This window comes from Streptomyces sp. NPDC001980 (assembly GCF_040296885.1).
In the GTDB taxonomy this organism is placed as follows: Bacteria; Actinomycetota; Actinomycetes; order Streptomycetales; family Streptomycetaceae; genus Streptomyces.
Map to the genome: position 1 here is coordinate 166444 of NZ_JBEOYD010000017.1, position 49912 is coordinate 216355.

At 71.1% G+C, this 49912-nt stretch carries 40 protein-coding genes and 1 pseudogene (1 of these 41 cut by a window edge); 20 read left to right on the plus strand and 21 right to left on the minus strand.

Annotation, left to right across the window (positions count from 1 at the left end; translation table 11 throughout):
- A protein-coding gene (locus tag ABT137_RS26070) for an FUSC family protein (RefSeq protein WP_351712883.1) crosses the window boundary here: on the plus strand, window positions 1-1021 show its 3' portion. The gene continues 1097 nt to the left of window position 1, outside the view; the window shows 1021 of its 2118 coding nt (coding positions 1098-2118); the start codon falls outside the window, past its left edge; its stop codon occupies window positions 1019-1021.
- 20 nt (window positions 1022-1041) lie between these two features.
- Here ABT137_RS26070 and ABT137_RS26075 read toward each other — a convergent pair whose 3' ends face one another.
- Window positions 1042-3000 carry a glycoside hydrolase family 15 protein gene (locus ABT137_RS26075; protein WP_351712885.1) on the minus strand — a complete coding sequence of 653 codons (1959 nt, stop codon included), beginning with the start codon at window positions 2998-3000 and terminating at the stop codon, window positions 1042-1044.
- Between the two features lie 460 nt (window positions 3001-3460).
- Here ABT137_RS26075 and ABT137_RS26080 point away from each other — a divergent pair, with 460 nt between their 5' ends.
- A complete protein-coding gene (locus ABT137_RS26080; RefSeq protein WP_351712887.1) occupies window positions 3461-4456 on the plus strand; it encodes an ArsR/SmtB family transcription factor in 996 nt (331 codons plus the stop codon).
- 57 nt (window positions 4457-4513) lie between these two features.
- On the opposite strand, the gene rbsD is transcribed toward ABT137_RS26080, so the two are convergent.
- The 5 genes from rbsD to ABT137_RS26105 form a co-directional block, all read right to left on the minus strand.
- Window positions 4514-4903, minus strand: a complete 390-nt coding sequence (rbsD, locus tag ABT137_RS26085; protein ID WP_351712889.1) for a D-ribose pyranase — start codon at window positions 4901-4903, stop codon at window positions 4514-4516.
- Window positions 4900-5802 carry a ribokinase gene (locus ABT137_RS26090; protein ID WP_351712891.1) on the minus strand — a complete coding sequence of 301 codons (903 nt, stop codon included), beginning with the start codon at window positions 5800-5802 and terminating at the stop codon, window positions 4900-4902. The genes rbsD and ABT137_RS26090 overlap by 4 nt, the downstream gene beginning before the upstream one ends.
- Before the next feature lie 90 nt (window positions 5803-5892).
- Window positions 5893-7839, minus strand: coding sequence for an ABC transporter permease/substrate-binding protein (locus tag ABT137_RS26095; protein WP_351712893.1), 1947 nt, complete (start codon window positions 7837-7839; stop codon window positions 5893-5895).
- Complete coding sequence (locus tag ABT137_RS26100; RefSeq protein WP_351712895.1) at window positions 7829-9355, minus strand: sugar ABC transporter ATP-binding protein; 1527 nt, start codon at window positions 9353-9355, stop codon at window positions 7829-7831. Before ABT137_RS26100 ends, ABT137_RS26095 begins: the two co-directional genes overlap by 11 nt.
- The gene (locus ABT137_RS26105) at window positions 9352-10395 is read right to left on the minus strand and encodes a LacI family DNA-binding transcriptional regulator (RefSeq protein WP_351712897.1); all 1044 of its coding nucleotides are present in this window, start codon (window positions 10393-10395) and stop codon (window positions 9352-9354) included. The genes ABT137_RS26100 and ABT137_RS26105 overlap by 4 nt, the downstream gene beginning before the upstream one ends.
- A 179-nt stretch (window positions 10396-10574) precedes the next feature.
- On the opposite strand from ABT137_RS26105, the gene ABT137_RS26110 reads away from it, so the two are divergent.
- Together ABT137_RS26110 and ABT137_RS26115 are read left to right on the plus strand one after the other, a co-directional pair.
- Window positions 10575-10757, plus strand: a complete 183-nt coding sequence (locus tag ABT137_RS26110) for a hypothetical protein (RefSeq protein WP_351712899.1) — start codon at window positions 10575-10577, stop codon at window positions 10755-10757.
- Between the two features lie 187 nt (window positions 10758-10944).
- Window positions 10945-11349 carry a hypothetical protein gene (locus tag ABT137_RS26115; RefSeq protein ID WP_351712901.1) on the plus strand — a complete coding sequence of 135 codons (405 nt, stop codon included), beginning with the start codon at window positions 10945-10947 and terminating at the stop codon, window positions 11347-11349.
- 55 nt (window positions 11350-11404) lie between these two features.
- On the opposite strand, the gene ABT137_RS26120 is transcribed toward ABT137_RS26115, so the two are convergent.
- The 5 genes and pseudogenes from ABT137_RS26120 to ABT137_RS26140 all read right to left on the minus strand — a co-directional run.
- A complete protein-coding gene (locus ABT137_RS26120) occupies window positions 11405-12187 on the minus strand; it encodes a DUF5995 family protein (protein ID WP_351712903.1) in 783 nt (260 codons plus the stop codon).
- A gap of 139 nt (window positions 12188-12326) precedes the next feature.
- The gene (locus ABT137_RS26125) at window positions 12327-13214 is read right to left on the minus strand and encodes an MBL fold metallo-hydrolase (RefSeq protein ID WP_351712905.1); all 888 of its coding nucleotides are present in this window, start codon (window positions 13212-13214) and stop codon (window positions 12327-12329) included.
- Between the two features lie 114 nt (window positions 13215-13328).
- Entirely contained in the window at window positions 13329-14111 is a 783-nt protein-coding gene (locus ABT137_RS26130) for a VOC family protein (RefSeq protein ID WP_351712907.1), read from the minus strand.
- A 97-nt stretch (window positions 14112-14208) separates the two neighbouring features.
- Complete coding sequence (locus ABT137_RS26135) at window positions 14209-15153, minus strand: CPBP family intramembrane glutamic endopeptidase (protein WP_351712909.1); 945 nt, start codon at window positions 15151-15153, stop codon at window positions 14209-14211.
- A gap of 204 nt (window positions 15154-15357) precedes the next feature.
- Window positions 15358-15495: pseudogene (locus ABT137_RS26140) on the minus strand (DUF4440 domain-containing protein); the annotation flags it as partial.
- On the opposite strand from ABT137_RS26140, the gene ABT137_RS26145 reads away from it, so the two are divergent.
- Window positions 15446-15655 (plus strand): hypothetical protein, encoded by a 210-nt coding sequence (locus ABT137_RS26145; protein ID WP_351712978.1) that lies wholly within the window; start codon window positions 15446-15448, stop codon window positions 15653-15655. The pseudogene ABT137_RS26140 and the gene ABT137_RS26145 sit on opposite strands and share 50 nt — an antisense overlap.
- Here the strand turns inward: ABT137_RS26145 and ABT137_RS26150 are convergent.
- The 3 genes from ABT137_RS26150 to ABT137_RS26160 form a co-directional block, all read right to left on the minus strand.
- Window positions 15627-15902 carry a PhzF family phenazine biosynthesis protein gene (locus tag ABT137_RS26150; RefSeq protein WP_351712911.1) on the minus strand — a complete coding sequence of 92 codons (276 nt, stop codon included), beginning with the start codon at window positions 15900-15902 and terminating at the stop codon, window positions 15627-15629. The genes ABT137_RS26145 and ABT137_RS26150 overlap by 29 nt on opposite strands.
- Before the next feature lie 470 nt (window positions 15903-16372).
- Window positions 16373-17065, minus strand: a complete 693-nt coding sequence (locus ABT137_RS26155) for a response regulator (RefSeq protein ID WP_351712913.1) — start codon at window positions 17063-17065, stop codon at window positions 16373-16375.
- On the minus strand, window positions 17062-18360 hold the full coding sequence (locus ABT137_RS26160) for a sensor histidine kinase (protein WP_351712915.1): 1299 nt from the start codon (window positions 18358-18360) through the stop codon (window positions 17062-17064). The genes ABT137_RS26155 and ABT137_RS26160 overlap by 4 nt, the downstream gene beginning before the upstream one ends.
- Before the next feature lie 132 nt (window positions 18361-18492).
- On the opposite strand from ABT137_RS26160, the gene ABT137_RS26165 reads away from it, so the two are divergent.
- Window positions 18493-19059, plus strand: a complete 567-nt coding sequence (locus tag ABT137_RS26165; protein WP_351712917.1) for a class I SAM-dependent methyltransferase — start codon at window positions 18493-18495, stop codon at window positions 19057-19059.
- Window positions 19060-19171: 112 nt separating this feature from the next.
- On the opposite strand, the gene ABT137_RS26170 is transcribed toward ABT137_RS26165, so the two are convergent.
- Complete coding sequence (locus tag ABT137_RS26170; protein ID WP_351712919.1) at window positions 19172-20107, minus strand: alpha/beta fold hydrolase; 936 nt, start codon at window positions 20105-20107, stop codon at window positions 19172-19174.
- Window positions 20108-20672: 565 nt separating this feature from the next.
- Window positions 20673-21317, minus strand: coding sequence for a CatB-related O-acetyltransferase (locus ABT137_RS26175; RefSeq protein WP_351712921.1), 645 nt, complete (start codon window positions 21315-21317; stop codon window positions 20673-20675).
- Window positions 21318-21391: 74 nt separating this feature from the next.
- On the opposite strand from ABT137_RS26175, the gene recD2 reads away from it, so the two are divergent.
- Both recD2 and ABT137_RS26185 read left to right on the plus strand, forming a co-directional pair.
- Window positions 21392-23680, plus strand: a complete 2289-nt coding sequence (gene recD2, locus ABT137_RS26180) for an SF1B family DNA helicase RecD2 (protein WP_351712923.1) — start codon at window positions 21392-21394, stop codon at window positions 23678-23680.
- A 178-nt stretch (window positions 23681-23858) separates the two neighbouring features.
- Entirely contained in the window at window positions 23859-25148 is a 1290-nt protein-coding gene (locus tag ABT137_RS26185) for a citrate synthase (RefSeq protein ID WP_217545718.1), read from the plus strand.
- A gap of 556 nt (window positions 25149-25704) precedes the next feature.
- Here the strand turns inward: ABT137_RS26185 and ABT137_RS26190 are convergent.
- The 4 genes from ABT137_RS26190 to ABT137_RS26205 form a co-directional block, all read right to left on the minus strand.
- Window positions 25705-27972 carry a heavy metal translocating P-type ATPase gene (locus ABT137_RS26190; protein WP_351712925.1) on the minus strand — a complete coding sequence of 756 codons (2268 nt, stop codon included), beginning with the start codon at window positions 27970-27972 and terminating at the stop codon, window positions 25705-25707.
- Window positions 27973-28118: 146 nt separating this feature from the next.
- On the minus strand, window positions 28119-28358 hold the full coding sequence (locus ABT137_RS26195; RefSeq protein WP_351712927.1) for a heavy-metal-associated domain-containing protein: 240 nt from the start codon (window positions 28356-28358) through the stop codon (window positions 28119-28121).
- Between the two features lie 73 nt (window positions 28359-28431).
- On the minus strand, window positions 28432-29382 hold the full coding sequence (locus tag ABT137_RS26200) for a PrsW family intramembrane metalloprotease (protein WP_351712928.1): 951 nt from the start codon (window positions 29380-29382) through the stop codon (window positions 28432-28434).
- A 174-nt stretch (window positions 29383-29556) separates the two neighbouring features.
- Window positions 29557-30246 carry a TetR/AcrR family transcriptional regulator gene (locus ABT137_RS26205; RefSeq protein WP_351712930.1) on the minus strand — a complete coding sequence of 230 codons (690 nt, stop codon included), beginning with the start codon at window positions 30244-30246 and terminating at the stop codon, window positions 29557-29559.
- Window positions 30247-30444: 198 nt separating this feature from the next.
- On the opposite strand from ABT137_RS26205, the gene ABT137_RS26210 reads away from it, so the two are divergent.
- Together ABT137_RS26210 and ABT137_RS26215 are read left to right on the plus strand one after the other, a co-directional pair.
- Complete coding sequence (locus ABT137_RS26210) at window positions 30445-32670, plus strand: MMPL family transporter (protein WP_351712932.1); 2226 nt, start codon at window positions 30445-30447, stop codon at window positions 32668-32670.
- A 157-nt stretch (window positions 32671-32827) separates the two neighbouring features.
- Window positions 32828-33871 (plus strand): zinc-dependent alcohol dehydrogenase family protein, encoded by a 1044-nt coding sequence (locus ABT137_RS26215; protein ID WP_351712934.1) that lies wholly within the window; start codon window positions 32828-32830, stop codon window positions 33869-33871.
- Window positions 33872-33919: 48 nt separating this feature from the next.
- Here ABT137_RS26215 and ABT137_RS26220 read toward each other — a convergent pair whose 3' ends face one another.
- On the minus strand, window positions 33920-34120 hold the full coding sequence (locus ABT137_RS26220; RefSeq protein WP_089105276.1) for a helix-turn-helix transcriptional regulator: 201 nt from the start codon (window positions 34118-34120) through the stop codon (window positions 33920-33922).
- Window positions 34121-34508: 388 nt separating this feature from the next.
- Here ABT137_RS26220 and iolC point away from each other — a divergent pair, with 388 nt between their 5' ends.
- The 10 genes from iolC to ABT137_RS26270 all read left to right on the plus strand — a co-directional run bounded on the left by iolC (window position 34509) and on the right by ABT137_RS26270 (window position 49834).
- Window positions 34509-35459 (plus strand): 5-dehydro-2-deoxygluconokinase, encoded by a 951-nt coding sequence (iolC, locus tag ABT137_RS26225; RefSeq protein WP_351712936.1) that lies wholly within the window; start codon window positions 34509-34511, stop codon window positions 35457-35459.
- Between the two features lie 59 nt (window positions 35460-35518).
- Window positions 35519-36409 (plus strand): Cgl0159 family (beta/alpha)8-fold protein, encoded by an 891-nt coding sequence (locus ABT137_RS26230; protein ID WP_351712976.1) that lies wholly within the window; start codon window positions 35519-35521, stop codon window positions 36407-36409.
- Between the two features lie 10 nt (window positions 36410-36419).
- The gene (iolB, locus tag ABT137_RS26235) at window positions 36420-37235 is read left to right on the plus strand and encodes a 5-deoxy-glucuronate isomerase (RefSeq protein WP_351712938.1); all 816 of its coding nucleotides are present in this window, start codon (window positions 36420-36422) and stop codon (window positions 37233-37235) included.
- Window positions 37232-39103, plus strand: coding sequence for a 3D-(3,5/4)-trihydroxycyclohexane-1,2-dione acylhydrolase (decyclizing) (iolD, locus tag ABT137_RS26240; protein ID WP_351712940.1), 1872 nt, complete (start codon window positions 37232-37234; stop codon window positions 39101-39103). Before iolB ends, iolD begins: the two co-directional genes overlap by 4 nt.
- A gap of 14 nt (window positions 39104-39117) precedes the next feature.
- On the plus strand, window positions 39118-40620 hold the full coding sequence (gene mmsA / locus ABT137_RS26245) for a CoA-acylating methylmalonate-semialdehyde dehydrogenase (RefSeq protein WP_351712942.1): 1503 nt from the start codon (window positions 39118-39120) through the stop codon (window positions 40618-40620).
- 330 nt (window positions 40621-40950) lie between these two features.
- Window positions 40951-42348, plus strand: a complete 1398-nt coding sequence (locus tag ABT137_RS26250) for an APC family permease (RefSeq protein WP_351712944.1) — start codon at window positions 40951-40953, stop codon at window positions 42346-42348.
- A gap of 343 nt (window positions 42349-42691) precedes the next feature.
- Entirely contained in the window at window positions 42692-45340 is a 2649-nt protein-coding gene (locus ABT137_RS26255; RefSeq protein WP_351712946.1) for a CocE/NonD family hydrolase, read from the plus strand.
- Window positions 45337-46200 carry an ABC transporter permease gene (locus ABT137_RS26260; RefSeq protein WP_351712948.1) on the plus strand — a complete coding sequence of 288 codons (864 nt, stop codon included), beginning with the start codon at window positions 45337-45339 and terminating at the stop codon, window positions 46198-46200. Before ABT137_RS26255 ends, ABT137_RS26260 begins: the two co-directional genes overlap by 4 nt.
- Window positions 46201-46357: 157 nt before the next feature.
- Window positions 46358-47845, plus strand: a complete 1488-nt coding sequence (locus tag ABT137_RS26265) for a vWA domain-containing protein (RefSeq protein WP_351712951.1) — start codon at window positions 46358-46360, stop codon at window positions 47843-47845.
- Window positions 47846-47923: 78 nt separating this feature from the next.
- Entirely contained in the window at window positions 47924-49834 is a 1911-nt protein-coding gene (locus tag ABT137_RS26270) for an AMP-dependent synthetase/ligase (protein WP_351712953.1), read from the plus strand.
- Window positions 49835-49912: the final 78 nt, after the last annotated feature.

The window sequence follows — 49912 nt, forward strand, 5'->3', positions numbered from 1 at the left end:
CGCCGTCGCCGTGGTGGTCGCCGAGGTCATCGGCCGGTCGATCGGCGGGTGGGGCGGTCTCGGCATCTCCGCGCACGGCTTCTGGGTGGCCCTGACCGCCATGCTGGTGCTCTTCCCCGAGTACGGACACACCGTCACCCGCGCCTGGGGACGGGCGGCCGGGGCCGTGCTGGGCGGCGTCCTCGCCTGGGTGCTGTCCCTGCCGCACTGGTCGCCCGGCGGCCTCGCGGCCTTGTCGGTGGTGCTGGCCGCCGCGTCGTTCGCCACCCTGCGGACCGGGCAGCTGATGCTCAACCTGTGGCTGACCACCTGGATCGTCTTCCTGATCCACCACGTCGGCGGGCTGCCCGGGCCCACGGCGTGGGCGCGCGCCGCCGACACGGTGGTCGGCGCCGCGCTCGCCGTACTCGTCTTCCTGGTCTGGCCGACCTGGTCCGCCCGGCGGGTGCCGGGCCTCCTCGCGGAGTGGTTGCGGGTGCAGGACCGGCTGCTGCCCGAACTGCTGACCGGCTACGCCGATGTCGGGGCGGCCGACCGGGCCGCCGTTGACGCACTGCGAACGCGATCACGGCAGCTCAGGGGGCACCTGACAGCAGCGGTGGAGCAGTCGCACGCCGAGCCGGCCGAGCACCGCTGCCCCTGGTCGGGTGCGCAGCTGGAGCAGATCAGGACCCAGGTGTCCACGGTCGCCCGATGCGCCACCCTGCTGGGTGAAAACCTGCCGCGCACCCCGCAGGACACCGTGCCGGAGCTGACCGAACTGGTCGATCCGCTGCACGAACACCTCACCGCCCTGGCCCGCGCCGCCGCCGGAGCCGAGACCGTGGCCCCGGGGGCATTGCGGTGGGTCTTCGACTCCTTCACCGCCCGCTCAGGTCTGCTGGCCGAGACGTCCGACGGCTCCGGCAGTGTCACGACCAGCCGCGCCGTCGCTCTGAGCACCGCGACCGTCGACGCCGTCGAAGCCCTGACCGCGACCATCGCCGCCCGTCACCGCCCCCGTCGCCACGCGGCAGCCTGAAACTCCGCCGGGTGGTGTGCTCACCTGCGGGTGACGTGGTCCGACGGATACGGGGTGGTCGGCGTGAGGGGTGGGCCTTCGGCTGCCGCTGACATCGGTTGGGTGCAGAGGAAGGGGACCGGAAGCGGGGAGGTGGGAGGGAAGCCGGGCTTGGCGGCGTCGAGATGGGCATCGAGGTTCAGTGCAGCGGTGACGAGGGCGAGATGGGTCAACGCCTGTGGAAAGTTGCCGAGTTGTTCGCCGGTCAGCCCGATCTCCTCTGAGTACAGGCCGAGATGGTTGGCGTAGGTGAGCATCTTCTCGAAGACGAGCCGCCCTTCACGCAGATGTCCGGCGCGGGCGAGGGCTTCGACGTACCAGAAAGTGCATGCGGAGAAGGTGCCTTCGGAACCGAGCAGTCCGTCGGGGGAGGCGGCGGGGTCGTACCGGTACACGAGGCCGTCGGACACGAGGTCCTTCTTGATCGCGTCCAGGGTCGAGAGCCACCGCGGATCCTGTGGGGGGATGAACCCCACCGCGGGCATCCGCAGGAGTGCGGAGTCCAGGACGTCGCTGCCCAGGTACTGCGTGAACGCCGCCCGTTCCGGATCCCACCCTCGCCGCAGGATCTGCCAGTAGATGGCGTCGCGTTCCTTCGTCCAGCGCTGCACCTCGGCGGGGCGGCCGCTGCGAGTGGCCATGCGGACGGCCCGGTCCAGCGCGGTCCAGCTCATGAGCCGTCCATAGGTGAAGTCCTTGTCACCGCCCCGGGTTTCCCAGATGCCGGCTTCGGGACGGTCCCAGTTCTCGCACACCCAGTCCACCGTGTTGATCAACGCCTGCCAGATGCGGCAGGTCGTCGGCAGACCCTGCTGGTCGGCGAAATGGAGGCATTCCAGTGCCGATCCGTAGATGTCGAGCTGCAACTGGTCGGCGGCACCGTTGCCGACTCGTACCGGAGCGGAGCATCGGTAGCCTTCCCAGTGACCCAGGGTCTGCTCCGCCAGGTCGGAGGAGCCGTCGATGCGGTACATGACCTTCAGAGGGTGCTCGCTCGGACCGGTGTACTCCTGAACGCGGTTGCCCAGCCACTCGGCGAACGCCACGGCTTCCTCGGTGAATCCCAGCCCGAGCAGCGCGTGAAGGGACAACGAGGCATCGCGTACCCACGCGTAGCGGTAGTCCCAGTTGCGCTCGCCTCCGACCTGTTCCGGCAGGCTGGTGGTCGGAGCCGCGACCATCGCCCCGGTCGGGGCGTACGTCATGAGTTTGAGCGTCATGGCGGAGCGGTTGACCATCTCCCGCCACCGCCCGGTGTAGCGCGAACGCGCCAGCCAGTGGTGCCAGAAGGTGATCGTGTCCTCCAGGAGCCGCTCACACTCCTCCGGTGGGACGGTGCGTGGCGGGCCGTCGGCGAATGTCTCCAGCACCAGGCCCCGGGTCATGCCGGCGCGCAGCCTCACGGTCATGCACACGTCGCCGTTGCGCATCCTCCGGTCGCCCGCGCACTCCTCGCCGGGTGTGTCCACCGTATGGACGGTTACCTCCGTGTCGCGGCCGGCGAAATGCCAGCCGCCCATGTGCGAGGTGACCTCGTGCGGTTGGCGTGCGTAGTCGAGCCGAGGGGCGATCTCGATGTCGAACGAGATCTCACCGCGTGTGCACCGCAGCATGCGGACCAGCCGGTGACGGTTCGTCGGATCGCGTGGCGAAGCGGGCGGCATGAAATCCACGATCGATCCGACGCCTTGTTCGGTCATGAACCTGGTGAGCAGCACGCAGGTGTCCGGGTAGTAGAGCTGCTTCGTCGCGTACGTCGGTGCCCGGGGAGCGATCGTCCAGTGACCGCCGTTCTCACTGTCGAGCAGCGCCCCGAAGATACTCGGCGAGTCGAATCGCGGGCTGCAGAACCAGTCGATGGTTCCCTCGGTGGAGACCAGCGCGGCCGTCTGCAGGTCACCGATGATTCCATGGTGTTCGATCAGCGGGTGTTCGCTCATGGGGCCTCTTCCCATTGCGCCTGGCGTCGGCGGTGACCTCGCCGCCCCCGGCCACGCCGCTCGCGGTCACACGACGCGCTCCCACCTCCAGACTGCACGGCGTGCACAGGGTTCGCATCACTCCCGGAGGCGGACCGAGAGCGCGCTACTTCCAGTGATGCGTGAGCACGCTGCGGAGCGGTCCGGTTTCCCGCCCGGCGGTACACGTGATCCCGGGCAGAAAATCTTGGACCGGCGTACAACCCTCCCCCCACCCCGCCGGTCTACTTGGCGTCAGGACTTTCGGAGGGGGATCCGGGGGGATCGCGGGGGTTCTGATACGGAGGGGGAAAGCCGAGGGGGTTCGGTCGACGGACCGGGCCCCCTCGAAGCATGCCGCGGCCTGTTCCTGTGTTGTTCGTGGGTGCCGCGTGCCTCAGTCTGCTGCTGAGCGGGACGACTGTTCGACTCGGGGGGGCTCATGCTGCGTATCCACTTCACGCCCCAGGACCTGGCTCGCGTCCGGGTGGCGAGTGCCCCGGACCCGCTCTGGGAGATCGCCTGCAGCCTGCACCGATTACAGACCACGCAGGGCCGCTGGGCGTACGCCGACTGGTACCGCGAGACCCGGACCACCCTCGCCGGCACCCAGCTCGGCGCGGCCGTACGCCGCCTCCTGGTCCCCGTACTGCCCCGGGCCCGCTACCTGCCCGACTTCCTCACCCCGCACGAAGCCGCCGACGGCCTGGACCGCGGGCTCGCGACGATCGCCGACACCCCGCCCGCCCGCGTCGCCCACGAGATCCGGATGCTGGACCGGTTCAGCGGCGCCCCCGACTGGGCGCCCCGGCTGCTGGAGCGCGAGGCCCGGGAGGACCTGGCCGGACTCCTGCGCGCCTACCACGAAGCGGTCATCGCGCCCCACGAGAACCGCATTCTCGCCACCGTCGCCGCGGAACGCGCCCTGCGCGGCCGGGACGCCCTCGCGGCCGGGGTCGACGGACTGCTCGCCGGTCTGTCACCCGCCATCCGCTGGCACCCGCCGGTCCTGCACGTCGACTACGTCGAGGACCGCGACCTGCACCTGGCCGGACGCGGACTGCGCCTGGTCCCGTCCTACTTCTGCTGGCAGTCGCCGGTCTCGATGGCCGACGAAACCCTCCAGCCACTGCTGGTCTACCCCGTGCACGGCCTCCGCGCGCCCGCCCCCGAACCCCCGCGCGACGCCTCGCTCGCCGCGCTGCTCGGCCGTACCCGCGCGGCCGTGCTGCGGTCCCTCGCGCTGGGCGCGACCACCTCCGAACTGGCCGGATCCCTGGGCGTGTCGGTGCCCACGGCCTCCCACCACGCCACCGTGCTGCGCGACGCCGGCCTGGTCTTCAGCCACCGCCACCACAACACGGTGCTGCACACCCTCACGCCGCTGGGCGCCGCGCTGCTCAGACCGGCGATCGGCGCCGGGGCGTCACCCGAGTGAGCCCCGACCGCCCTGGCCGAGCGGGGCCGCGGCCCGCTCCGCAGCCGCTTTCGAGCCCTAGAAGAACACCCCGCACCGCAGCAGCACGTTCGCGTACGGCCGGGCCTCCCCGGTCCGTACGATCAGCCGCGCCTCCGCCGACAGCTCCTTCAGCCGCTCGTGCGGGACCAGGGCCAGGTCGGGGAAGTGCCCGTCCAGCAGCGCCGCGGCGGCAGGGTTGGCCTCGCGTACCTCCGTCGCGGCCGTCGCGCCCTCCACGACCAGCTCCGCCAGCAGCCCGTCCAGCACCTCCGCGAAGGACGGCACCCCGGCGCGGAAGGCCAGGTCCACGACCCGCGGGCCCTTCGGTATCGGCATCCCGGCGTCGCACACCAGCACTCCGTGCCCGTGCCCCAACTCGGCCAGTGCGCCGGAGAGATGACGGTTGAGGATGCCCGCCCTCTTCACAGCGCGTCGACCTCCGCCGCCGTCGGGTAGGACTCCTGCGCACCGCGCTTCGTCACCGCCGCCGCCCCGACCCGCGCCGCGTACGCCGCCGCCCGGGCGAGAGGCGCGCCCGCCCCGAGCCGTACCGCGAGGGCCGCCGTGAACGCGTCCCCGGCGCCCGTGGTGTCCACCGCGTCCACCTTCACGGACGGCACCGACTCGACCCCGTGGCCGTCGGCCACCAGCGCACCCTCCGCGCCCAGCGTCACCACCACCGACTTCGGGCCCTTGGCGAGCAGGAGCCGCGCCCAGTCGGCCGGTTCCTCGCTCACGCACGCCGCGCCGAGGATCACCCGCGCCTCGTGCTCGTTCACGATCAGCGGGTCGCAGGCTGCCAGGACCTCACCAGGAAGGGGCTGCGGCGGGGAGGGGTTGAGGACGAAACGGCTGCCGGGGGCCAGGTTCCGTACGACCTCCACGACCGTCTCCAGCGGAATCTCCAGCTGGGTGGAGACCGCCCGGGAGGCATGGAAGAGGCTGGCCGCGGCCTGCACGTCCGCCGGTGTGAGGCGGCCGTTCGCGCCCGGGGAGACGACGATGCTGTTGTCGCCGGAGGGGTCCACGGTGATGAGGGCGACCCCCGTCGGCGCCCCGCCCACCAGCACGCCCACCGTGTCCACACCCGCCGCCCGCTGCGAGTCGAGCAGCAGCCTGCCGTGCGCGTCGTCGCCGACCCGGGCCAGCAGGGCGGTACGGGCACCGAGCCGGGCGGCCGCGACCGCCTGGTTGGCGCCCTTGCCGCCGGGATGCGTGGCGAGATCGCCGCCGAGGACGGTCTCCCCGGCGTCCGGCCGCCGCTCGACACGGATCACCAGGTCGGCGTTGGCCGATCCCACGACCAGGAGGTCGTAGTCGTACATCAGATGACTCCCTAAGGACCTGAAGGACCTGTACGAATGGGTTGAGGCGGCCGGGGCTCCATTCAAGCGCCCGGCCGCCTCCCTGGTGCCTCAGCCGGTGAAACCGGCCACGTTGTCCTTCGTGACCACCTTCACCGGGACCTTGATCGTCGAGGGGATCTTCTGGTCCTTGACGGCCTTCAGCGCGTTGTCCACGGCGATCTTCCCGAGCTGGCTGGGCTGCTGGGCCACCGACGCGTACAGCGTGCCGTTCCTGACCGCGGTCAGGCCGTCCGGCGTGCCGTCGAAGCCGACCACCGAGACCGACGAACCGGCCTTGGAACCCAGCGCCTTGATCGCGCCGAGGGCCATCTCGTCGTTGGCCGCGATGACGCCCTGGACGTCCGGGTGGGCCTGGAGCAGGTTCGACATCACGTCGAGGCCCTTGGTGCGGTCGAAGTCGGCGGGCTGCTGGGCCACCACCTGGATACCGGGGTAGGCCTTCAGCCCGTTGGCGAAGCCCTGCGCCCGCTCCCGGGCGGCGGAGGTACCGGCCTGGCCCTGCAGGATCACGATCTTGCCCTGGCCGCCGAGCTTCTCGGCGATCGTCTTCGCGGCCAGCTCGCCACCGGTGACGTTGTCGGAGGCGACCAGCGTCGCCGTCGTGGCGTTGTTGACGCCCCGGTCGACGGCGATGACCGGGATGTCCGCCTTGCCGGCGGCCTTCACGGAGTTGCTCGCCGCGTCCGAGTCGACCGGGTTGACGATGATCGCGCCGAGCCCGGAACTGGTGAAGTTCTGCAGCTGGTTGGCCTGCTGCGAGGCGTCGTTCTGGGCGTCGGTGACGGTCAGGTCCACGCCCTGCTTCTTCGCCTCGGCCTGGGCACCGGCCCGGATCTGCACGAAGAAGGGGTTGTTCAGGGTGGACAGGGACAGACCCATCTTCGGGTTGGTGGAGGAGGAGCCGGTGTGCAGCAGGGAGGTCGCGGCGACGAGTCCGACGGTGACGACGGCCGCGAGCGCGTACGTCCCCGCCTGCTTGCCCTTGTTGCCCCCGGTGCCGGCGGCCACCGGGGTCGCCCCGGCCTTGCGGCGCACGGTGTCGAGGAGCACGGCGAGTGCGATGACGACACCGATCACGACCTGCTGCCAGAACGCGGACACGTTCAGCAGGTTGAGACCGTTGCGCAGCACCGCGAGGATCAGCGCGCCGATCAGCGTGCCGGACGCCTTGCCGGTGCCGCCGGCCAGCGACGCGCCGCCGATCACGACCGCGGCGATGGCGTCCAGTTCGTAGCCGTTCGCGGCCTGCGGCTGCGCGGAGGACAGCCGGGCGGCCAGCACGATGCCGGCGACGGCCGCGAACAGCCCCGACAGGGCGTAGATGGCGAGCTTCTGCTTGTTCACCCGCAGCCCGGACAGCCGGGCCGCCTCCTCGTTGCCGCCGATCGCGTACATCGAACGCCCGATGTAGGTCCGGCCGAGCACGAAGGCCGCGATCAGCCCCATGAGAACCATGACCAGCACCGGCACCGGCAGCCAGCCGCCGAGGGTGTCACCGAGGTGCGAGACCGAGTCGGGGAAGGCGATGGGGGAGCCGTCGGAGATGACCAGCGCCAGGCCGCGGCCCACCGACAGCATCGCGAGCGTCGCGATGAACGGCGGCAGCTTGCCGTAGGCGATGAGGAAGCCGTTGACGAGACCGGCCGCGAGGCCGGTGGCGACGGCGAGGACGACGGCCAGGAACACCGGCACCCCGTGCGAGGTGGCGCTCCACGCCAGCACGGTGGCCGACAGGGCCGCCACCGAGCCGACCGACAGGTCGATGCCCGCCGCGACGATCACGAAGGTCGCGCCGAAGGCCAGGATGGCCGTCACGGCCGCCTGGACGCCGACGTTGAGCAGGTTGTCGGTGGTGAGGAAGTCCCCGGACAGCGCCGACATGGCGATGACGAGAACGATCAGCGCGGTGAGCGCGCCGTTGTCGAGGAGCAGCCGGCGCACGCCCGCGGCGCCACCGGCGCCCGTGCCGCCGCTCTTGAGCGTGTCAGTGGCCACGTCCGGCCTCCTTGTCGGTTGTGGTGGTGGGGGTGCTGACGGCAAGGGCCATCACGGAGTCCTGGGTGGCCCGGTCGGCGGAGAGCTCGCCCGCGATCCGCCCCTGGGCCATCACCAGCACCCGGTCGCTCATCCCGAGGACCTCCGGCAGATCGCTGGAGATCATCAGTACGGCGGCGCCGGCGGCCGTGAGCTCGTTGATCAACTGGTAGATCTCGACCTTGGCGCCGACGTCGATGCCGCGCGTCGGCTCGTCGAGGATCAGCACCTTGGTGTCGGCGAGCAGCCACTTGCCGATGACGACCTTCTGCTGGTTGCCGCCGGAGAGCGTCCGCACGTGCTGCCCGAGCCCGGCCATCCGCACGCCCAGCTGCCCGGCGATCCGCTTGGCGGCGACATGCTGCCCCTTGAGGTCGACGATCCCGGCCCGGGTCGCCTTCCGCAGCGTCACCAGCCCGAGGTTCTCCTCGACGGAGGCGTCGAGCACCAGCCCCTGCCCCTTGCGGTCCTCGGGTACGAGCCCGATCCCGGCGGTCATGGCGGCGTTGACGTCGTGCCGCCGGAGCGCCGTACCGGAGACCTTCACGGCCCCCTTGTCGTACGGATCGGCCCCGAACACGGCCCGAACGACCTCCGTACGGCCCGCACCCACCAGGCCTGCGATCCCCACGACCTCCCCGGCGTGCACCTCGAAGCTCACGTCGTGGAAGACCCCGTCCCGGGTCAGCCCCTCCACGGACAGCAGCGCCGCACCGGCCTCGCCCCGCTCCCTCGGGTACTGCTGCTCGATGGACCGCCCGACCATGAGCCGGACGAGCTCGTCCTCGGGCGTGGACGCGGGCACCTGGCCCACGCTCTTCCCGTCGCGGATGACGGTGACCCGGTCGCCGAGAGCGGCGATCTCCTCCAGGTGATGCGTGATGAAGACGATCCCGACCCCGTCGGCGCGCAGCTGCCGGACGATCGCGAAGAGCTTCTCCACCTCCTCCGAGGTGAGGACGGCGGTCGGCTCGTCCATGATGAGCACGCGCGCGTCCAGGCTGAGCGCCTTGGCGATCTCGACCATCTGGAGCCGGGCGATCCCGAGTTCACGGACACGCGCGCGTGGCGACACGGTCACGCCGACCCGCGTCAGCAGGACCTCGGCGTCGGCCTCCATCCGCTTCCGGTCGATCATCCCGAAGCGGCGCGGCTGCCGGCCCAGGAAGATGTTCTCGGCGACCGTGAGGTCGGGTACGAGGTTGAACTCCTGGTAGATGGTGGCGATCCCGAGCCGCTCGGAGTCCTGCGCACCATGGATGCGCACCTCCTCGCCGCCGGCCAGGATCCGCCCCGCGTCGGGGGTGTAGGCGCCGGAGAGCATCTTGATGAGGGTGCTCTTGCCCGCGCCGTTCTCACCGAGGAGTACGTGCACCTCGCCCCGGCGGAGGTCGAAGTCGACGCCGTCGAGCGCGACCACGCCGGGGAAGGACTTCCGTATGCCCTCGATGCGCAGCAACTCGTCCGGGTTGCTCACGACGTGCTCCTTTGCACAGGTGTGGGGGACTGCGGGGGGTGGGGGTCGCGGCCCTCGCCGCACGAACGGCGGACGACGAGCCGGGCGGGGAGGGTGACGGACCGGGGCGGCCGTCCCTCGATGCGGTCGATCAGCGCGCGTACGGCGGCGCGGCCGAGCTCGCCGGTGGGCTGGGCGATGGCGGTGACGGGCGGGTCGGTGTGCACGAACCAGGGGATGTCGTCGAAGGCGGCCAGTGCTATGTCACATGGCACCCGCAGCCCCCGCGCCCGCACCGCGTCCAGCGCGCCCAGCGCCATCAGGTTGTCCGTGGCGAACACGACCTCGGGCGGCTCGGGCAGGTCGAGGAACCCCTCGGTGACCCGCCGTCCGCTCTCGGCCTGGAAGTCGCCCTGGCCGATGTAGGCGTCGGGGAGGGGGACGCCGTACTCGGCGAGGGCCTCGCGGAAGGCCTGGACACGCTCGCTGCCGGTGGTGGTGGCCGCCGGCCCGGCGATGATCGCGACCCGACGGTGCCCGAGCCCGCACAGGTGGGCGACGAGATCGCGGATCGCGGCCCGCCCGTCCGCCCGCACCACCGGCACGTCGACGCCCGGGATCCACCGGTCGACGAACACCATGGGCGTCCCGGACCGCGCCGCCTCCAGCATCAGCGGCGAGCCGCCGTCGGTGGGGGAGACGAGCAGCCCGTCGATCCGCCGGTCGAGCAGCGTCCGTACGTGGTGGTCCTGCAGCTCCGGCCGCTCGTCGGCGTTGCCGATGATGACGCTGTAGCCGAGGGCGCGGGCCGCCTCCTCGACCGAGCGGGCCAGCTCGGTGAAGTACGGGTTCATCACGTCGCTGATGACCAGCCCGAGGGTGTGGGTCTGGTCGGTGCGCAGGGAGCGGGCGACGGCGTTCGGGCGGTAGCCCAGCGTCGCGACGGCGGCCAGGACGCGGGTACGGGCGTCGTCGCTGACCGACGGATGGTCGTTCAGGACCCGGGACACCGTGGCGACGGAAACGCCCGCCTCGGCGGCAACGTCCTTGATGCTCGCCATCGCCGCTCCACCTCCTCGTGGAACTCGTGGAATCGATTACACGCCTGCGTGTACCGAGGATTGGAATCGATTACACGACGCTGGGGCAAGGGCCTGGAGCTGGCCGAAATCCAATCGTGACCGAAGGGAGGACCGGAGGGGGCTGGCCCACGTGCGCCCTGACCTGTGGAATTCCGGGCATGACGATGACGAGAAGCGAACGACGTGAAGGCGCGCTCCTGCTGTTCGTCGCCCTCATGGAAGGCTCCCTGATCGTCGGCGGGAAGCTCTCCCCGGCCTGGGCGATCGCGGTGTCCGTTTTCTACCTGGTGTTCCTGGCGATCTACGTCCGAGACCTCGTCCGCCGTCGACGGGGCCTCTAGATGCTCGGTGCTCGGTCGCGGCACCGTACTCTGCCGGAGTCGTCTTCCGCAGGGGCACCTGCTGCACGGTCGTACCGCCGTCCTCGACGGGGCACGTGCAGCACCGCCATCCCTCGGATCTGACTCCTGGCAGTGACGGGTGGGACGGGCTGTGGGAATGGTCGAAGGGCTCTGGAAGGCCGGGGAGATGCCGCTTGGTGACGGGCTGTACCGGCCGGACGACACTGGCCTGGAGTTGCATGTCGAGGGTCCGGGGGCGTACCACCCGGACGCCGGGCAGCCGGTCCCCTTCCGTATCGGAGGACCGTTCGATGTGGCCCAGGCCGTTGCGGAGCACGGCGTCACCGGGGTGGACACCTACTTCCAGAGCCCGCTGCCGGACGGATCGGGGTGGATGTCCGGCGGGGGCGGCGGGATGGGCAACATCGGCTACCTGGCCCGTCTCGACTTCGACTGCTCGTTGAGGTGGGTCGCAGTGATGTTCCGCTCCAACCCGTTCGTCGCGGTGCACCACGAGGGCACGAGCACGGTCTTCACCAATGACTGGGGGAACCGGATGACGCTCGACCTCACGAGCTCGGCCCTTGGCTGACCCCGCCCGTGCCCCCGACGGTGAGTCCTGATCGTCCGGCCGACCGCGGTGTTCGTCACCGTGGCCGGGCGGCGGAGGCCTGCTGCATGGCGTTGTCCAGATGGCTGATGACGGCCGGCACGTCGTCGCTCTCGGTGTGCCGGATCAGCTCCAGGGCCGGCCGGACGATGCCGCCGGGTCGCGCTATCAGCCGGGCGAGCACGGCGGCCCGGGTGTCGAGCCGTTCGATGGTGGCCGCGCGCTCCGCCTCGTGCTGGCCGGCCAGCAGGACGGCGTTGTACCACGCCTCCTCGCGGGACTCGCGGATGCTGAAGTCGAGGATCTGTTCGTCGGTGCGGCCGCCGACCTTGTCCAGCAGCGACAGGAGGGGCGACAGGGCGTCGACGGAGTCCTGCACCGCCAGCACCACCCGCGCGAGGATGTCGTTGATCAGCAGGAAGTCGTGCCGCAGCGCCTGTATGTCCTTGCCCGGGTCGGTCCCCGCGGCGGCGACGGCGAGGTCGAGGTTGATGTGCGCGTTCACGCCGAGTACCAGGTGCTGGACGATGACGGTGTCGGCGTCGTCCAGCAGCCCGAACGTCTCGCGCCAGCAGCGCGGCCCGCTCCGGTCACGGAGCCAGGCGTCGTGCGCGTCGAAGTAACGGTTGCCGAAGAGCGTGTCGAAACGGTCCATGCGGGCGCCGTCCTCGAACAGCCCGTCGTGTATGGCGGTACGGATCTCGACGGTCACCTGCCGGTACAGCGCCGCGAAGTACCCGATCCGGTCACCGGTCCTTTCGGCGTCCCGCACGATCCCGGCAAGCCCGTCCACCACATCGTCGATGTTCTGTGCCGTCATGCCCAACTCCCCTTCCCAGTCCCCTCTTTCGGCCCGCACGGAGGGCTGTGCCACCCGGCGGACCGATCTGCAGCCCCGTCCTACCACCGCACGGCGGGGAAGGGGACAGGGCGCGGGAAACGGGGTTGTGCGCGGGAACTCACCAGCGCACTGCGGTGAAGTCCACCGGGCGGGGCCGGAGTTCCTGAGTTCGGGCCGCCAAGTCGCGTAGCCGTGAGGTCATTTCTTCGTGGGGGAGGTGACGGCGGTCGCCGTGTCCGGGCAGCAGCCACTCGAAACGCAGCCGGCCGGCGGCCCGGGTGAGCGAGGCGGCCAGTTCCCGGATCGAGTACCAGGTGATGCTGTCGACCACCTCGATGTCCGTCGTCGTACGCGACCAGTAGAAGCTGTCGCCGCTGAAGCAGTACCGCTCGTCGGCGAGGTAGAGCACGCTGCCCCGGGTGTGCCCGGGGAAGGGGAGGGCGAGGACGCCGGGGGCGATCCCGGTCGGCTCGGTGCCGCGCAGCACCCGGTCGGCGTCCGGGGCCGCGTCGAGGTCGCCCTCGTGGATCCAGAGCCGGGCGCCGAAGCGGTCGGCGTACCGGCGGCCGTGCGCGGCGTGGTCGCGGTGGGTGAGGAGTACGTCGGTGACGGGCCCCGGCGCCTCGTAACGGGCGGCGAGCGCCGGGCTCCAGCGCGGGGTGTCGATCATCATCGACGTGCCGTCGGGGCGGCGCAGGAGGTAGGAGTTGGCGCCGGCGGTGTGCGGGGAGTTGTGCCCGCACAGCAGCACGGTGTCGTCCAGGGCCATCGGGAACGGGTCCCGTGTCTCGTTCAGCCGACCGCCCGGGGGCCGGACGGACCGGGTGTGGCAGGCGTGCGCGGCCGCGTGCAACCGCTCGGTCTCGGCGTCGTCGCGCGGCTGGCGCAGTACGACCGAGCGGCTACCGGCCTCGCCGATGAGCCCCGGGGCGAGTTGCCGCGCCACATCGCAGTTCGAACAGCGCCCGTCCACCTGCCAGCCGAGGTCCGCGTGCTCGGTTCCCATGGCCCCATCCCCTTCCGTAGGCCGGTCACCTCAGGGGTATCCCGGGCCGTACGGAAAGAGGAAGGGGGGCTGAACCTGTTGCTTTCAACCGAGGGTTGCTCTACCGGCGGTGTCTCACATCGCCTTCGGCTTGAACACCGCGAAGGTCGCGCCCTGCGGGTCGGCGACCACAGCCATGCGGCCGGCCATCATCTCGAACGGCGGTGCCAGCACGGTGCCGTTGCGCTTGACGAGGGCGTCCACCGTGGAGTCGACGTCGTCGACCGCGAAGTAGGTGAGCCAGTGCGGCGGGACGCCGGGGCGGTCGTCGCCGAGCTGGGCGGCGCCGCCGACGCCCCGGCCGCCGACGTTCAGCGACCAGTAGGTGCCGTCGGCGCCCTCCATCGGCTGGATCTCGATCCCGAAGGACTCGCCGTAGAAGCCGGTGGCGGCGGGTACGTCGCTGGTGTTCAGCTCGTTCCAGATCAGCGCGCCCGGCTCGTTGACGATCCCCGCGCCGTGGAAGTCGCCCGGCTGCCACACCCCGAACACCGCGCCCTGCGGATCGGCGGCGATCAGCATCCGGCCGATGTCGCCGACGTCCATCACCGGGGCGATCAGCGTGCCGCCCGCCGAGATGATCGTGTCCTGGGTGGCCTGTGCGTCGGTGCTGGCCAGGTAGGTGGTCCAGACGGTCGGCGGCTCCGGCTGCCCCTCGGGTGCCATGGCCGAGCCGATGCCGGCCACCGGCTTGCCGTGCAGCGTGCAGACCGCGTATCCGCCGAAGTCGGCTCCGCCGACCTCGCCCTGCCAGCCGAACAGGTCACGGTAGAAGTCCAGTGCGGCCTGCTGGTCCTGCGTCATCAGATCGACCCAGCACGGGGTCCCGGTCGGGTACGGAGTAGTGACTTCGGGCATATCCAGCTCTCCCTGCGCGCGAAAAATTTCCCCGCCGCCCACCTTCACCGCCCTGGCTGGTTCCCGCCACCGGAACGGGCCGAGTTTTACGCTCGGCTCACCGTCGCGGGGCGGTCGGCCGGCCCGGTCGCCGGTCGGCCGGCATCCCGAGCCGCCCCCGGGTCCCCGCCACGACGACGACGGCCGCCAGTACCGAGGAGAGCAGGAAGGCGAGGGTGGTGTTCTCGACCGTGCCGTGCGGGAACATGTCCGCCCAGGCCAGGGAGAAGTAGTTGTTGACGCTGGTGTGCAGCAGCATGACCAGCGGCATGCTCTCGCCGGACCGGTTGAAGACATAGGTCATCACGTAGCTGAAGGCGAGCGTCGTGACCATGAACTCCAGCGGGCGCACCGGGCTCACGTGCGGCCCGCCGCCCCACTCCGTCAGGAACAGCGGCAGGTGCCAGGCACCCCACAGCAGCCCGACGACGAGGGTGGCGACCAGCGGCCCGTACCGCCGCTGCATGTGCGGCATCGCGAACTCGCGCCACCCCGGCTCCTCCGCCAGCCCGGTGGTGACCATCTGGAGGACCAGGCCCGGGACGTACGCGGCGAGCACGGCCGCCGGCGGCGGCACGGGGCTCTGGACGGTCAGCGCGGCCGAGGCGACGGTCAGTACGGTGGGCACGGAGACGGCGACGACGAGGAACCACCGCCACCGCACCCTGAGCTTCGTCATCCGCCCCCGCCACGCCCGCAGCCCTGCGCGCCCCTCCGTCATACCGGTGACGAACAGCGCCGAGCCGATGGGACCGAGATAGGCCCCGGGCAGCACACCGAGCAGCTGGCTGCCGGCCGCGCCGCCGGGGAAGGCCCAGTGCCACACCCCCAGCCCGTTCCCGGCCAGGATGTACGGCGTCCAGGCCAGCCAGCTCATGCCCATGGCCAGAGCGAAGAACCAGGTCAGCGGATGGCGACGGATACGGGCCCGCAGGGGCGTGGAGGCCTGTGGCTGTGGCTGTGGCTGTGGCTGCGACTGGGGGAGGCTGGTGGTGACGGTCACCGGAGGTCCCTTCGGGGCGTTCGGGAAGCGTGCTCGGGATGTCTCCAGCACACCAGCGCCGAGCGCCGCGGACACTGCCGCGCAGGCCCCAACTCCCGGTACAGCAGGCTGTACCGGCTCTCACCGGCACCAAGGTGACCGACCGGGTCACGCCCCCCGGCTCTCCGGCGGCGCCACGAACTCGGGCTGGTCCAGCAGCCGCAGTCAGCTGCCGTCGGGCTGGCGCCTGACGACCTGGGCCCGCGCGCCGGTCCCGTCCTTCGGCGGGGTCGACGTGAGGGCGATGGCGCCGGTGAGCAGCGTCGGCAGCGGTTGTTCCGGCTCGGAGCGGGGACGGTCGGCCGCGAGGCAACGCGGCCGGCTCGTCGCCCGCACCATCGACGACGTCGAGACACCGGCGCTGCTGGCCCTGGTCTGGCGGGGCGCGCACAACCCGCCGGTGCGCGAGTTGCTCGTGCACAGCCGACGGGAGTTCACCCGGGTCGGCTTCGCTCAGGGGTAGTCAGGGGTAGGGGGCGGCCTGCGCCGTGCCCGGGTCGGTCCGGTCGGCCGGCGTGGTCGACACGCCGAACCGGGGCAGCCACCACGAACGTGGTCTCGGACAGATTGGTCCACCGCGCGGCGAGCTGCATCTGGTCATCCGTCAGATCCGTCCCGTCGAGGACGACCGCGACCGGGTTGCCGCGATAGGGACTCGTCGAGAACACGTCGACCTGGACGAACGGGCGGTTGCGCGGCGGCATGGTCATCACGGCCTTTGGGCGACGGAATCAGCTCCATCGCAACCGGCTCCCGTGCCGCCAGGACATGGCCAGTGGCAACAAAGTGGACTGGGTTACGCCGCGGCTGGCTCTCGCGTCAACGGGCGGTGGCTCGGGGCCGGTTCTCAGCGCACCGCACGGACGACCAGCGAGGCGAGCTGTCGACCGGCAGCCGCGTCCAGTGGCGCGTGGTCGAGCAGCAGCCGGTACCACAGCACGCCGTACACGACGTCGAAGGGCTACTTGGAGCAGAACCGGCGTGGCGAACTCGCCGTCCGTTCCGTCGGGGACGTCGACCACGAGGTGTCCGCCGATCTCGACGACTTTCTCGCCACGCCGGAGATGGCGGCCGAGTAACGAACGCATCCGCCGACTGCTGGAACCCGGCGCGAAGTAGGGGTGCCGGACCCACGGCGTGCGGTCCGATGCGGGCCACCAGGCAGGAGGCTCGTCGCCGCTCAGTCCCCGACCCGTACCAGCCCGCTCTCGTAGGCGAAGATCACCGCGTGGATACGGTCCCGGAGGCCGAGTTTGGTCAGGATCCGGCCGAGGTGGGTCTTGACGGTCGTCTCCCCGAGGAAGAGGCGGTCGGCGATCTGGCCGTTGGCCAGTCCCCGGGCGACCAGGGCGAGGACTTCGCGTTCCCGTTCGGTGAGAGCCGCAAGTCGGCTGCGCTGGGCGGGCGCGGACGCGGGGGCGTGCAGGACGAAGCGTTCGACCAGGCGCCGGGTCAGCGAGGGCGCCACCATGACCTCACCCCTCAGCACCGCGCGGACGGTCACCAGGATCTCCTCGGCGGGGGCGTCCTTGACGAGGAAGCCGTTCGCGCCGGCGCGCAGGGCCGCGTAGGCGTACTCGTCGAGGTCGAAGGTGGTGACGACGAGGATGCGGGGCCCATGGGGCTGCGCGCAGAGGTGTTCGGTCGCGGCGAGCCCGTCCAGGCCGGGCATGCGTACGTCCATCAGGACGAGGTCGGGCTTCAGGGAGGCCACGCCCGCGATCGCCGCGTCGCCGTCGGCGGCCTCGCCCACCACGGTGAGGTCGGGCTGGCTGTCGATGACCATGCGCAGCCCCATCCGGATCAGCTCCTGGTCGTCGCAGATCAGCACCCGGGACGATGACGCGGTGCGGGTCGGGGGCGGGTCGGTCATGGGGTCGCCGTGGTGGGCTCGGGCTCGGTGGGGCGCAGGACGGCGGCGACGCGGTAGCCGCCGTCGGGTGTGTGCCCGGCGTCGACGCTCCCGCCGTACAGGGCGGTGCGCTCGCGCATGCCGGTGAGTCCGCGACCGGACGGGAGCAGCGGGGCGGGACGCTCGGCCGCCGGTCCGGCTTCCGTCCCGGCTCCCGCTCCGCCCGAGTTCTCCACCCGGACGTGGACCAGCCGCCCAGGGCCCTGCCTGCCGGTGTCGACCCGTACATGGACCGTGGCGTCCGGTGGCGCGTGCTTGACGACGTTGGTGAGCGCCTCCTGCACGATGCGGTACGTCTGCGCGGTGAGATCCGCCGGAAGGCCGCCCGGCTCTCCGCGAAGGTCCAGCAGGGCGCGCCTGCCGCTCGTGTTGAGGCGTCCGACCAGCCGCCGCAGATCGGCCGCGAGGTGCTCGGCGGCCCCATCGTGACCGGAGCCGGAGCCGGAGCCGGAGCCGGAGCCGGCGGCTGAGGCGTCCGCGTCGGGGGTGCGCAGCACCTCCAGCAGTCGGCGCAGTTCGCCCAGGGCCTCACGGCCGGTTGCGCTGATGACGCCGAGGGTGCGGTCGACGGCGGCGGGGTCGACCTGCCGCATCAGCCTGGCACCCTCGGCGTTCAGCACCATCACACTCACGCTGTGCGCGAGGACATCGTGGATCTCGCGGGCGATGCGCGCCCGCTCCTCGGCGACGGCGACCCGGGCCAGGGCGAGGCGCTTCGACTCGGCGAGGGCGGCCCGCCGCTCGAACTCGGCGACATAGGCGCGCCGGGCACGGACGTACTCGCCGAACACCCAGGCCCCGGCCAGCAGCAGCCCCACCGCGAGCGGGGTGAGCCAGGCCCCGCGGGCGCCCGGGCCCCCGTAGTCCCGCTGCCACACGGGAATCCACAGCAGTACGCAGACGGTGGCGCAGACCACCGTCGCCGCGGCGGCGCGGCGCAGGCCGCGCACCGTGAGGGTGGCCAGGACCGCGGCCAGGGCGACGGCGCCGCGTCCCGGTTCCTGTCCCCACACCTGTCCGAGATACTGCGCCCAGAACCCGGCCGTCACCACGGCCGCGACGAGCGCCGGCCGACGGCGGCGCCACAGCAGGGGCAGCACCAGGGCGGCGTACACGACCGTCTGCACCCAGACCGGCCGCCAGCCCGGCTCCGGACGGATCACCGGGGGCACGGCAACCAGCACGACCAGCAGCAGGTCCGTCAGCCACGGGTGGCCGCGCCGCAAGCGGGGCAGGGTCTCGATCAGCCGATGCACCACCTCACGCTACGGCCGGGGCCCGCTCTCCCACATCGTTCTGCGGGGCGTCACGGGGTCCGCCCACGGTCGTACGGGAACCGGCCGGGGATACGACGTGCGGCCACCCGGTGCGCTTCCAGCATGGCCGCCATGTCGATCACCACCGAGTTCCTCAGACGGCCCCTCATGACCGGTGCCGTGGCGGCCAGTTCACGGCGGCTGGCGCACGCGATGACCGAAGGCATCGGTCTGGAGCGGGCCCGGACCGTTGCCGAACTCGGCCCGGGAAGCGGGGTGTTCACCGATTCGATCCTCGCCCGGCTCGCGCCTGGCGCACGGCTCGTCGCGGTCGAGCTCAACCCGGTGCTCGCCGCCCGGCTGTCGGCCACCCGGCGCGACACACGGCTGACCGTGGTCCAGGGGTCGGCCGCCGAGCTGGCCGGCGTGGTGGGCGAACCGGTCGACGCGGTGGTCTCCGGGCTGCCGTGGACGGTCATGCCGCAGGACCGGCGCGGGCACATCCTGGACGCCGTGACCGAAGTCCTCACGTCCGGCGGCCGGTTCACCACCTTCGCATACGTGCATGCGGCCTGGACTCCGCCCGCCCGCCACTTCACCGCCGAACTGACCCGCCGCTTCGACCGGTTGGAGCGCTCGACCGTGGTGTGGGGAAACCTCCCGCCCGCTTTCGTGCACCGGGCCACCCAGAAGCCATGACCACGCGGGCCAAGCGGGCCGCCGCAGCTACCGCTCCGGCCTTTCCCGTTGCTTCCCCGGCCTGCCGGTCAGCTTGTCTCCCACCCCGTCGTCGAGTCGGGGCACCGTGGGGTCAATGCTGTGTGGCACACATGTCCTCGATCTCCTTGAGCACGAAATCGGGACGATCCGTCGGAACCTCGTGGGAGGTGCCCTCGGCAGTGACGAGCGTTCGGTTGGGCGCCCCGTGGGCGAACTGGGCGGCGGCGTCACGCCAGCGCTGGGCGTCCTCGGGAGACGCCTCGAACGGGGTCTTCTCCGAGACGATGACCGTGGCCGGTACCGAGTCCGGCCACGTCACCTGGTGGAATGCCTTGTGCGCCGCGGCGAAGCCCTCCGTGGTGGAGATGAGCTGGCGGTTCTCCGGCTTGTCGGGGTCCTTCTTGGCCGCGTCGACCTCCGGCTGAGTCGCGGCTACGAGACGGGGAATCTCCTCGTCCGTGAAGAATTGGGGGAGATTTGCGTCGACCAGGACCGCACCGGAGAGCATCTCCGGGTTGTCCTTGGCGAAGTAGTTCGCGATCTCACCGGCCTGGGAGTGGGACACCAGGGTCACGTCCTTGGTGACGCCCAGCTGCTCAAGCCCCGCCTTGAGGTCGCTGACAGCGCTCTCGACCTTCCACGGGCCGGGTACCACGTCGCTCTTGCCGAGACCGGCCCGGTCATAGGTGATGACGGTGGCGCCGGTGGCCGCGTGAAGCTTGGGGACGATGTCCTTCCATTGCGAGGAGTACTCGCCGCCGCCCGAGTCCAGGACGATGGTGGAGCCGTTGCCCCGCGTGACATAGAAGGCCAGACGGTGACCGTCGTTGTCGATCATGTGCAGCTTCGCTCCGCCCGCCTGGCTGGTCTCCGGCGAGGAGGACGAGGCGGCGGACTGCGAGGTCGGGTGCTTCGCGGCGGAGCCGTGGTCGCTGCAGGCAGTGACGGCGCCGGCGGTGAAGGCCAGCAGAGCGAGGGTCGACAGGGCCCGGTTCACAGACCGATGGTTGGGCGCGGTGCGGGACATCACTGGTCCTTTGGGCTACGGATGCTGTGGAGATGGCGATATCCATCATTCGGTGACTGGGTTGATCACAGAATCCGGCTAGCACGCCTGTCGGTGGTGCAGCGGAGGCGAGTGAGCGCAGTGGGGACAGCCCCCGTAAGCGATCGGGCGCTGCCCGCGTAAGTGCCTGTTCGCGCCGCGTGCTCCGGACGTCCCGACGCCGGCGGCACTACTCGCTCGGCAGCAGCGGGAGCAACTCCGTGCGTGTCGGCAAACGAATGACGTCAGGCGCGGCCGGTGTCCGACGAACCCGGGCTTTCCGGGGCTCGACGGCGGCGCCGATCCCATCGGATCCGATGGCGGATGATGACAGGGTGTGCCGACAGCCAGGGTCGGATGCAACCACCAGAACGAGGGGTGGCATGGCCGACCTGGTCCACAGACGGGTGCCGACCGACCGGCAGCGACCACGACTCCTCCTCCGAGCACTCGATGACCTCAAGGCTCAGCAGGACGTGGCCGACCGCGGGAATGCCGATCATCGCGACATGGGGCACGGCGTGACGGGGGCCGCCCCGGCCGCCCGTCACCTCGCTCTTGGCGCGGCGGCCTCCAGTTCGGCGATGCTGCCCGACATGATCGTCCGGACGTGCTCGGTGATGTGCTCCGCCGGCCAGTCCCACCAGGCCACCGCCAGCAGCCGGGCGATGTCCTGCTCGTCGTAGCGGGTGCGGATGAGGCGGGCCGGGTTGCCGCCGACGATGCCGTAGTCGGGCACGTCCCCCGCGACCACGGCGCCGGTGGCGATGATCGCGCCGTGGCCGATCCGTACCCCGGGCATGACCGTCGTACCGTGGCCGAACCAGACGTCGTTGCCGACGACGGTGTCCCCCCGGCCCGGCAGCCCGGTGATCAGGTCGACGTGTTCGGCCCACGAGCCGCCCATGGTGGGGAAGGGGAACGTCGAGGGGCCGTCCATGCGGTGGTTGGCGCCGTTCATGATGAACCGCACGCCCGTGCCGAGCGCGCAGAACTTTCCGATGACGAGCTTCTCCGGCCCGTAGTGGTAGAGCACGTTGCGCGTCTCGAAGGCGGTCGGGTGGTCGGGGTCGTCGTAGTAGGAGTACTCCCCGACCTCGATCAGGGGGGACTTCACCAGCGGTTTGAGCAGGACCACCCGGGGGTGTTCGGGCATCGGGTGGAGGACCGTCGGGTCGGCGGGTACGGGCATGGGACGTCCTTGTCGGTAGCGGATCCGTGACCAAGGCCATGATCGCTGTCAGACCGCACCGGTACCGTCGGGTCATGGCTCAGCAGACGGGTACCCCCACCGGCGAACGACGGCTCGCCACCGTCGAAGGCGTGCTCGAACGCATCACGTACGCGAACGAGGAGAACGGGTACACGGTCGCCCGCGTCGACACCGGCAGAGGCGCCGGTGATCTCCTCACCGTCGTCGGTGCGCTGCTCGGCGCGCAGGTGGGGGAGTCGCTGCGGATGGAGGGGCGCTGGGGGTCGCACCCCCAGTACGGCAAGCAGTTCACCGTCGAGAACTACACGACCGTGCTGCCGGCCACCGTCCAGGGCATGCGGCGTTACCTCGGCTCGGGTCTCGTCAAGGGCATCGGGCCGGTGTTCGCCGACCGGATCACCCAGCACTTCGGGGTGGACACCCTCCGGATCATCGAGGAGGAGCCGAAGCGGCTCGTCGAGGTGCCGGGGCTCGGCCCGAAGCGGACCAAGAAGATCGCCGACGCGTGGGAGGAGCAGAAGGCGATCAAGGAGGTCATGCTCTTCCTCCAGACGGTCGAGGTGTCGACGTCGATCGCCGTGCGGATCTACAAGAAGTACGGGGACGCGTCGATCTCCGTCGTGAAGAACCAGCCGTACCGGCTCGCCGCCGACGTCTGGGGCATCGGGTTCCTCACCGCCGACAAGATCGCCCAGTCGGTGGGGATTCCGCACGACAGTCCGGAGCGCGTGAAGGCGGGGCTGCAGTACGCGCTGTCCCAGTCCGCCGACCAGGGGCACTGCTATCTCCCCGAGGAGCGGCTCATCGCTGATGCCGTGAAACTCCTCCAGGTCGACACCGGCCTTGTCATCGACTGTCTCGGCGAGTTGGCCGCGCCGCCCGAGGACGGGGCGGACCCGGGCGTCGTACGGGAGAAGCTCCCCGGCCCGACCTCGGACGCCGAACCCGTCACCGCCGTCTACCTCGTCCCCTTCCACCGGGCCGAAGTCGCCCTCGCCTCCCAGCTGCTGCGCCTGCTCCGCACCGACGAGGACCGGATGCCGTCGTTCAGGGACGTCGCCTGGGACAAGGCGCTCGCCTGGCTGAAGGACCGCACCGGCGTCGACCTCGCCCCCGAGCAGGAGGCCGCCGTCAGGCTGGCGCTGACGGAGAAGGTGGCGGTGCTGACCGGCGGGCCCGGCTGCGGCAAGTCGTTCACCGTCAGGTCGATCGTGGAGCTGGCGCGGGCGAAGAAGGCGAAAGTGGTGCTCGCCGCTCCCACCGGGCGTGCGGCCAAGCGGCTCGCCGAGCTGGCCGGCGCCGAGGCGTCGACCGTGCACCGCCTGCTGGAGCTGAAGCCGGGCGGGGACGCGGCCTACGACCGGGACCGCCCGCTCGACGCCGACCTGGTGGTGGTGGACGAGGCGTCGATGCTCGACCTGCTCCTCGCCAACAAGCTGGTCAAGGCCGTACCGCCCGGTGCGCATCTCCTCTTCGTGGGGGACGTGGACCAGTTGCCCAGCGTCGGGGCGGGGGAGGTACTGCGGGACCTGCTCGCCGACGGCAGTCCGATCCCCGCCGTCCGGCTCACCCAGGTCTTCCGGCAGGCCCAGCAGTCGGGGGTGGTGACCAACGCCCACCGGATCAACGCGGGGCAGCACCCCGTCACCGACGGCATGAAGGACTTCTTCCTCTTCGTGGAGGACGAGACGGAGGAGGCGGGCAAGCTCGCCGTGGACGTCGCCGCCCGGCGGATTCCGGCCAGGTTCGGGCTCGATCCGCGGCGGGACGTGCAGGTGCTCGCGCCCATGCACCGTGGACCGGCCGGCGCCGGTGTGCTCAACGGCCTGTTGCAGCAGGTCATCACCCCGGCCCGGCCCGAGCTGCCCGAAAAGCGGTTCGGCGGGCGGGTGTTCAGGGTCGGCGACAAGGTCACCCAGATCCGCAACAACTACGAGAAGGGCGAGAACGGCGTCTTCAACGGCACCGTGGGCGTGGTCACCTCGCTCGACCCGGTCGACCAGCGCCTCACGGTGCTGACCGACGAGGACGAGGAGGTGCCGTACGAATTCGACGAACTGGACGAACTGGCGCACGCCTACGCGGTGACGATTCACCGTTCACAGGGGAGTGAATATCCCGCGGTGGTGATCCCGGTCACCACCGGAGCCTGGATGATGCTCCAGCGGAACCTGCTCTACACGGCGGTCACCCGGGCCAGGAAGCTGGTCGTCCTCGTCGGTTCGCGCAAGGCGATCGGCCAGGCGGTGCGCACCGTGTCGGCAGGCAGACGCTGTACGGCACTGGACTTCCGGCTCGGCCGGAGCGATCTCCGGAAAAATGATCGATCAAATGAGTCGTGAAGGTCACAGAGCCCTTCCAGATAGAGAGACAAGGGGGCAGGATGAGCAGGTTGGCGGCACTGAGTGCCGCCGATAGGCCCAACGGTCGACCCCGAGTGCACTCTCCTGAGCCAAATGGGGGATGGTAGAGACAGTCAGGGCACCTCGAAGATGAGGCACTACGTCGGTGAGGGAAGACGTGAGCGACAACTCTGTAGTACTGCGGTACGGCGACGGCGAGTACACCTACCCGGTGGTCGACAGCACCGTCGGCGACAAGGGCTTCGACATCGGGAAGCTCCGCACCCAGACCGGTCTCGTGACCCTGGACAGCGGCTACGGCAACACCGCTGCCTATAAATCCGCCATCACCTACCTCGACGGCGAGGCGGGCATCCTCCGCTACCGCGGTTACCCGATCGAGCAGCTGGCGGAGCGCTCCACCTTCCTGGAGGTGGCCTACCTGCTGATCAACGGTGAGCTGCCGACCGTGGACGAGCTCACCACGTTCAAGAACGAGATCACGCGGCACACGCTGCTGCACGAGGACGTCAAGAACTTCTACCGGGGTTTCCCGCGTGACGCCCACCCGATGGCCATGCTGTCGTCGGTGGTCTCCGCGCTGTCCACCTTCTACCAGGACAGCCACAACCCGTTCGACGCGAAGCAGCGCGACCTCTCCACCATCCGCCTGCTCGCCAAGCTTCCGACCATTGCCGCGTACGCGTACAAGAAGTCGGTCGGCCACCCGTTCGTCTACCCGCGCAACGACCTCTCCTACGTGGAGAACTTCCTGCGCATGACGTTCTCGGTGCCGGCGCAGGATTACGAGCTCGACCCGGTCGTCGTCGCGGCCCTGGACAAGCTGCTGATCCTGCACGCGGACCACGAGCAGAACTGTTCGACGTCGACGGTCCGCCTGGTCGGCTCGTCGCAGGCGAACATGTTCGCGTCGATCTCCGCGGGCATCTCCGCCCTCTGGGGCCCGCTGCACGGCGGCGCCAACCAGTCCGTCCTGGAGATGCTGGAGGGCATCCAGGCCAACGGCGGTGACGTCGACTCCTTCATCCGCAAGGTGAAGAACAAGGAGGACGGCGTCCGCCTGATGGGCTTCGGCCACCGGGTGTACAAGTCCTTCGACCCGCGCGCGAAGATCATCAAGTCTGCCGCGCACGACGTCCTCTCCGCCCTCGGCAAGTCCGACGAGCTGCTGGACATCGCGCTGAAGCTGGAGGAGCACGCGCTCTCCGACGACTACTTCGTCTCGCGCAACCTCTACCCGAACGTGGACTTCTACACCGGCCTGATCTACCGCGCCATGGGCTTCCCGACCGAGATGTTCACGGTCCTGTTCGCCCTCGGCCGGCTGCCCGGCTGGATCGCCCAGTGGCAGGAAATGATCAAGGAGCCGGGCTCCCGCATCGGCCGCCCGCGCCAGATCTACACGGGCGTCGTCGAGCGCGACTTCGTGCCGGTCGAGGAGCGCTGAACGCGCTAGCGGCCGTAGCGGCGTAACAGAAGGCGCCCTGGAGCGCCGGTCCCCCCACGGGCCGGCGACCAGGGCGCCTTCCCGTGTCCCGGTGCGGATTCCCCCCACGGGATCCGGCCGGGCGCTCGGTACGGCAGCGCCTGAATCGCTGCTTTGAGCACAACGAGCAGAACTCGCCGTACTTGATCCAGTGATGCGGTGCGATCTGCCGGGACCCGTACGGCACGGGAGGGCCGCTCAAAGCTTCCCGTCGTACGTGCCCCGGCAACGCATCTCTGAGGAAGTCCCCCAAGACATCCCCAGATGCCAGGTCAGCGCCCCCCAAGACGCCTCTCTGACATCGCCAACTTAGACCGTCGAAGCCCTTCGATGGTTACGTTCACACCACTGTGATCTGCGTCTCTTGCATCCGTCCGATAGATGCGCAAGAGCCCCGATACGGTGATCGGAGCTCGAGCGTAAGGATGATGCGCGAGCCTTGTGAAGAGCTTATGTGAGGTGCGCGTTGGACTCTAGGGGGACTCTTACATCCACTGTGCCGAACCGCCGGTAACTTTCAGCGGAAGGTACGCAGCCGCAGACTGTTGGTCACCACGAACACCGAGGAGAAGGCCATCGCGGCGCCCGCGATCATCGGGTTCAGGAGTCCGGCGGCGGCCAGTGGGAGCGCGGCCACGTTGTAGCCGAAGGCCCACACGAGGTTGCCCTTGATGGTCGCGAGGGTCCGGCGGGACAGCCGGATCGCGTCCGCCGCCACCCGCAGGTCCCCGCGCACCAGGGTCAGGTCGCCGGCCTCGATCGCCGCGTCCGTCCCGGTGCCCATCGCCAGCCCCAGATCGGCGGTGGCCAGCGCCGCCGCGTCGTTGACGCCGTCGCCGACCATGGCGACCGTCCGCCCCTCGCGCCGCAGCCGTCGTACGACGTCCACCTTGTCCTCGGGCAGCACCTCGGCGACGACCTCGGTGATCCCGACCGCCTGCGCGACCGATTCGGCCACCGCCCGGTTGTCCCCGGTCAGCAGCACCGGCGTCAGTCCGAGCGCGCGCAGCTCGCGGACCGCCTCGGCGCTGGTCTCCTTGACCGTGTCGGCGACGGCGAGGACACCCCGGGCCTGGCCGTCCCAGCCGGCCAGGACGGCCGTACGACCCTCCTGCTCGGCCCGGGAGCGGGCCAGGGCCAACTCCTCCGGCACCACGTCGAAGAGGCGCCCCACGGCCACCTCACGGCCGTCCACGCGCCCTCGTACGCCCCGTCCGGGGACGTTCACGAAGTCCTCGACCGCGGGCAGCGCGCCGACCCGCTCCGCCGCCCCCGCGGCGATCGCCCTGGCGACCGGATGCTCGGAGGCGTGTTCGAGGGCGCCCGCGAGCCGCAGCACCTCGTCCTCGTCGGCGCCCTGGGCGGTGTACACCTCCTGGAGGCTCATCCGGCCGGTGGTCACCGTCCCGGTCTTGTCGAGCACGACGGTGTCGACCCGGCGCGTGGACTCCAGGACCTCCGGGCCCTTGATGAGGATGCCGAGCTGGGCGCCCCGCCCGGTGCCGACCATCAGCGCGGTCGGCGTGGCCAGGCCCAGGGCGCACGGGCAGGCGATGATCAGGACGGCGACGGCGGCCGTGAACGCGGCGGCCGTGTCCCCGGTGACGCCCAGCCAGACCCCGAAGGTGCCGAGCGCGACGACGATGACGGCGGGGACGAAGACGGCGGAGATCCGGTCGGCCAGACGCTGCACCTCGGCCTTGCCGTTCTGCGCGTCCTCCACCAGCCGTGCCATCCGCGCGAGCTGCGTGTCGGCGCCGACCCGGGTCGCCTCGACGACCAGCCGCCCGCCGGCGTTGACGGTCGCGCCCGTGACGGCGTCGCCGACGGTCACGTCCACCGGCACGGACTCGCCGGTCAGCATCGACGCGTCCACCGCGGACGCCCCCTCGACCACGGTCCCGTCGGTGGCGACCTTCTCCCCGGGCCGTACGACGAACCGGTCGCCGACCGCCAGCGACGCCACCGGGACCCGCACCTCACGCCCGTCCCGCAGTACCGCCACGTCCCTGGCGCCCAGCTCCATCAGCGCCCGCAGGGCCGCCCCGGCGCGCCGCTTGGAGCGTGCCTCCAGATAGCGGCCGAGCAGGATCAGCGCGACGACCCCGGAGGCCACCTCCAGGTAGATCGTGGACGCGCTGTCCATCCGGGAGACGGTGAACCGGAACTCGTCGTGCATGCCCGGCATGCCCGCGTCGCCGAAGAACAGCGCCCACAGCGACCAGCCGAACGCGGCCAGCGTGCCGACCGAGACCAGGGTGTCCATGGTGGCGGCGCCGTGCCGGGCGTTGGTCCAGGCGGCCCGGTGGAACTGCCAGCCGCCCCAGACGACCACCGGGGCGGCGAGCGTCAGGGACAGCCACTGCCAGTTGTCGAACTGGAGCGCCGGGACCATCGCGAGCAGCACGACCGGGGCGGCGAGCAGGGCGGAGACCAGGAGGCGGTGGCGGAGGGCGGCGAGCTCGGGATCCCGCTCGGCCCCGGCCTCCTGTTCCGGCTCCGGCGCCGGGGGCGCGGGCTCCTCGGCGGTGTACCCGGTCTTCACGACCGTGGAGATCAGGTCGGCGACCTGAACCCCCTGGGGGTATGTGACCTTCGCCTTCTCGGTCGCGTAGTTCACGGTGGCGGTGACGCCGTCCATGCGGTTGAGCTTCTTCTCGACCCGGGCGGCGCAGGAGGCGCAGGTCATGCCGCCGATGAGCAGCTCGACCTCGGACCTGCCGTCGGGCAGGCGCGGTGGGGCTATCGGTGTCTGTGCGGTGCTGGTGGTGGTGCTGGTCGTCATGTCCGGACTCCAGACAACGGACCGGACCGCACGGAGCCAGTATCAGCTGGTCGGCACGGCCCGGCGGAGAGATACGTTTCCGTCGTACGTACTGCTCGTGGTGCGTGTTGGTGCGCGGTGCAGGGCGTGGGCTCGGGTCTGGACCCTCAGACGCGGCCGGCGAGCTCGAAGCCCGCCTCGTCGACGGCGGCGCGGACCGCCTCCTCGTCGAGCGGGGCGGCGGAGACGACCGTGACCTCGCCGCTGGTCGCGACGGCCGTCACCGAGCTGACGCCGGGGAGCCCGGAGATCTCTGCGGAGACGGAACCCTCACAGTGTCCGCAGCTCATGCCGGTCACCTTGTAGACGGCGGTCACGGAGCCCGGGGTGTCGGTCTGGGCGGTCATGTCGTTCTCCTCGTCGAGGCGTGTGGGGCCGATGGGGCCCACGAGGGAACCCCACTGTCGTCACACTATACCCCTAGGGGGTATTTCTCCAAGAGGGGGCGCGGCGCGCCAGGGAGAGCGCCCAGGCGACGCCGAGCAGCGAGACGAGTACCAGCAGGCCGACCGAGAACACCGTGAAGAGGTGCTCCTGTGCCGCGCTCGGGCGCGGGATGTACCCCTCGGCGAACAGCCGCTGGTCCAGTCCGGTACCCGCCAGATGCGCCACCAGCCAGATCGCGATGCCGTGCGTGGAGTCCCACAGGGCGTGCAGCAGGGCGACCCCGAGGCAGGCGGCGACGACCGGGGCGGTGACGCGGAAGCGGCCGTTCGGGCGGCGGAAGGAGAGCAGGAAGCCGCCGGCGATCGCCGTCCACAGGCCGTGCCCGAAGGGAGCCAGTACCCCGCGCAGGATCTCCGTCTCGATCAGCGCGCGCAGGTCGACGCCCTCGGTGGAGACGGCCGCGTTGAACGCGTACCCGGCGCTCTCCAGGGCCGCGAAGCCGAAGCCGACGGCGGCCCCGAGCACCAGCCCGGCGCGCATGCCCCGGATCCCGGGCAGCCGGCGCAGCACGAACACCAGCGCGCCGAGCTTCACCGTCTCCTCGATCAGGCCGACGCAGACGAACATCCCCCAGGAGGGGCGGACGAGGTAGGACTCCATCACCGAGGCGCCCAGCACCCCGAGCGTGCCGCCGGTCAGGAAGCAGCCGAGGATCGCGCTGACCCCGAGGTCACGGCCGTGCCGCTCGTACGCCCACAGCACGAAGACGACCGGGACGAGAAAGCTGCCGAGCAGGATCAGCGTCGGCAGCAGGGTGGTGTCCTTCGTCGTGTACGTGACCACCGCGGTCAGCGCCCACAGGGCGAGCCCGCCGCCGAGGCAGCGTTTCCACAGGCCGGTGCGGATACGGGGGTACGGCGGTGGCGGCTGCTGCGGACCGGGGATCCGGGCCTGCGGCCGGCCGGGCTGCGGAGAGTGGGTCACGGCGGGTCCCCCTTGTGCTCCTGCGGGTGCGGGTGGCGCTCGTCGGCACGAGAGCGGCACGAGAGCGGCACCAAAGCGGCGCGAGATTGGTGCGATTTACCCGCACTGTAGGCAGATGCGCGGTATGTCGCAGTCCGAGGGGTTCGAGGGGGTGGCCGTTGGGGTGGCGGCCGGTCAGCCGGTGGGGCGGCCGAGCCGGTCGCCGACCAGGGGTTCCAGGTAGCGGGTGAGTACGTTCTTGATCTCCTGGATGTACGCCTGGCGCTCGGCGCCCTCATGGCTGAGCACCAGCTCGAGACCCGCCTTGTAGATGCCGAGGCTGACATGCGCCGTGCGCGTGATGTGGGCCTTGTCGGCGTCCGGCGGGAGAAGCGAGGCGAGCAGGCCCTCGACGCGGCCGAGCAGGTTGGTGTGCAGGGCGTCGTGGGCCTCGGTGATCCCGCCGGGCATGTCGGGGCCGTGCATCAGGGCGAAGAACACGGGGTGCTCGGTGTTGAAGGCGGTGAGACGGTCCACGGCGGCGCCGACCGCGTCCGTCAGCGAGGTGCCGGGGTCGATCGGCGCGAGCGCCTCGCCGTAGGTGTCCCGCAGGTCGTGCATGAGGCGGTCGCCCAGCTCGATCGCGATCGCTTCCTTGTTCGGGAAGAACTGGTAGAGCGTGCCGGGGGAGACGCCGGCCTCGCGGGCGATGGCGTTGGTGCTGGCGGCCGTGTAGCCCGAGGTGCAGAAGACCGACGCGGCGGCTTCGAGCAGCTGCTGGATGCGCCGTTCGCCGCGCGCCTGCCGCCGGCGCGGCTGCTCCTTGGCCGTGGCCGTGCCGTCGGGGCCGGCGGGGCTGTCGGGGCCGCCGGGCTGCTCTGGCATGTCGGGCTTGTCGGGCACGCGTTATCCCCAGCTCTTCGAACGCGATTGACAAACGCGAGCGGTCGCTCGCATTCTGGTGGAACGCGAGCGATGACTCGTGTTTGCCAGTCTAATTGGCAATGGCCGACCCATGCTGCCCTGCGCACGAAGCGGATGCGTACCGGCAGGCAGTGGTCACGGTGAAGGGGACACCGCAGGATGACCGAAGTCAACAAGCCCTCGGAGGCCGGGAGCGGGGCCCGTCCAGGGGGCTGGACCCGGTTCGTGACCGCCCGTCCCCGGCTCTCGCTGCTGCTCGCCCTGGTGATCACCGCGCTCGCCGTGCTGGCCGGCAGCGGGGTCGCCGACCGGCTGGGCAGCGGCGGCTGGGAGGACCCGGCCGCCGAGTCGACGTACGCGACGAAGGCGCTGGAGCGCGAGTTCCCGGACTCCCAGCCCAACCTGCTCCTGCTGGTGGACGCGCGGGGCGGCTCCGTGGACAGCCCGGCGGTGGCGGCGGAGGCGAAGGCCCTCGCCACCCGGCTGTCCGGCGAGAAGGGCGTCATAGGCGTCGGCTCGTACTGGCAGACCAAGTCGCCGTCCCTGCGCGCCGAGGACGGCCATGAGGCCCTGATCGCGGCCCGCATCACCGGTGACGAGAAGGCGGCGGCCGACACCCTGGACCGTATCGCCCCGCACTACCGGGGCACGCACGGACCGGTGACGGTCAAGGTCGGCGGCATGGTGGCGGTCCGCAGCGACATGCAGACGATCATCAAGGAGGACCTGGCCCGCGCCGAGCTGATCGCCCTGCCCATCACCCTGGTCCTGCTGGTGATGGTCTTCGGCAGCGCGATCGCGGCCCTGCTCCCGCTCGGCATCGGCATCGTCGCCATCCTCGGCACGAACGCGGTCCTGCGTGGCATCACGTCCTTCACGGACGTCTCGGTCTTCGCGATGAACCTCACCACGGCCCTCGGCCTCGGCCTGGCCATCGACTACGCGCTCTTCGTCGTCCGCCGCTTCCGCGAGGAACTGGCCACGGGCGCCGACCCGCTGACGGCGGTCGGCACGACACTGCGCACCGCGGGCCGCACCGTGCTGTTCTCGGCCCTGACGGTGGCGGTCTCCCTGGCGGCGATGCTCGTCTTCCCCCAGTACTTCCTCCGCTCGTTCGCCTACGCCGGCATAGCGGTGGTCCTGCTGGCCGCGGCGGCCGCCCTGATCCTGCTCCCGGCGGCGCTGATCCTGCTGGGCCACCGGGTCAACTCGCTGGACCTGCGCCGGGCGTTCCGCAGAGGCCGGGAGTCCAGGCCTGCCGGCGCCGAGGGCACGGCCTGGGCCCGCACCGCGACCCTGGTGATGCGCCGGGCCCCGCTCTTCGCCGTCGCCACCACGGCCTTCCTGATCGTCCTCGGACTGCCGTTCCTGGGCGTCAAGTTCGGCACCGCCGACGACCGCCAGCTCCCGGCCGGCGCCGAGTCCCATGTCGTCCAGCAGCACATCCGGGACGGCTTCCCGGGCAACCCCGGCGGCGACCTCGAGGTCCTGGCCGAGGGCGGGGCGACCCGGGCGCAGTACACGGCGTACAAGGAGCGGGTGGCGGCCCTGCCGGAGGTGGCCGGGGTGGCCGGACCGCTGGTCAAGGGCGACGCGGCGTACTTCACGGTGCAGCCGAAGGGCGAGTCGGTGGACGACGGCGCCCAGCGTCTGGTGGGCGAACTGCGCGCACTGGACACCCCCTTCGACACGAAGGTGACGGGCACGGCCGCGGTCCTGGTCGACTCCAAGCACGCCATCGGGGTGCGCCTGCCCTGGGCGGCGGCGATCATAGCGATCGTCACCCTGCTGCTGGTCTTCCTCCTCACGGGCAGCGTCCTCATCCCCGTACAGGCGGTCCTGCTCAACGCGCTCAGCCTCACGGCGATGTTCGGCGCGGTGGTCTGGGTCTTCCAGGACGGCCATCTCTCGAACCTGCTGGGCTTCACCAGCCCCGGCTCGATCGAGACCACGCTCCCGGTCCTGATGTTCTGCGTGGCCTTCGGCCTCTCGATGGACTACGGGGTGTTCCTGCTCTCGCGCATCAAGGAGGAGTACGACAGAACAGGCGACCACGAACGGGCGGTCCGGCTCGGCCTGCAGCGCACCGGAGGCCTGATCACCGCGGCGGCGATCATCCTGGCGGTGGTGATGGTGGCGATCGGCACCTCCCGGGTCACCAACACCAAGATGCTCGGCCTCGGCATCGCCCTGGCGGTCCTGATGGACGCGATGGTCGTCCGCAGTCTCCTGGTCCCGGCCATCATGCGCCTGACGGGGAAGGCCACTTGGTGGGCACCGGCCCCACTGCGCCGCTTCCACGACCGGTTCGGGCTGAGCGAGGGCGAGCAGGACGTGCCCCAACCGGCGGGCGAGGAGCGGCACAAGGTGGCCACGCCGAGCTGAAGCGCCCCCAAAGGGGGCGCTGGGGGTACCCCCGGCCGAAGGCTGGGGGAGGAACTGCGCGACCGGCCACGACGGCGCCGCAGAAGGCAGACGGTACATCGCGGCAAATCCAGCGGAGCGCTTAGCCTTCGCGCAGCCCCCGAAAGGAGCACGCGCGATGCGAGCCGTCGTCTTCGACCACTACGCCACCCCCGCCGAGGTACGGGACGTCCCCGACCCCCATCCGGCCCCCCACGGAGTGGTCGTCCGCGTGGAGGCCACCGGCCTCTGCCGAAGCGACTGGCACGGCTGGACGGGCCACGACCCGGACATCACGCTCCCGCACGTCCCCGGCCACGAGCTGGCCGGGGTCGTCGAGGAGGTCGGCGCCGGGGTGACCGCCTGGCGCCCCGGCGACCGGGTCACCGTCCCCTTCGTCTGCGCCTGCGGCAGCTGCCCGTCCTGCGCGGCCGGCGACCAGCAGGTCTGCGAACGCCAGACCCAGCCCGGCTTCACGCACTGGGGCTCCTTCGCCCAGTACGTGGCGCTGGACCACGCCGACGTGAACCTGGTGGCGATCCCCGACGACATGGCGTACGCCACCGCCGCCTCCCTGGGCTGCCGCTTCGCCACCGCCTTCCGCGCGGTGGTGCAGCAGGGCAGGGTCGCGGCGGGGGAGTGGGTGTCGGTGTACGGCTGCGGGGGCGTGGGCCTGTCGGCGGTGATGATCGCGGCGGCGTCGGGGGCGCGGGTGGCGGCGGTCGACGTGTCACCCCAAGCCCTGGACCTGGCAAGGAAGTTCGGCGCGGCCCACGGCGTCGACGCGTCGGACACCGAGGACCCCGCGGCGACGGTCCGCGCCCTGACCTCCGGCGGCGCCCACCTCTCCCTGGACGCCCTCGGCTCACCCGCCACCTCGGCCGCCTCGGTCAACTCCCTGCGCCGGCGCGGCCGCCACGTCCAGGTGGGCCTGCTGCCGTCCCCGGACGGCAACACCCCCGTGCCGCTGGCCCGCGCGATCGCCCTGGAGCTGGAGCTCCTCGGCAGCCACGGCATGGCGGCCCACACCTACCCCGCGATGCTCGAACTGGTCCGCGCCGGCACGCTCCGCCCCGACCTCCTGGTCACCTCGACGATCACCCTGGACGCGGCCCCGGCGGCCCTGGCGGCGATGGGCGGGGCACCGGCGGCCGGGGTGACGGTCATCGAGCCCTGGGCCTGACGCGTTCGCGCCCCGCCTCCGGACGGGCGGGGCATCGTGCGGCCGGGCTCAGAAGTCTCTGCGCCCCCGGTTGCCCGGCCGGGAGGCGACCCAGGCGCGGACCGTGTCGGCGTACCAGTAGGGCTTGCCGCCTTCGACATGGTCGGGCGGCGGGAGCAGCCCGTGCTTGCGGTAGGAGCGGACGGTGTCCGGCTGCACCCGGATGTGCGCCGCGATCTCCTTGTAGGACCAGAGCCGTCGGTCGGTCATGGGATGCACCTCCCTGCGCGCACCGCGGGGGCGACCGGAGGCGGTCGTCGGGGGAGCCGGGCGCTGCGCTGGCGATTACAAAGCCTGTGCCCGGTGAACGACGGAGAGTGACCAAGGGCAAGCGGCTGTGGGCCGGGTGTGACCGAGAGCCCGCGTATGCGCGACATGTGTGACACAAGGGGGGAGTTTGTGACACAGCCGGGGCACAGGCGCACGCCGGGTCGTCGGCGGGGCGCCTTGACATCCGCGTGAACGACGGGCGCCCCCGTAGGGGCCCCCTATTCCACCCCTCTCGCCCACCCTCTCGTCAGAATGTCCGGACAAACCATTGACACGACCTCCCCTCCCGGACTACAAACCACGGGAGAGCCATGACGAAGGGAAGCCGATGGCGTACGACCTGATCACCATGGGGCGGATCGGGGTGGACCTGTATCCGCTCCAGACCGGAGTCCCGCTCGCCCAGGTGTCGTCCTTCGGCAAGTTCCTCGGGGGGTCGGCGACGAACGTGGCCGTGGCGGCCGCCCGCCTCGGCCGGAACACCGCCGTCATCACCCGCACGGGCGATGACGCCTTCGGCGCCTACCTGCACGAGGCCCTTCAGGGCTTCGGCGTGGACGACCGCTGGGTCACCCCGGTCCCCGGCCTGAACACCCCGGTCACGTTCTGCGAGATCTTCCCGCCGGACGACTTCCCGCTGTACTTCTACCGGCAGCCCAAGGCCCCGGACCTGGAGATCGACGCCCACGAGCTGGACCTCGACGCCGTCCGCGCGGCCCGCATCTTCTGGATCACCGGCACGGGCCTGAGCGAGGAGCCCAGCCGCACGGCGACCCTCGCGGCCCTCGCCCACCGCGCCAAGGCGGGGATCACCGTCTTCGACCTCGACTGGCGCCCCATGTTCTGGAAGGACCCGGACACCGCCCGGCCCTTCTACGCCGAGGCGCTCAAGCACACCACCGTCGCCGTCGGCAACCTCGACGAGGTGGAGGTCGCGACCGGCGTACGAGAGCCGCAGGCCGCCGCCCAGGCACTCCTCGACGCCGGTGTCGAGATCGCCGTCGTCAAGCAGGGCCCCAAGGGCGTCCTCGCCGTCAGCCGCGACGGCGACTCCGCCGAGGTCCCGCCGCTGCCCGTCAACGTCCTGAACGGCCTCGGGGCCGGCGACGCCTTCGGCGGCTCCCTCTGCCACGGCCTCCTCGAAGGCTGGGATCTGGAGAAGACCATGCGGCACGCCAACGCGGCCGGCGCGATCGTCGCCTCCCGCCTGGAGTGCTCCTCCGCGATGCCGACCGGCGAAGAGATCGACGCCGCGCTCGCCGCCGGAGCGGTGCTGTGAGGGCCGGCCGCGTCGCGGGCGCGCACCACGACGGCGGAGCCGGCGCCCCCGCCAGGCAGGTGAAGGTGGACCTCTCCGCCCTCGTCCACACCCGCACCCACCACCCCGAGGCGATCGCCGAGGCGGCCGCCCGACGCTCCCGCCGTCCGCTCCTCAACGAGGACGGCAAGCTGATGATCGTCGCCGCCGACCACCCGGCCCGCGGCGCCCTCGGCGTGGGCGGCGACAAGCTCGCCATGGCCAACCGGGCCGAACTGCTGGAACGGCTCTGCCTGGCCCTGTCCCGCCCCGGCGTCGACGGCGTCCTCGCCACCGCCGACATCCTGGACGACCTGCTCCTGCTCGGCGCCCTCGACGGCAAGGTCGTCATGGGCTCGATGAACCGGGGCGGACTGCAGGGCGCCTCCTTCGAGCTCGACGACCGCTTCACCGGCCACCGCGCCGAGGACATACAGCGCCTCGGGTTCGACGCCGGCAAGCTGCTGCTGCGCATCGACTACGACGACCCGGGCTCCCTCACCACCCTGGAGTCCACGGCCCGCGCGATCGACGACATGGCCGCACGCCGGCTGCCGGTCTTCGTCGAGCCGTTCATCAGCCGCCGCACCCCCGAGGGCAAGGTCAAGAACGACCTGTCCCCCGAGGCGGTCACCAAGTCCATCGCCATCGCCTCGGGCCTCGGCGGGAGTTCGGCCTACACCTGGCTGAAGGTGCCGGTGACGGACAACCCCGACGACATGGCCCAGGTCATGGAGACGTCCACCCTCCCCGCCGTGCTGCTCGGCGGCGAAGTGGGCGGCACCGTCGAGGAACAAGCCGGCGCGTACGAGAAGTGGCGCAGCGCCCTGCAACTCCCCACCGTGCGCGGCCTGGTGGTCGGCCGCTCGCTGCTGTACCCGGCGGACGGCGACGTGGCCGCCGCCGTGGACACCGCCGTCGGACTCCTGTGAGGGCGAGAAGATGACGACCAACGAGCTGCATCTCACCAAGGGTTCGACAGCGAACGCCCAGTACGCGCTCGACATCGACCCCAAGCGGGCCGGTTGGGCGCACAGCAGCCTCCGGATCGTCGAACTGCCCCCTGGTGGAACGCATTTGTTCACCACCGGGGACAGTGAGTGGATCGTGCTTCCGTTGCAGGGCGGTTGTACGGTGCAAACAGAGGGAAACGAGTTCCAGATCCTGGGCCGGGAGAGCGTGTTCAGCGGAGTCTCCGACTTCGTGTACGTGCCCCGGGACGCCCAGGTCCAGATCGCCTCCGGCGCGGGAGGCCGCTTCGCCCTGGCAGGAGCGAAGTGCGAGCGACGACTCCCCGCCCGCTACGGCCCCGCGCCGGAGGTCCCCGTCGAAGACCGCGGCAGCGGCACCAGCGCCCGCCGGGTGCGCAACTTCGCCTCCGCGGACTCCTTCGACTGCGACAAGCTCATCGCCGTCGAGGTGATCACCCCCGGCGGCAACTGGTCCTCGTACCCGGCGCACAAGCACGACGAGTACCGGCCCGGCGAGGAGTCGGAGCTGGAGGAGGTCTACTACTTCGAGATCGACGGACCGAACGGTTTCGGGTATCAGCGCGTATTCCCCTCCCGTGAGGGCGGTACGGACGTCCTCGCCGAGGTCCGCTCCGGCGACGTCGTGCTGGTCCCCGACGGATGGCACGGCCCGTCGATCGCGCAGCCCGGGCACGACATGTACTACCTGAACGTCATGGCGGGGCCCGGTGCGACGCGGGAGTGGCGGATCTGCTTCCACCCGGACCATACGGAGGGTTACCGATGACGATTCGGTTGACCGTCGCGCAAGCGCTTGTCCGCTTCCTCGCCGTCCAGTTCACCGAGCGGGACGGCGAGCGCCGCCGCCTGATCGGCGCCACCTGGGGCATCTTCGGCCACGGCAACGTGGCCGGCCTCGGCCAGGCACTCCTGGAGCACAGGGACGAGATGCCGTACCACCAGGGCCGCAACGAGCAGGCCATGGTGCACGCGGCGGTCGGCTACGCGCGTCAATCGAACCGTCTCGCCACGCACGCCGTGACGACCTCCATCGGTCCGGGCGCCACCAACCTGGTCACCGGCGCCGCCCTCGCCACCATCAACCACCTCCCGGTCCTGCTGCTCCCCGGCGACGTCTTCGCCACCCGCCCCGCCGACCCGGTCCTCCAGCAGCTCGAAGTCCCGCACGCGGCCGACGTGTCCGTCAACGACACACTCCGCCCCGTCTCGAAGTTCTTCGACCGGATCAACCGCCCCGAGCAGCTGATCCCCTCCGCCCTCGCCGCCATGCGCGTGCTCACCGACCCCGTCGAGACCGGCGCCGTCACCCTCGCCCTCCCGCAGGACGTACAGGCCGAGGCGTACGACTGGCCCGAGGAGTTCTTCGCGGAGCGGGTGTGGACCGTACGACGGCCGGGCGCCGATCCCGCCGAACTGGCCGCGGCCGTCACGGCGATCAGGAACGCGCGCAGGCCCCTGGTCATCGCCGGCGGCGGGGTCCACCACAGCCGCGCCGAGGCCGTCCTCGCCGAGTTCGCCGAGGCCACCCGCGTCCCGGTCGCCTCGACCCAGGCGGGCAAGGGTTCGCTCCGCTGGGACCACCCGCAGGACGTCGGCGGCGTCGGCCACACCGGCACCGCCACCGCCGACGAACTCGCCCGCACCGCCGACCTGGTGATCGGCGTCGGCACCCGCTACACCGACTTCACCACGGCCTCCGGCACCCTCTTCGAGAACCCGGACGTCCGCTTCCTCAACCTCAACATCGCCCCGTACGACGGCCACAAACTGGCCGGCCTGCCCCTGGTCGCCGATGCCCGCAGCGGTCTCGCGGAGCTGCGGAAGGCCCTGGACGGCCACCGGACCGCCGACTCGTACGTCACCGAGTACACCGAGGACAAGGAGCGCTGGGAGCAGCGCGTCGACGCCTGCTACGAGGCCGACGAGCCGGACATCCGGCCGACCCAGCCGCAGGTCCTCGGCGCCCTGGACGCGCTCGTCGACGACACGGACGTACTGATCAACGCGGCCGGCTCGCTCCCCGGCGACCTGCACCGGATGTGGCGGGCGCGGTCGTACGACCAGTACCACCTGGAGTACGGCTACTCGTGCATGGGCTACGAGATACCGGCCGCCATCGGGGTGAAACTCGCGGCGCCGGAGCGGAACGTGTGGGCGCTGGTCGGCGACGGCACGTATCTGATGATGCCGACCGAGATCGTCACCGCCGTGCAGGAGGGGATAGCCATCAAGGTGCTGCTGGTGCAGAACCACGGCTACGCCTCCATCGGCGGACTCTCCGAGTCGGTGGGCGGCGAGCGGTTCGGCACCGCGTACCGCTTCCCGTCGGAGGACGGCACCTTCACGGGTGCCCCGCTCCCCGTCGACCTGGCCGCCAACGCGGCCAGCCTCGGCATGCGCGTCCTGCGCGCGAAGACTGTCCGGGACCTGCGCACGGCACTCGCCGAGGCGCGGGCCGCCGACACTCCCACATGTGTCTACGTGGAGACCGAAACGGCCGACACTGTGTCGGGCCCGCCTCCCGCGCAGGCCTGGTGGGATGTACCTGTGGCCGAGACCGCGACCCGATCCTCCGCGGTCAAGGCACGTGAGCTCTACGAACGGCACGTCTCCACCCGACGCCGCCATCTGTGAAGGAGTAACCGGTCATGACGAAGATCGTCAACCACTGGATCGGCGGCAAGTCCGTCGACGGCACGTCGGGCAACTACGGGCCGGTCACCGACCCGGCCACCGGCGTGGTCACCACGAAGGTCGCGTTCGCGTCGGTCGACGAGGTCGACGCCGCGGTCGCCGCCGCCAAGGACGCGTTCGTGAGCTGGGGCCAGTCGTCGCTGGCCAGGCGCACGGAGATCCTGTTCCGCTTCCGTGCCCTGCTGGACGCGAACCGGGACGCGATCGCCGAGCTGATCACCGCCGAGCACGGCAAGGTGCACAGCGACGCGCTCGGCGAGGTCGCCCGCGGCCTGGAGATCGTCGACCTGGCGTGCGGCATCAACGTGCAGCTGAAGGGCGAGCTGTCCACGCAGGTCGCGTCCCGTGTGGACGTCTCCTCGATCCGCCAGCCCCTGGGCGTGGTCGCGGGTATCACGCCGTTCAACTTCCCGGCGATGGTCCCGATGTGGATGTTCCCGATCGCGATCGCGACCGGCAACACGTTCGTCCTCAAGCCGTCCGAGAAGGACCCGTCCGCGTCGATCAAGCTCGCCGAGCTGCTGGCCGAGGCCGGGCTGCCGGACGGTGTCTTCAACGTGGTCCACGGTGACAAGGTGGCCGTGGACCGGCTCCTGGGGCACCCGGACGTCAAGGCGGTCTCCTTCGTCGGCTCGACGCCGATCGCCCGCTACATCCACACCACCGCCTCCGCCAACCACAAGCGGGTGCAGGCGCTGGGCGGCGCCAAGAACCACATGCTGGTCCTGCCGGACGCGGACCTCGACGCGGCGGCCGACGCGGCCGTCTCCGCCGCCTACGGCTCGGCGGGTGAGCGCTGCATGGCCATCTCGGCCGTGGTCGCCGTCGGGGCGATCGGCGACGAGCTGGTGGAGAAGATCCGCGAGCGCGCCGAGAAGATCAAGATCGGTCCCGGCAACGACCCGTCCTCCGAGATGGGCCCGCTGATCACGGCCGTGCACCGCGACAAGGTGGCCTCCTACGTCTCCGGTGCCGCCGCCGAGGGTGCCGAGGTCGTCCTGGACGGCACCGGCTACACGGTCGAGGGCTTCGAGGACGGCCACTGGATCGGCATCTCGCTCCTCGACAAGGTGCCCACCACCGCCAAGGCCTACCAGGACGAGATCTTCGGCCCGGTGCTGTGCGTCCTGCGCGTGGAGACGTACGAGGAGGGTGTGGCGCTGATCAACTCCTCCCCCTTCGGCAACGGCACCGCGATCTTCACCCGGGACGGCGGCGCCGCCCGCCGCTTCCAGCTGGAGATCGAGGCGGGCATGGTCGGCGTGAACGTGCCGATCCCGGTCCCCGTCGGCTACCACTCCTTCGGTGGCTGGAAGGACTCCCTCTTCGGCGACCACCACATCTACGGCAACGACGGCACGCACTTCTACACCCGCGGCAAGGTCGTCACCACCCGCTGGCCCGACCCGGCCGACGCGCCCGCGGGCGTCGACCTGGGCTTCCCGCGCAACCACTGAGCGTGACCGCTTGACCCTGTCGGGGCCGTCCGGATACCGGACGGCCCCGACTTTTTTTGTCGGCGGTGCTGCGGTTCTCGTTTTCGCGGGATGAAACGGGTGGCTTAAGTTCTTTGCGTTCATGACCTTCGAAACCAAGGTCATGCGGATGACGGTCTTGATGATTGCCCCATCTTGCCGTTCGATCCTAAGAAAGTGATGTGACCCCCGTCGCTTTAAGAGTGCGGAATCCGAAGGTAAACAGCCATTGACGCAATGGTTTTCGTCGGGGTTCCATGCAGCACAGCCCAACCGCCGGAGGCATCCGCCAGAGTCGATCGGAACCGCCGCATGACCGACACGCTCCGCCCTGTCGAGACCGCCGTCGTAGAGGCGTCTGACAGTCCCAAGACGCTCAAGCGCTCCATCGGAGTAGTAGGCGGCACCCTCCTCACCCTCTCCTGCGTCACCCCGGCCTCCACGCTCTTCGTGGTCGTCCCCGACCTGTTCGGCTCCCTCGGGACCGCCACCGCCCTCACGATCGCCATCGGCTCCCTCCTCTGTATCGCCGTGGCCTTCTGTTACTCGGAGTTGGGCACCCTCATCCCCAGCGCGGGCGGCGAGTACGCCATGGTCTCGACGATGGCGGGCCGCCTCGCGGGCTGGCTGGTCTTCGTCCTCTCTCTCCTCGTCGTGATGATCGTGCCGCCGGTGATCGCGATGGGCACGGCCGACTACCTGTCCCCGATCGTCCACCTGGACCCGGCCCTGACCGGCGCCGGCGTGATGCTCCTCGCGACCCTCGCCGGCCTCCTCGACCTGCGTGCGAACGCCTGGATCACCGGCATCTTCCTGGTCCTCGAGGTCATCGCGGCCGGCGTGGTGGCGGTGCTGGGCTTCTCCCACAGCCACCGGGGCGTCGGCAGCCTCACGTCCATGCAGGTGGCGGACACGGGCGGCCACACCACCACGGTCACCGCCATGCTCGTCGTCTCGGGCCTCGCCATCGCCCTCTTCGTCACCCAGGGCTTCTCGACGGCCGTCTACCTCTCCGAGGAGCTGGAGAACCCGCGCCGCAACGTAGCCCGCACGGTCCTCGCCACCCTCGCGATCTCCACGGTGATCATCCTCGTCCCGGTCGTCGCGATCACCATGGGCGCGACCGACCTCAAGTCCCTCACCGGCGGCGACATCAGCTCCATGGTCACCGCCTGGTCGAACTCCGCGGTCGGTACCTTCGTCAGCCTCTGCGTGGCCCTCGCGATCATCAACGCGGGCATCGTCATGGTCATCCAGAACTCCCGCGTGCTGTTCGCCTCGGCCCGCGACAAGGCCTGGCCGGCCCCGGTCAACGGCGCCCTCTCCCGCCTCGGCCGCTTCGGCTCCCCCTGGGTCGCCACCCTCGCCGTCGGCGTTCCCGGCGCCCTGCTCTGCTTCGTCAACCTGGACACCCTGTACGGCGTGACGGGCGTCTCGGTGACCGGCATGTACCTCCTCGTCGCCGTCGCCGCCCTCCTCTCCCGCCGCGGCCACCACAAGCACACCCCGGCCTGGCGCATGCCGCTCTGGCCCGCGATGCCGATCCTCCTCATCGTCGTCCTCGGCTACATCCTCACCCAGCAGGAAACGACCTACCTCCTCTGGACCGGCGGCATCACCGCCGCCGCGACCCTCTACTGGGCCTTCTACCTCCGCCCCCGCAAGGAAACCCACTGGGTCGTCTCGATCCCGGAGGACGCCCAGCCCTGACGGCCGGCGACTGCCGCGCCCCGACAGGGGCGCGGGGAACTGCGCGACCGGCCCCCACCGGCCCGCAAGTACCCACCGTCCGGTCCGGCACCGCCGAAATCCGCCGCTGCGGCTGATCGCCGTTGCGGCGGGATGGGGTGGGGCGGTGATGTTCGGTGGAGCGGCGGTGGGTTGTGAGTGCCGGTGGGAGCAGCCGGCCTCAGGGGCGTGGGAAGCGCCCCCGGCGTCACCCCGGTGTACCGCACCCGAAGTACACGGCAACCCACCCCTACTCCTCGGGGATGGCCCGCTGTTCAGCCCACCGTCGGCATCGGATGTCGGTGCGGGCCCGTACCGTTGAAGCATGGATCTTCGACCCCCCGGCCTACGAGCGCTGCTCGGGCGGCCGCGGCGGCTTCTGGCCGCCGCGGCCGCCGTCGTCGTGCTCGCCGGTGCCGGTACGTGGACGGCCGTCGCCTCCGACGACCCGCCCCCGGTGCACCGGACCGACAAGGTCATGGCAGTGGACGGGGTGCGTCTCGACACCTCGTTCTTCACCACGTCCGGCACCGGCCGACGCCCCGCGGTCCTCCTCGCCCACGGCTTCGGCGGCAGCAAGGACGACATGCGCGCCGAGGCCGAGGACCTCGCCCGCGACGGCTACGCGGTCCTCACCTGGTCCGCCCGCGGCTTCGGCAGGTCCACCGGGAAGATCGGCCTCAACGACCCGAAGGGCGAGGTCGCCGACGTCTCCAGGCTCATCGACTGGCTGGCGAAGCAGCCCCAGGTCCAGCTCGACAAGGCCGGCGACCCGCGCGTCGGCATGGCGGGCGGCTCGTACGGCGGCGCGATCTCCCTCCTCACCGCCGCCTACGACAACCGGGTCGACGCCATCGCCCCCTCCATCACGTACTGGAACCTCGCGGACGCCCTGTTCCCGAACGGCGTCTTCAAGAAGCTCTGGGCCGGGATCTTCTTCAACACCGGCGGCGGCTGCGCCAACTTCCAGCCCGAGCTGTGCGCGATGTACGACCGGGTCGCCGAGTCGGGCAAGCCGGACGCGGCCGCGGTCAAGCTCCTCGAAGAGCGGTCACCGTCGGCCGTCGGCAGCCGCATCAAGGTGCCGACGCTGCTCTTCCAGGGGCAGACCGACTCCCTCTTCACGCTCTCCCAGTCGGACGCCGCGGCGAAGGCCATCAAGGCCAACGGCGCCCCCGTCGACGTCGACTGGATCGCCGGCGGCCACGACGGCGGCGACCTGGAGACCAGCCGTGTCGAGGGACGGGTGACGTCGTGGTTCGACCGGTACCTGAAGGGCGACAAGGCCACCGACACCGGCCCGGCCTTCCGGATCACCCGCACCGGAGGCGTCGACTCCACCGACGGCGCCGCCCAGCTGCGCGGCGCGACCGCCGCCAGTTACCCCGGCCTGGAGAGCGACCGGAAGAACATCGCCCTGAAGGGCGGCACCCAGCGCGTCGCCAACCCGGCCGGCGCCAGCCCGCCCGGCGTCTCCGCCCTGCCGGGCCTCGGCGGCTCCGGCGGCCTCGCCCAGCTCTCCTCCTTCGGCGTCGGCATCTCCCTCGACTTCCCGGGCCAGTACGCCCGCTTCGACTCGGCGCCGATGGCCGACAACGTGCAGATCACCGGCACCCCCACGGCCACCGTCCACCTCACCTCGACCACCGGCGACGCCGTGCTCTTCGGCAAGGTGTACGACGTCGGCCCCGACGGCACCCAGCAGGTGCTGCCCTCCCAGCTGGTCACCCCGATCCGCGTCGAGGGCGCCAAGGCCGGCAAGGACGTCACCCTCACCCTCCCGGCCATCGACCACGAGGTGCAGAAGGGCCACCGGCTGCGCCTGGTCCTCGCCTCCACCGATCTCGGCTACGCCTCCCCGACCGCTCCGGCCACCTACACCGTCTCCCTCCAGAGCCCCCTGAGCGTGCCGACGGCACCCCAGGTGGACACGGCCGCCGCGCCGCTGCCCTCCTGGGTGTGGTGGCTGCCGCTGGCCGGCGCGCTGGCCGCCCTGGCCCTGCTGCTCACCGGCCGCCGCCGCACCGCCGGCCCGGCCCCCGCCCCGGCGCTCGCCGAAGTCCCGCTCCAGATAACGGACCTGAGCAAGCGCTACGCGGGCTCCTCCGACCGGTACGCGGTCCGGGAGCTGTCCTTCCGCGTGGAGAAGGGCCAGGTGCTGGGCCTCCTCGGCCCCAACGGCGCGGGCAAGACCACCACCCTGCGCATGCTGATGGGCCTGATCAAGCCGGACGGCGGCGAGGTCCGGGTCTTCGGCCACGCCATCCGCCCGGGCGCCCCCGTCCTCTCCCGGGTCGGCGCCTTCGTGGAGGGCGCCGGCTTCCTGCCGCACCTGTCCGGCCGGGAGAACCTGGAGCTGTACTGGCAGGCCACAGGGCGCCCGCCCGAGGACGCCCACCTGGACGAGGCCCTGGAGATCGCCGGCCTCGGCGACGCGCTGGCCCGCGCGGTCCGCACCTACTCGCAGGGCATGCGCCAGCGCCTCGCCATCGCCCAGGCCATGCTCGGCCTGCCGGACCTGCTCATCCTCGACGAACCCACCAACGGCCTCGACCCGCCGCAGATCCGCGAGATGCGCGAGGTGATGATCCGTTACGCGGCCGCCGGCCGCACGGTGATCGTCTCCAGCCATCTCCTCGCCGAGGTCGAGCAGTCCTGCACCCACCTCGTGGTGATGGACCGCGGCCGCCTCGTCCAGGCCGGACCGGTCGCCGACATCGTCGGCTCCGGCGACACCGTCCTCGTCGGCACCGGCACTCCCCTGGAGGAGCCGGTGGTGGAGAAGGTGGCCGCGCTGCCCGGCGTGGCATCCGTGACCAGTACGGCCGACGGCCTGCTCGTCCGCATGGAGCCCGGCGGCAGCGCACCGCGCCTGGTCGCCGAACTCGTCCGGCTGGATGTGCCGGTGGCGTCGGTCGGCCCGCACCGCCGTCTGGAAGACGCCTTCCTGACCCTGATCGGAGGTTCCGCATGAACACGCTCACCGAGAAGGCCGCGGTCGCCTCCGGCTACCGGGCGGGCCGCACCCTGCCGCTCCGCGTCGAACTGGTCCGCCAGCTCAAGCGGCGCCGCACGCTGGTGATGGGCGGGATCCTGGCCCTACTGCCCGTCGTGCTGCTGATCGCGTTCGCGATCGGCGGCCAGCCGGGCGCCCAGAACGGCCAGGTCACCCTCCTGGACACGGCCACCGCGTCCGGCGCCAACTTCGCCGCGGTCAACCTGTTCGTGTCGGCCGGCTTCCTGCTGGTCATCCCGGTCGCCCTGTTCTGCGGGGACACGGTCGCCTCGGAGGCCGGCTGGTCCTCCCTGCGCTACCTGCTCGCAGCGCCCGTGCCGAGGGCCCGGCTGCTGTGGTCCAAGCTGGTCGTCGCGCTCGGCCTCAGCCTGGCCGCGATGATCCTGCTGCCGCTGGTCGCCCTGGCCGTCGGCACGGTCGCCTACGGCTGGGGGCCCCTCCAGATCCCCACCGGCGGCGCACTCGACACCACCACCGCCACCCAGCGCCTCGCGGTAGTGATCGTGTACATCTTCCTGTCCCAGCTGGTCACCGCGGGCCTGGCGTTCTGGCTCTCCACGAAGACCGACGCCCCCCTCGGCGCGGTCGGCGGCGCGGTCGGCCTGACCATCGTCGGCAACGTTCTCGACCAGGTGACGGCCCTCGGTGACTGGCGTGACTTCCTGCCCGCGCACTGGCAGTACGCCTGGGCGGACGCCGTACAACCCCACCTGGAGTGGTCCGGCATGATCCAGGGCACGGCGGTCTCGATAACGTACGCCCTGGTGCTGTTCGCCCTGGCCTTCCGGGGTTTCGCCCGCAAGGACATCGTCTCCTAGGTCACCGGACGATCTCCCTCCGGCCTCGAAACCCCTGGTCCGTGGCCACTTCGAGATTCATCCGCAACGCATCGGGGCGCACGTTCCGGCCCCCTGCGCCGTCACAGTCGACGAAAAGTCAGGAAGTCGACTCCGACCGGCACAGGGGGCACACGCGATGAACCGACACCGGACACGACGACAGACGTGCGGGGCACTGCTCGCCCTCACCACCGCGGGCGCCCTGCTGCTGACGGGCTGCGGCGCGGACGAGAACCACGTGAACGGCCCGAAATACACGACCGCCACCCGGGCCCCCGCGCCCTCCCAGGCACAGGGCGACGAGACCGACGCCCCCTCCGACCACCTCTCCACCTTCGCCCTCGACGTCGACACCGCCTCCTACGGCTACGCCCGTCGCACCCTCGCCGACGGCGGCCGCCCCGACCCCTCGACCATCCGGCCCGAGGAATTCGTCAACAGCTTCCGCCAGGACTACCGAACCCCCGAGCACAACGGCTTCACGGTCACCGTCGACGGCGCCCGCACCAGCAAGCCGAACTGGTCCCTCGTCCGCGTGGGCCTCGCCACCCGCCCCGCCGCCGACGACCCCGACGAACACCCCCCGGCCGCCCTCACCTTCGTCATCGACGTCTCCGGCTCCATGGACCAGCCGGGCCGCCTCGACCTCGCCAAGAAGTCCCTGGACACGATGACCGACCGGCTGCGCGACGACGACTCGGTCGCGCTCGTCACCTTCAGCGAACACGCCGAGACGGTCCTGCCGATGACCCGCCTCGGCGGCCACCGCGCCGAGATCCACGACGCGGTCGACGGCCTCGCGGCCCTCTCCTCCACCAACCTCGGCGAGGGCGTCGAGACCGGCTACGCCACCGCCGTCGAGGGCCTGCGCAGGAACGCCACCAACCGCGTCGTCCTCATCTCCGACGGCCTCGCCAACGACGGCGAGACCGACCCGAACGCCATCCTCAAGCGCATCGACGGCGACCGCCGCGCGTACGGCATCACCCTGTTCGGCGTGGGCGTGGGCAGCGACTACGGCGACGCCCTCATGGAACGCCTGGCGGACAAGGGCGACGGCCACACGGTGTACGTCTCCGACACCGCGACCGCCACCGACGTCTTCTGCCGTCAACTCCCGCAGAACATCGACCTGGTGGCCCGCGACGCCAAGGCCCAGGTGGCCTTCGACCCGCACACGGTCGCCGACTTCCGCCTGATCGGCTACCAGGACCGCAAGGTCGCCGACCAGGACTTCCGCGACGACAAGGTGGACGGCGGCGAGATCGGCCCCGGCCACACGGTCACGGCCCTCTACGCGGTCCGCACCATCCCCGGCACGGACGGCCACCTCGCGACCGCCACGGTCCGCTGGCTGGATCCCAACACCCGTTCCCCGCACGAGAACACCGGCTCCATGGAGACCAACGCCCTGCACGACGACGTCTGGTCGGCCTCCCCGCGCTTCCAGGTGACGGCGGTGGCGGCCTACTTCGCGGACGCGCTGGCGGACGGGGAGTACGACATCCCGGGAGCACCGAGCCTCACGAAGCTGCAGTCCCGGGCAGCCACTCTGGCGCGGGTGACCGAAGACAAGGACGTGGCTGCTCTGTCCACAGCGATCAGTGAGGCAGCGCCCCTTTAGGGGCGCGGGGCCCGCACCCGAACCCCAAACCGTCCGAACCCATTGACCTCCCCTTACTTCTGAGTAAGTTGACGCCCCATGAGCGTACGCAGCGACCTCGAACGAGCACGCCGACGTACCGACCTGGCCGACCGGGGCAAGGTCGAGGTCATCAAGGACGAGGCCGGGGTCGTGCGGGAGGCGAGCCGACCGCCTCTCGCCGCCCCGCTCATGACCGGCTCCCTCGCCGACCTCCCCTACACCAACGCGGCCGAGGACCCCCACGCCACGGCGATCCGCCGCACCGACGGTCCGGTCACCGCAGAAGCCTTCGCCGCCCAAGTGGCCTCCGCCGCAAAAGGGTTGATCGCCGCCGGCCTCGCCGCAGGCGACCGCGTCGCCGTGATGTCCCGCACCCGCTACGAGTGGACGGTCCTCGACTTCGCCGTCTGGGCGGCCGGCGGTGTGACCGTCCCGGTCTACCCCACCTCCTCCGCCGACCAGGTGGAGTGGATCGTCAGGGACTCCGGCGCCCGCCACGTCGTCACCGAGACCGCACAGAACACCGCCACCGTCATCACCGGCACGGCCTCCCACCCCCGCCCCCCGCGCGTCTGGGAACTCGACGGCGGCGCGCTCGCCGACCTCACCCTCCTCGGCCAGGAGATCCCGGACGAGGAGGTGACCAAGCGCCGTAGCGGCCTCACCCCCGACACCACGGCCACCGTCTGCTACACCTCCGGCACCACCGGCCGTCCCAAGGGCTGTGTCCTCACCCACGCCAACCTGTACGCCGAGGCCGCCAACACGGTCGAGCTGCTGCACCCCGTCTTCCAGGCGGCCACCGGCCAGACCGCGTCCACCCTGCTGTTCCTCCCGCTCGCCCACATCCTGGGCCGCACGCTCCAGATCGCCTGCCTGCTGGGCCGGATCGAGATGGGCCACTTCCCGAGCGTGAAGCCGGACGAACTCCGGCCCGCGCTACGGGAGTTCCGGCCGACGTTCCTGGTCGGGGTGCCGTACCTCTTCGAGAAGATCCACGACACCGGGCGGGCGACGGCGGAGAAGATCGGGCGTGCCGCGTCCTTCGACCGCGCCGAGCGGATCGGGGTGCGGTTCGCCGCGGCCTGTCTGGAGAAGTCCCTCGGCACGGGGAAGGGCCCCGGCCCAGGTCTGTACGCCGCCTGGGCGCTGTACGACCTGCTGGTCTACCGCCGTATCCGCAAGGAACTCGGTGGCCGGATGCGGTACGCCGTCAGCGGCGGCTCACCGCTCGACCGCGACCTCAACCTGTTCTTCCACGCGGCCGGCATCGTCGTCTACGAGGGCTACGGCCTGACCGAGACCAGCGCGGCCGCCACGATCGTGCCGCCGCTCGCGCCGCGCCCCGGCACGGTGGGGCAGCCGATCCCGGGGACGGCCGTCCGGATCGCCGAGGACGGCGAGGTGCTGATCAAGGGCGCGGTGGTGTTCGGGTCGTACTGGAACAACCCGGCCGCGACCGCCGAAGTGCTGGCGGACGACGGCTGGTTCGGGACCGGCGACCTCGGTGCGCTGGACGCGGACGGGTATCTCACCATCACCGGCCGCAAGAAGGACATCCTGGTCACCTCCGGCGGCAAGAACGTCTCCCCGGCCGTCCTGGAGGACCGGCTGCGCAGCCGGGCGCCCGTCGGCCAGTGCCTGGTGGTCGGCGACAACCGGCCGTTCGTCGCCGCGCTGATCACGCTGGACCCCGAGGCGGTCGCCCACTGGCTGTCCGTAGGGAAGCTGCCGTCGGACACCCCGCTCGCCGAGCTGGTGCGCGACGACCGGATGCGGGCCGAGGTGCAGAAGGCGGTCGACCATGCCAACCAGGCCGTCTCCCGCGCCGAGTCGATCCGTGCCTTCGCCGTGGTGGAGGGCGAGTTCAGCGAGGAGAACGGCCTGCTCACGCCGTCCCTGAAGGTCAAGCGCCACGCGGTGACGGCCCGCTACGCGGCCGAGATAGAGGCGCTGTACCGGAAGTGAGCAAAAGGCGGCGGGCCACCGGAACCTCGCGGGCCGCGTCGAGGAACACCGACCGGTTGTCCTCCAGGTGGTCCCGCA

Excerpts from the sequence above, each read along its gene's own strand:
- ABT137_RS26075 (WP_351712885.1), bottom strand. The coding sequence starts at position 3,000 with ATGAGCGAACACCCGCTGATCGAACACCATGGAATCATCGGTGACCTG.
- ABT137_RS26080 (WP_351712887.1), top strand. The coding sequence starts at position 3,461 with ATGCTGCGTATCCACTTCACGCCCCAGGACCTGGCTCGCGTCCGGGTG.
- ABT137_RS26090 (WP_351712891.1), bottom strand. The coding sequence starts at position 5,802 with ATGTACGACTACGACCTCCTGGTCGTGGGATCGGCCAACGCCGACCTG.
- ABT137_RS26105 (WP_351712897.1), bottom strand. The coding sequence starts at position 10,395 with ATGGCGAGCATCAAGGACGTTGCCGCCGAGGCGGGCGTTTCCGTCGCC.
- ABT137_RS26110 (WP_351712899.1), top strand. The coding sequence starts at position 10,575 with ATGACGATGACGAGAAGCGAACGACGTGAAGGCGCGCTCCTGCTGTTC.
- ABT137_RS26115 (WP_351712901.1), top strand. The coding sequence starts at position 10,945 with ATGCCGCTTGGTGACGGGCTGTACCGGCCGGACGACACTGGCCTGGAG.
- ABT137_RS26120 (WP_351712903.1), bottom strand. The coding sequence starts at position 12,187 with ATGACGGCACAGAACATCGACGATGTGGTGGACGGGCTTGCCGGGATC.
- ABT137_RS26125 (WP_351712905.1), bottom strand. The coding sequence starts at position 13,214 with ATGGGAACCGAGCACGCGGACCTCGGCTGGCAGGTGGACGGGCGCTGT.
- ABT137_RS26130 (WP_351712907.1), bottom strand. The coding sequence starts at position 14,111 with ATGCCCGAAGTCACTACTCCGTACCCGACCGGGACCCCGTGCTGGGTC.
- ABT137_RS26150 (WP_351712911.1), bottom strand. The coding sequence starts at position 15,902 with ATGACCATGCCGCCGCGCAACCGCCCGTTCGTCCAGGTCGACGTGTTC.
- ABT137_RS26155 (WP_351712913.1), bottom strand. The coding sequence starts at position 17,065 with ATGACCGACCCGCCCCCGACCCGCACCGCGTCATCGTCCCGGGTGCTG.
- ABT137_RS26165 (WP_351712917.1), top strand. The coding sequence starts at position 18,493 with ATGTCGATCACCACCGAGTTCCTCAGACGGCCCCTCATGACCGGTGCC.
- ABT137_RS26170 (WP_351712919.1), bottom strand. The coding sequence starts at position 20,107 with ATGTCCCGCACCGCGCCCAACCATCGGTCTGTGAACCGGGCCCTGTCG.
- ABT137_RS26175 (WP_351712921.1), bottom strand. The coding sequence starts at position 21,317 with ATGCCCGTACCCGCCGACCCGACGGTCCTCCACCCGATGCCCGAACAC.
- recD2 (WP_351712923.1), top strand. The coding sequence starts at position 21,392 with ATGGCTCAGCAGACGGGTACCCCCACCGGCGAACGACGGCTCGCCACC.
- ABT137_RS26190 (WP_351712925.1), bottom strand. The coding sequence starts at position 27,972 with ATGACGACCAGCACCACCACCAGCACCGCACAGACACCGATAGCCCCA.
- ABT137_RS26195 (WP_351712927.1), bottom strand. The coding sequence starts at position 28,358 with ATGACCGCCCAGACCGACACCCCGGGCTCCGTGACCGCCGTCTACAAG.
- ABT137_RS26205 (WP_351712930.1), bottom strand. The coding sequence starts at position 30,246 with ATGCCAGAGCAGCCCGGCGGCCCCGACAGCCCCGCCGGCCCCGACGGC.
- ABT137_RS26210 (WP_351712932.1), top strand. The coding sequence starts at position 30,445 with ATGACCGAAGTCAACAAGCCCTCGGAGGCCGGGAGCGGGGCCCGTCCA.
- ABT137_RS26215 (WP_351712934.1), top strand. The coding sequence starts at position 32,828 with ATGCGAGCCGTCGTCTTCGACCACTACGCCACCCCCGCCGAGGTACGG.
- ABT137_RS26220 (WP_089105276.1), bottom strand. The coding sequence starts at position 34,120 with ATGACCGACCGACGGCTCTGGTCCTACAAGGAGATCGCGGCGCACATC.
- iolC (WP_351712936.1), top strand. The coding sequence starts at position 34,509 with ATGGCGTACGACCTGATCACCATGGGGCGGATCGGGGTGGACCTGTAT.
- iolB (WP_351712938.1), top strand. The coding sequence starts at position 36,420 with ATGACGACCAACGAGCTGCATCTCACCAAGGGTTCGACAGCGAACGCC.
- iolD (WP_351712940.1), top strand. The coding sequence starts at position 37,232 with ATGACGATTCGGTTGACCGTCGCGCAAGCGCTTGTCCGCTTCCTCGCC.
- mmsA (WP_351712942.1), top strand. The coding sequence starts at position 39,118 with ATGACGAAGATCGTCAACCACTGGATCGGCGGCAAGTCCGTCGACGGC.
- ABT137_RS26250 (WP_351712944.1), top strand. The coding sequence starts at position 40,951 with ATGACCGACACGCTCCGCCCTGTCGAGACCGCCGTCGTAGAGGCGTCT.
- ABT137_RS26255 (WP_351712946.1), top strand. The coding sequence starts at position 42,692 with ATGGATCTTCGACCCCCCGGCCTACGAGCGCTGCTCGGGCGGCCGCGG.
- ABT137_RS26260 (WP_351712948.1), top strand. The coding sequence starts at position 45,337 with ATGAACACGCTCACCGAGAAGGCCGCGGTCGCCTCCGGCTACCGGGCG.
- ABT137_RS26265 (WP_351712951.1), top strand. The coding sequence starts at position 46,358 with ATGAACCGACACCGGACACGACGACAGACGTGCGGGGCACTGCTCGCC.
- ABT137_RS26270 (WP_351712953.1), top strand. The coding sequence starts at position 47,924 with ATGAGCGTACGCAGCGACCTCGAACGAGCACGCCGACGTACCGACCTG.